At 46.0% G+C, this 57,671-nt stretch carries 39 protein-coding genes (2 of these 39 cut by a window edge); 19 read left to right on the forward strand and 20 right to left on the reverse strand.

The window, feature by feature from the left end; genetic code table 11:
* From OCU50_RS06065 to OCU50_RS06105, 9 genes are all read left to right on the forward strand, one after another.
* Positions 1 to 310, forward strand: partial view of an AraC family transcriptional regulator gene (locus OCU50_RS06065; protein ID WP_060467589.1) — the 3' end only. It extends 506 nt beyond the left edge of the window; 310 of the gene's 816 nt are visible here — the last part of the coding sequence; the start codon falls outside the window, past its left edge; it ends in the stop codon at positions 308 to 310.
* Positions 311 to 464: 154 nt separating this feature from the next.
* A complete protein-coding gene (locus OCU50_RS06070) occupies positions 465 to 1,184 on the forward strand; it encodes a GntR family transcriptional regulator (protein ID WP_060467610.1) in 720 nt (239 codons plus the stop codon).
* A gap of 37 nt (positions 1,185 to 1,221) precedes the next feature.
* The gene (gene prpB, locus OCU50_RS06075) at positions 1,222 to 2,118 is read left to right on the forward strand and encodes a methylisocitrate lyase (RefSeq protein ID WP_060467590.1); all 897 of its coding nucleotides are present in this window, start codon (positions 1,222 to 1,224) and stop codon (positions 2,116 to 2,118) included.
* 159 nt (positions 2,119 to 2,277) lie between these two features.
* On the forward strand, positions 2,278 to 3,480 hold the full coding sequence (prpC, locus tag OCU50_RS06080; protein WP_060467591.1) for a bifunctional 2-methylcitrate synthase/citrate synthase: 1,203 nt from the start codon (positions 2,278 to 2,280) through the stop codon (positions 3,478 to 3,480).
* An 87-nt stretch (positions 3,481 to 3,567) separates the two neighbouring features.
* The gene (gene acnD / locus OCU50_RS06085; protein ID WP_370736475.1) at positions 3,568 to 6,213 is read left to right on the forward strand and encodes a Fe/S-dependent 2-methylisocitrate dehydratase AcnD; all 2,646 of its coding nucleotides are present in this window, start codon (positions 3,568 to 3,570) and stop codon (positions 6,211 to 6,213) included.
* 9 nt (positions 6,214 to 6,222) lie between these two features.
* A complete protein-coding gene (gene prpF / locus OCU50_RS06090) occupies positions 6,223 to 7,395 on the forward strand; it encodes a 2-methylaconitate cis-trans isomerase PrpF (protein ID WP_060467593.1) in 1,173 nt (390 codons plus the stop codon).
* Positions 7,396 to 7,511: 116 nt separating this feature from the next.
* Positions 7,512 to 9,416 (forward strand): propionyl-CoA synthetase, encoded by a 1,905-nt coding sequence (locus OCU50_RS06095; RefSeq protein ID WP_060467594.1) that lies wholly within the window; start codon positions 7,512 to 7,514, stop codon positions 9,414 to 9,416.
* A 162-nt stretch (positions 9,417 to 9,578) separates the two neighbouring features.
* The gene (locus OCU50_RS06100; RefSeq protein WP_060467595.1) at positions 9,579 to 10,058 is read left to right on the forward strand and encodes a GNAT family N-acetyltransferase; all 480 of its coding nucleotides are present in this window, start codon (positions 9,579 to 9,581) and stop codon (positions 10,056 to 10,058) included.
* Positions 10,059 to 10,130: 72 nt separating this feature from the next.
* On the forward strand, positions 10,131 to 11,543 hold the full coding sequence (locus OCU50_RS06105) for a bifunctional NUDIX hydrolase/phosphatase PAP2 family protein (protein ID WP_060467596.1): 1,413 nt from the start codon (positions 10,131 to 10,133) through the stop codon (positions 11,541 to 11,543).
* Between the two features lie 105 nt (positions 11,544 to 11,648).
* Here the strand turns inward: OCU50_RS06105 and OCU50_RS06110 are convergent, their stop codons facing one another.
* A complete protein-coding gene (locus OCU50_RS06110) occupies positions 11,649 to 12,458 on the reverse strand; it encodes a Cof-type HAD-IIB family hydrolase (RefSeq protein ID WP_060467597.1) in 810 nt (269 codons plus the stop codon).
* A gap of 184 nt (positions 12,459 to 12,642) precedes the next feature.
* Between OCU50_RS06110 and queE the strand changes: the two genes are divergently transcribed.
* Entirely contained in the window at positions 12,643 to 13,311 is a 669-nt protein-coding gene (queE, locus tag OCU50_RS06115) for a 7-carboxy-7-deazaguanine synthase QueE (RefSeq protein WP_306345491.1), read from the forward strand.
* A gap of 58 nt (positions 13,312 to 13,369) precedes the next feature.
* On the forward strand, positions 13,370 to 14,065 hold the full coding sequence (gene queC, locus OCU50_RS06120; RefSeq protein ID WP_060467599.1) for a 7-cyano-7-deazaguanine synthase QueC: 696 nt from the start codon (positions 13,370 to 13,372) through the stop codon (positions 14,063 to 14,065).
* Here queC and OCU50_RS06125 read toward each other — a convergent pair.
* The 4 genes from OCU50_RS06125 to OCU50_RS06140 form a co-directional block, all read right to left on the reverse strand.
* Positions 14,025 to 16,052, reverse strand: a complete 2,028-nt coding sequence (locus OCU50_RS06125) for a tetratricopeptide repeat-containing diguanylate cyclase (protein ID WP_060467600.1) — start codon at positions 16,050 to 16,052, stop codon at positions 14,025 to 14,027. The genes queC and OCU50_RS06125 overlap by 41 nt on opposite strands.
* Before the next feature lie 163 nt (positions 16,053 to 16,215).
* Entirely contained in the window at positions 16,216 to 16,566 is a 351-nt protein-coding gene (locus OCU50_RS06130; RefSeq protein WP_017055260.1) for a DUF2750 domain-containing protein, read from the reverse strand.
* A 134-nt stretch (positions 16,567 to 16,700) separates the two neighbouring features.
* Complete coding sequence (locus OCU50_RS06135) at positions 16,701 to 17,318, reverse strand: OmpA family protein (RefSeq protein WP_060467601.1); 618 nt, start codon at positions 17,316 to 17,318, stop codon at positions 16,701 to 16,703.
* Positions 17,318 to 18,625: a TolC family outer membrane protein gene (locus tag OCU50_RS06140; protein ID WP_202612704.1), complete on the reverse strand. Its 1,308-nt coding sequence runs from the start codon at positions 18,623 to 18,625 to the stop codon at positions 17,318 to 17,320. Before OCU50_RS06140 ends, OCU50_RS06135 begins: the two co-directional genes overlap by 1 nt.
* Positions 18,626 to 19,028: 403 nt before the next feature.
* Between OCU50_RS06140 and OCU50_RS06145 the strand changes: the two genes are divergently transcribed.
* Positions 19,029 to 33,314, forward strand: coding sequence for a VCBS domain-containing protein (locus tag OCU50_RS06145; RefSeq protein ID WP_261809199.1), 14,286 nt, complete (start codon positions 19,029 to 19,031; stop codon positions 33,312 to 33,314).
* Positions 33,315 to 33,384: 70 nt separating this feature from the next.
* Here OCU50_RS06145 and OCU50_RS06150 read toward each other — a convergent pair whose 3' ends face one another.
* Together OCU50_RS06150 and OCU50_RS06155 are read right to left on the reverse strand one after the other, a co-directional pair.
* Positions 33,385 to 34,578: a class I SAM-dependent methyltransferase gene (locus OCU50_RS06150; RefSeq protein WP_060467623.1), complete on the reverse strand. Its 1,194-nt coding sequence runs from the start codon at positions 34,576 to 34,578 to the stop codon at positions 33,385 to 33,387.
* 126 nt (positions 34,579 to 34,704) lie between these two features.
* Entirely contained in the window at positions 34,705 to 36,108 is a 1,404-nt protein-coding gene (locus OCU50_RS06155) for a methyl-accepting chemotaxis protein (RefSeq protein WP_060467624.1), read from the reverse strand.
* Positions 36,109 to 36,196: 88 nt separating this feature from the next.
* On the opposite strand from OCU50_RS06155, the gene yccX reads away from it, so the two are divergent.
* The gene (gene yccX / locus OCU50_RS06160; protein ID WP_060467625.1) at positions 36,197 to 36,484 is read left to right on the forward strand and encodes an acylphosphatase; all 288 of its coding nucleotides are present in this window, start codon (positions 36,197 to 36,199) and stop codon (positions 36,482 to 36,484) included.
* A 52-nt stretch (positions 36,485 to 36,536) separates the two neighbouring features.
* On the opposite strand, the gene OCU50_RS06165 is transcribed toward yccX, so the two are convergent.
* The 6 genes from OCU50_RS06165 to OCU50_RS06190 all read right to left on the reverse strand — a co-directional run bounded on the left by OCU50_RS06165 (position 36,537) and on the right by OCU50_RS06190 (position 42,188).
* A complete protein-coding gene (locus OCU50_RS06165; RefSeq protein WP_060467626.1) occupies positions 36,537 to 36,866 on the reverse strand; it encodes a TusE/DsrC/DsvC family sulfur relay protein in 330 nt (109 codons plus the stop codon).
* Between the two features lie 179 nt (positions 36,867 to 37,045).
* Positions 37,046 to 37,711 carry a Bax inhibitor-1/YccA family protein gene (locus tag OCU50_RS06170; RefSeq protein WP_017057206.1) on the reverse strand — a complete coding sequence of 222 codons (666 nt, stop codon included), beginning with the start codon at positions 37,709 to 37,711 and terminating at the stop codon, positions 37,046 to 37,048.
* A 285-nt stretch (positions 37,712 to 37,996) separates the two neighbouring features.
* On the reverse strand, positions 37,997 to 38,761 hold the full coding sequence (locus tag OCU50_RS06175) for an amino acid ABC transporter ATP-binding protein (protein ID WP_060467627.1): 765 nt from the start codon (positions 38,759 to 38,761) through the stop codon (positions 37,997 to 37,999).
* Between the two features lie 22 nt (positions 38,762 to 38,783).
* Positions 38,784 to 39,881: an amino acid ABC transporter permease gene (locus tag OCU50_RS06180; RefSeq protein WP_060467628.1), complete on the reverse strand. Its 1,098-nt coding sequence runs from the start codon at positions 39,879 to 39,881 to the stop codon at positions 38,784 to 38,786.
* Position 39,882: 1 nt separating this feature from the next.
* The gene (locus tag OCU50_RS06185; protein WP_046224342.1) at positions 39,883 to 41,088 is read right to left on the reverse strand and encodes an amino acid ABC transporter permease; all 1,206 of its coding nucleotides are present in this window, start codon (positions 41,086 to 41,088) and stop codon (positions 39,883 to 39,885) included.
* A 71-nt stretch (positions 41,089 to 41,159) separates the two neighbouring features.
* Positions 41,160 to 42,188, reverse strand: coding sequence for an amino acid ABC transporter substrate-binding protein (locus OCU50_RS06190; protein WP_060467629.1), 1,029 nt, complete (start codon positions 42,186 to 42,188; stop codon positions 41,160 to 41,162).
* A 484-nt stretch (positions 42,189 to 42,672) separates the two neighbouring features.
* Here OCU50_RS06190 and OCU50_RS06195 point away from each other — a divergent pair, with 484 nt between their 5' ends.
* Entirely contained in the window at positions 42,673 to 43,614 is a 942-nt protein-coding gene (locus tag OCU50_RS06195; RefSeq protein WP_060467630.1) for a precorrin-2 dehydrogenase/sirohydrochlorin ferrochelatase family protein, read from the forward strand.
* Between the two features lie 184 nt (positions 43,615 to 43,798).
* Here the strand turns inward: OCU50_RS06195 and OCU50_RS06200 are convergent, their stop codons facing one another.
* Positions 43,799 to 44,281 (reverse strand): YajQ family cyclic di-GMP-binding protein, encoded by a 483-nt coding sequence (locus OCU50_RS06200; protein WP_060467631.1) that lies wholly within the window; start codon positions 44,279 to 44,281, stop codon positions 43,799 to 43,801.
* A 12-nt stretch (positions 44,282 to 44,293) separates the two neighbouring features.
* Entirely contained in the window at positions 44,294 to 45,352 is a 1,059-nt protein-coding gene (locus OCU50_RS06205) for a 3-deoxy-7-phosphoheptulonate synthase (RefSeq protein WP_060467632.1), read from the reverse strand.
* 206 nt (positions 45,353 to 45,558) lie between these two features.
* Here OCU50_RS06205 and OCU50_RS06210 point away from each other — a divergent pair, with 206 nt between their 5' ends.
* Positions 45,559 to 46,446, forward strand: a complete 888-nt coding sequence (locus OCU50_RS06210) for a putative PEP-binding protein (protein WP_046224338.1) — start codon at positions 45,559 to 45,561, stop codon at positions 46,444 to 46,446.
* A gap of 159 nt (positions 46,447 to 46,605) precedes the next feature.
* The gene (locus tag OCU50_RS06215) at positions 46,606 to 47,091 is read left to right on the forward strand and encodes a PaaI family thioesterase (protein WP_046224337.1); all 486 of its coding nucleotides are present in this window, start codon (positions 46,606 to 46,608) and stop codon (positions 47,089 to 47,091) included.
* 106 nt (positions 47,092 to 47,197) lie between these two features.
* Here OCU50_RS06215 and OCU50_RS06220 read toward each other — a convergent pair whose 3' ends face one another.
* Positions 47,198 to 48,553 (reverse strand): hypothetical protein, encoded by a 1,356-nt coding sequence (locus OCU50_RS06220; RefSeq protein ID WP_046224336.1) that lies wholly within the window; start codon positions 48,551 to 48,553, stop codon positions 47,198 to 47,200.
* Positions 48,554 to 48,581: 28 nt separating this feature from the next.
* Between OCU50_RS06220 and OCU50_RS06225 the strand changes: the two genes are divergently transcribed.
* A complete protein-coding gene (locus OCU50_RS06225; RefSeq protein WP_082710325.1) occupies positions 48,582 to 49,490 on the forward strand; it encodes a CvfB family protein in 909 nt (302 codons plus the stop codon).
* 84 nt (positions 49,491 to 49,574) lie between these two features.
* Here the strand turns inward: OCU50_RS06225 and rsmF are convergent, their stop codons facing one another.
* The 4 genes from rsmF to OCU50_RS06245 form a co-directional block, all read right to left on the reverse strand.
* Positions 49,575 to 50,996 carry a 16S rRNA (cytosine(1407)-C(5))-methyltransferase RsmF gene (gene rsmF, locus OCU50_RS06230; protein ID WP_060467633.1) on the reverse strand — a complete coding sequence of 474 codons (1,422 nt, stop codon included), beginning with the start codon at positions 50,994 to 50,996 and terminating at the stop codon, positions 49,575 to 49,577.
* Between the two features lie 148 nt (positions 50,997 to 51,144).
* A complete protein-coding gene (locus OCU50_RS06235) occupies positions 51,145 to 53,802 on the reverse strand; it encodes an MlaD family protein (RefSeq protein ID WP_060467634.1) in 2,658 nt (885 codons plus the stop codon).
* A complete protein-coding gene (locus tag OCU50_RS06240) occupies positions 53,789 to 55,084 on the reverse strand; it encodes a paraquat-inducible protein A (protein WP_060467635.1) in 1,296 nt (431 codons plus the stop codon). The genes OCU50_RS06235 and OCU50_RS06240 overlap by 14 nt, the downstream gene beginning before the upstream one ends.
* 66 nt (positions 55,085 to 55,150) lie before the next feature.
* The gene (locus OCU50_RS06245) at positions 55,151 to 56,947 is read right to left on the reverse strand and encodes an ABC transporter ATP-binding protein (protein ID WP_060467636.1); all 1,797 of its coding nucleotides are present in this window, start codon (positions 56,945 to 56,947) and stop codon (positions 55,151 to 55,153) included.
* A gap of 89 nt (positions 56,948 to 57,036) precedes the next feature.
* Between OCU50_RS06245 and OCU50_RS06250 the strand changes: the two genes are divergently transcribed.
* The gene (locus OCU50_RS06250) at positions 57,037 to 57,528 is read left to right on the forward strand and encodes a GAF domain-containing protein (RefSeq protein WP_060467637.1); all 492 of its coding nucleotides are present in this window, start codon (positions 57,037 to 57,039) and stop codon (positions 57,526 to 57,528) included.
* Positions 57,529 to 57,625: 97 nt separating this feature from the next.
* Positions 57,626 to 57,671, forward strand: partial view of an RNA chaperone ProQ gene (gene proQ, locus OCU50_RS06255; RefSeq protein ID WP_017057223.1) — the 5' end (the start) only. The gene runs 578 nt beyond the window's last position; 46 of the gene's 624 nt are visible here — the first part of the coding sequence; its start codon is at positions 57,626 to 57,628; the stop codon falls past the right edge of the window.

The following is a 57,671-nucleotide window of genomic DNA, read 5'->3' on the forward strand; positions in this document are numbered from 1 at the left end:
TCACCTTCAGCGCGTAAAAGAAAAACTATTCGATAACGTTGAATACAACTTGCGTTTGTCTGAGATCGCGGAAGAGGTAGGCGTTAGTCAATATCATCTTATTCGTAGTTTCAAACAGTTTTATGGGTTATCACCGCATGCGTATTTACTTGATGAACGGATTAAACGTGCGAAATCCATGCTTAAGACAGGGCAAACAATTGTCGACACTTCAAACGCGCTTGGTTTTTCTGATCAAGCGCATTTTCAACGTAACTTTAAGAGGAGAGTGGCAGTAACACCAAGGGTCTATCAATCCTTTTTCCTCTGATTTGATCGTTGTAATTCGCTCCTTCTTAAATACTACCTTAGTCTTAATTGTCGACAATTTTCTTGATTGTCGATGATTTAATCGTGTATTTTATGTTCATGTTATGAAATTGTTGACAATTAACGTTCAACAATCAGAAGTGAGCAGCGTGAATATGAATACTGCGATAAAAGATCTCACCTTAAGTACAAATACGAAAACTCGTGTGAGCGATAAAGAAAACACCAAGTCAGAAAACCTGACGGAATACCTCGTTGAGGCGATTGTTAACGGTGAATTACCTCCGGGCAGTAAGATCTCGGAACCCGAGCTGGCTAAACGCTTTGAGGTAAGCCGAGGCCCATTGCGTGAAGCGATAATGCGGGTTGAAGGGCTAGGGCTGATTGAGCGAATTCCTCATGTTGGCGCGCGAGTGATTACCTTTTCGGCTGACAAGCTACTTGAGCTTTACGCGGTGCGAGAAGCATTAGAAGGCATGGCAGCAAGGCTAGCCGCAAGACACATCACACAAGAAGAGCTTATCGGGCTTGAAGGGTTATTGTCGACACACTCTCAGTATATCGATGAAGTAGAGGGCTCTTCCTATTTCCACCAACACGGTGATTTCGATTTCCATTATCGAATCATTAAAGCCAGCCGCAACAGCAAACTCATTTCTCTACTTTGTGATGAGCTTTATCACTTATTACGCATGTATCGCTACCAATCGCCTAGAGCACAGTCTCGCCCAAAAGAGGCGCTTGATGAACATAAATATATCCTACAAGCAATCCGCAACCGTGATGAAGAGCTGGCAGAAATGCTGATGCGACGACATATCTCCGGTAGTCGACTGCTTATCGAACAACAAATTCAATCCAAAGATATGGATTAACAGGCTTACAAATACACAATTAACAGGGAGTGTCATTATGAAGTTATCAGCAGGAGCAAAGTTCCGACAAGCTGTGCAAGACAATGATCCACTGCAGATCGTCGGCACGGTGAATCCGTACTGCGCGATGATGGCAAAGAATTTGGGTCATCAGGCTATCTACTTGTCTGGTGGAGGTATCGCCAATGCGTCTTACGGTTTACCTGATCTGGGTATTACCACATTGAACGATGTGTTGGTGGATGTGGAACGTATTACCAACGCGTGTGATTTACCTTTGCTGGTGGATATCGATACGGGATTTGGCGGTGCGTTCAATATTGCACGTACAATTCGAGCGATGGAAAAAGCGGGCGCTGCGGCTATCCATATGGAAGACCAAGTGGCACAAAAACGCTGTGGTCATCGTCCCAATAAAGCGATTGTTAGTCAGCAAGAGATGGTCGATAGAGTTAAGGCTGCAACCGATGCCAGAACCGACGAAAGCTTTGTGATTATGGCTCGTACGGATGCATTGGCGGTTGAAGGAATAGACAGTGCGATTGAACGCGCGATTGCGTGTGTTGAAGCGGGTGCGGACATGATTTTCCCTGAAGCGATGAACCAACTCGACCAATACGTGAAGTTCTCGGCGGCGCTGAAATCAGCGACGGGTAAGCACGTGCCTGTTCTCGCAAACATCACTGAATTCGGCCAAACACCACTTTACAACTGCAAAGAACTGGCGCAATCGAGTGTCGACATGGTGCTTTATCCACTCAGTGCATTCCGTGCGATGAACAAAGCCGCGGAGAATGTTTATAAACACTTGTTAGTTGAAGGTAATCAAGAAGCACTGCTGGATTCCATGCAAACTCGTAAAGAGCTTTATGAACACCTGAATTACCACGATTACGAGAACAAGCTTGATCAGTTGTTTTCGAGTGAAGAATAAATCCCAGTTCAATTAATAAAAATCAACTTAATCCAATAACGTGAAATGGTTAGTCAGCCACATCGGGTCCGTGAAATCGAGTGAGATAGTCGTGGTCATCGAATACAAATAGTCAGCACCAAAGAGTGCAGGGCGGCTAACCCAGAGAAGGAGTTCATCATGTCTGTATCTTTGAGTGATAAAGCAACTGTCGATAATGCTTCAACAGTAAACCAACAAGAGAGTACCAAACCGTCTAGCGCACCGGCGATTGGCGGTGCTGGTCTGCGTGGCCAGAGTGCTGGAACTACGGCGCTGTGTACGGTAGGAAAATCAGGAACCGGTTTAACTTACCGTGGCTATGATATTACCGACCTTGCTAATCATGCTCAATTTGAAGAAGTGGCACATCTGCTATTAAGAGGCCATTTGCCCAGTGAAAAAGAGCTAGACGATTACAAAACATTGTTGGTTGGTCTACGCGGCTTGTCTCAACCGTTGAAAGCGGCGTTAGAGCTTATTCCTGCTGACGCTCACCCTATGGATGTGATGAGAACGGGTTGCTCAATGTTGGGTAACTTAGAGCAAGAATCAGACTTCTCTGAGCAGCTATCGGCAACAGAACGTATGCTTGCACTTTTCCCTGCCATTATCTGCTATTGGTACCGCTTCAGTCACGATGGCGTGCGAATTGATACTGAAGATAAAAGCGAAGCATGTCTGGGTGGTTACTTCTTGAAGATGCTAACGGACAAAGCGCCGAGTGAACTGCATAAGAAGGTAATGCACTGTTCGCTAACGCTTTACGCAGAACATGAGTTTAATGCCTCTACCTTTGCGGCTCGTGTTTGTGCGTCAACGCTGTCGGATATCCATTCGTGTGTAACAGCAGCGATTGGAACGCTAAGAGGCCCGCTGCATGGTGGCGCGAATGAAGCGGCAATGGACATGATCCAAGGTTGGAAAACCGCCGATGAAGCTGAAGCGAGTATCATGAAGATGCTTGCTAATAAAGATAAAATCATGGGCTTCGGTCATGCCATTTATCGTGAGAGTGACCCACGCAACGCGCTGATTAAATGTTGGTCAAAAGAACTTGCTCAAGAAGTGGGCGATGAGCAGCTCTACGCGGTATCTGAGCGCGTTGAAGCGGTCATGAAGCGTGAGAAAGGCCTGTTCTGTAATGCGGATTTCTTCCATGCCTCTGCCTATCACTTCATGGACATCCCAACCAAACTGTTTACGCCTATCTTTGTGATGAGTCGCCTCACAGGTTGGACGGCGCATGTGTTCGAGCAAAGAGAAAACAATCGTATCATTCGCCCCAGTGCAGACTACACCGGGCCAGAACATCAAGACTGGCTACCTATTCATCTACGTTAACCCTTTTGTCTCAAGGCGACTCATATATCGAGTTGTCCTTGAGATCTAATGAATAGAATTTTAGATAATGGTGGATGTATGCCTGATATGAAAATTGATAAAAAACAGAGTCTTGAGCAGAGTGTAGGCGTTAAAAATAGCCAATACAGAAAGGTTTTACCGGGAACTAGCTTAGAATATTTTGATGCTCGAGAAGCGGTAGAAGCAATATCTCCGGGTAGCTATAAAACCTTGCCTTATACGTCGAGAGTATTGGCGGAGCAATTGGTAAGACGCTGTGACCCAGTTGCTCTTGAAGACAGTTTGAAGCAGATCATTGAGCGTAAGAGCGACTTAGACTTTCCTTGGTATCCTGCGCGTGTGGTGTGTCATGACATTCTAGGTCAAACCGCGTTAGTTGATTTAGCGGGTTTACGAGATGCGATTGCCGACCAAGGCGGAGACCCCGCCAAGGTGAACCCCGTTGTTGAAACTCAACTGATTGTTGATCACTCTCTGGCAGTGGAACACGCAGGCTTTGATAGCGAAGCCTTTGATAAAAACCGCGCCATTGAAGAGCGCAGAAACGAAGACCGTTTTCATTTTATTGAATGGTGTAAAACCGCGTTTAAAAACGTGAGTGTGATCCCGGCTGGTAACGGGATCATGCACCAGATCAATTTGGAGAAAATGTCTCCGGTTATTCAATCTAAAGAAGGCATTGCGTTCCCAGATACCTGTGTTGGTACTGATAGCCACACTCCTCACGTTGATGCGTTGGGTGTTATTGCGATTGGAGTGGGCGGATTGGAAGCGGAGACGGTAATGCTAGGTCGTCCGTCGATGATGCGTTTACCAGATATTGTGGGCGTTAAGCTAACGGGTCAGAGACAAGAAGGTATTACAGCAACGGACATTGTGCTTGCGATTACTGAGTTCCTTCGCAATCAGAGAGTGGTCTCAAGCTATTTGGAATTCTTCGGTGAAGGGGCTCGTGCGCTAACCATTGGTGACCGCGCAACAATATCTAACATGACACCAGAATATGGTGCGACAGCGGGTATGTTCTACATCGATGAACAGACCATTCAATATCTCAAGCTTACAGGGCGAGAGCCTGAACAGGTTGAGTTAATTGAGCTTTATGCTAAGCAAACCGGACTGTGGGCTGATGACTTAGAGTCCGCCCAATACGAACGTGTGCTTGAGTTTGATTTGTCTAAAGTTGAACGCAACCTTGCAGGGCCATCCAATCCTCATCGCCGTTTGCCAACCAGCGAACTTGCCAAGCAAGGAATCAGTCAAGCATCTTGGAAAGAGCAGCACGCTGAACAATATTCCGACGACCAGATGCCAGATGGCGCCGTGATCATTGCGGCGATTACGTCTTGCACCAATACCAGTAATCCAAGAAATGTCGTCGCCGCTGCTTTGGTCGCTAAAAAAGCCAATCATCTTGGATTAGTTCGAAAGCCATGGGTGAAAACCTCATTTGCACCGGGTTCTAAAGTTGCCAAGCTCTATCTTGAGTCTGCAGGTTTGCTTCCTGAGCTGGAACAATTAGGCTTTGGTATCGTCGGTTATGCGTGTACGACTTGTAACGGAATGAGTGGGGCGTTGGACCCTAAAATCCAACAAGAGATCATCGACCGCGACCTCTATTCAACCGCCGTGTTATCTGGGAACCGAAATTTTGATGGTCGAATCCATCCTTATGCTAAACAGGCGTTTCTAGCGTCACCGCCATTGGTGGTTGCTTATGCCTTGGCTGGTACGATTCGCTTTGATATCGAGAAAGACAGCCTAGGTATAGACGACAGTGGTAAGCCAATCTATCTAAGTGATTTGTGGCCAAGCGATGCAGAGATCGATGCGGTTGTCGGTGAGCATGTTAAACCTCAGCAATTCCAACAAATTTACGTAAAAATGTTCCAGCCAGACGAGGGTCAGGTAACTACTGAACCGCTTTATGACTGGCGATCTCAAAGTACCTATATTCGAAGACCACCTTATTGGGAAGGTGCACTCGCAGGGGAGCGAAGCCTTTCTAGTATGAGACCGTTAGCGATCTTAGGCGACAACATCACCACCGATCATCTCTCACCATCAAACGCGATTCTTGCATCAAGTGCCGCTGGTGAGTACTTGGCGAAAATGGAAGTACCAGAAGAGGACTTTAACTCGTATGCGACTCACCGAGGCGATCATCTTACGGCACAAAGAGCGACGTTCGCCAACCCGAAGCTGTTTAATGAAATGGTGAAGGACGCTGGAGAAGTCGTGCAAGGTTCACTAGCTAGAGTTGAACCCGAGGGGCAGGTTACTCGCATGTGGGAAGCGATAGAAACCTACATGAACCGTAAACAACCTTTGATTGTTGTGGCTGGCGCAGACTATGGACAAGGTTCATCACGCGACTGGGCGGCTAAAGGAGTGCGCTTAGCGGGTGTTGAAGTGATTGTTGCTGAAGGCTTTGAGCGAATCCACAGAACCAACTTAGTGGGTATGGGCGTTTTGCCGTTGCAATTCAAAGCAGGAACGGATCGCAACACCTTAGAACTCGATGGCACCGAGCTTTACGACGTTTACGGCGACATTGAAGCGGGTTCTGATTTGGCTCTAGTAATCACTCGCAAAAACGGTGAGAAACTCGATGTGCCAGTAACCTGCCGACTAGACACGGCAGACGAAGTGAGTGTGTATAGCGCTGGTGGCGTATTACAACGCTTTGCCAAAGACTTTCTCGCGCAATAGGAGCCTGTGATGAACGCTAAACAGATAAAAGTCCCGGCAACTTATATGCGTGGAGGAACCAGCAAAGGTGTTTTCTTCTGCTTGAATGACTTACCAGAAGCGGCGCAAGTTGCGGGCCCTGCGAGAGACGAATTCCTTCTGCGTGTGATTGGCAGCCCAGATCCTTATGGTAAGCAAACTGATGGTATGGGCGGTGCGACGTCCAGCACCAGCAAAACTGTCATTGTGTCGAAGAGTGGTAAAGCCGATCACGATGTTGATTATCTCTTTGGTCAAGTGGCGATAGACAAGCCATTTGTCGATTGGAGCGGCAACTGCGGGAACTTGTCTGCAGCGGTTGGCCCGTTTGCTATTCATAGTGGCTTAGTCGACTCGAATCGTATTCCAGAAAATGGTGTGGTCGAGGTGCGAGTATGGCAAGTGAACATAGAGAAAACCATCATTGTTCATGTGCCTATCGTGGATGGTGAAGTCCAGGAGTTGGGCGATTTTGAACTCGATGGTGTCACTTTCCCCGCCGCTGAAATTCAGGTTGATTTTCTGGACCCTACAGACGCGAGTGGATCGATGTTTCCGACGGGAAATGTGGTCGATTTCTTAGATGTTCCAGAGCTAGGTTGCATCAAAGCGACTTATATTAATGCGGGGATTCCGACCATTTTTGTTGATGCGGAATCGGTCGGATATCTAGGCACTGAGCTTCAACCAGATATCAATAGCGATCCAAAAGCCTTGGCACTGTTTGAATCCATCCGAGCGCATGGCGCCGTTGCGATGGGGCTTATTGATTCGTTAGAACAAGCTGAATCTCGCCAACACACACCTAAAGTCGCCTTTGTTGCTAAGCCACAATCGTATCGAGCCTCAAGTGGTAAACCTATTTCAGCTGACGATACCGACCTTCTGGTGCGTGCTTTGTCTATGGGGCAACTGCATCACGCCATGATGGGCACAGCAGCGGTTGCGATTGCTTCAGCGGCAAGTGTCCCGGGAACTTTAGTGAATTTAGCGGCGGGAGGAAGCTCTCGTGACTTTGTGACCTTTGGTCATCCATCAGGAACCTTGAAGGTGGGTGCGAAAGCTTTGCAGACCGAAAGCGGTTGGAAAATAGAAAGGGCGATCATGAGCCGTAGTGCCCGAGTGATTATGGAAGGTGCCATTCGTGTGCCTTTTCCCAAGTAAAGCGATTGTCGTGAGCGGTTAAATGTTCCGAAAACAATGCTGAGAAAAGAGTGCAACCAAGTGCTACTGCCAAAGGCTAGCCGCTTGGGAAATGGATAAATCATGGAGGAGGCACTATGTCTGCTACGAATCGAATGACTAGAAAAACGGATTACATCACCGAGTATCAATGGGCGAGGGAAGACCCAAATTCGTTCTGGGAAACACAATCACAAGCCATTGATTGGTTTGAGTCTCCAAAAACGATATTACAAACTGACGATAACGGTATTGAACGCTGGTTTCCTGATGGGGTGATGAATACTTGTTGGTTGGCGTTGGATTATCATTGTGAACATGGCCGTGGTGATAAGGTCGCGCTGATCTACGACTCACCAGTCACGGGCGTCAAGTTGACTTACACTTACAATGAGCTTCGCGAACAAGTGGCTAAGACGGCAGGAATGCTTGCTGAGCAAGGTGTAATCAAAGGCGATCGTGTGGTTATCTACATGCCAATGATTCCTGAAGCAGCTATGGCAATGTTAGCCTGTGCTCGGTTAGGTGCTGTGCACTCTGTGGTGTTCGGCGGGTTTGCACCGCACGAGCTTGCGGTTCGAATTGAAGATGCCGAACCCAAAGTCTTGATTACGGCTTCATGTGGTATCGAAATCAACAAAGTTCTACCGTATAAACCGATGGTTGACCGAGCCATTATGGATAGCCGTTGGAAGCCTGAAAAAGTCGTAGTTTTTCAAAGAGAGCAATGCCTTGCTGAGTTAAACAAAGAGCGTGATTTGCATTGGCAACAAGCGGTGGCTGGTATTGAGCCTCATGAGTGTGTGCCTGTTTTGGCAACCGACCCGTTATATATCCTCTATACCTCGGGTACGACAGGGAAGCCGAAAGGGGTTGTCCGCGATAATGGCGGTCACGCGATCGCGATGAAATACTCGATGAGTACTATCTATGATATGCCGCAAGATGGTGTGTTTTGGGCGGCTTCCGATGTGGGTTGGGTGGTTGGGCATTCTTATATTGTGTACGCACCACTGATTCATGGCTGTACCACGATTCTGTTTGAAGGCAAACCAGTCAGAACACCAGACCCCGGCGCATTCTGGCGTGTGTGTGAAGAATACAACGTCGACGTGTTATTTTCTGCGCCAACCGCATTTAGAGCCATTAAGAAAGAAGATCCCGAAGGTGAGTTGCTCACCAAGTATGACTTATCATCACTCAAGTCGATTTTCATGGCTGGCGAACGCTTAGATCCGCCAACATTAGATTGGGTTGAATCTCATACCAGCAAACCGGTTATTGACCATTGGTGGCAAACCGAGACGGGTTGGGCTATCTCTGCTAACCCTACAGGACTTGAGTCTTTGCCTGTGAAAGCGGGCTCTTCAACTAAACCTGTGCCGGGCTATCAAGTCGAAATCCTCAATGAAGTGGGTGAGCCTGCACAAGCTAACCAACAAGGTTTCGTTGCACTCAAACGACCGCTTCCACCTGGCTGTTTACCGACGGTGTGGCGCAATCATGATAGGTTTGAATCCGGCTATCTGAGTCAATTCCCGGGGTATTATGTGTCGGGTGACGGTGGTTATCTTGATGAAGATGGTTACCTATTTATCATGGGTCGTATTGATGATGTGATAAATGTGGCGGGTCACCGTTTGTCTACCGGTGAAATGGAAGAGATCGTGGGCGGTCACCCAGCCATTGCAGAATGTGCAGTAGTCGGGATTCATGATGACTTGAAAGGTCAACTCCCGCTTGGTTTAGTGGTACTGAAAGACGGCGTGAAAGTCGATGGTACTGAATTACAAGCGGAATTGGTGGGTAAGGTTCGTAACGAAATTGGGGCGGTTGCCTGTTTTAAGCAAGCCTTGGTTGTTGAGAGGTTGCCTAAGACACGCTCCGGTAAGATCTTGCGTAGGACCATTCGTCAGATTGCAGAAGGTGAGCAGTATGTGGTGCCTTCGACGATTGACGACCCTACGAGCTTAACTGAGATTGCTAAGAAGTTAGGCAAATAGGTTTGAATCAAAATATCAACTTATGGTCACAATAATGTGGCCATTTTTGTATCTAAATGTGCCGTTCAAACAATGAATTAATTCAATCACTTGTATAGATACTGACGGCAAGTAAACTAGACTTAATTTAAATACTAATTTGGTTTGAGAAGCGTACTCGTCATGAATGTCACCCTAAGGGCAGCAAAGCACACCGATCTAGAGCAACTTAATGAGTTGATGTTTGATCTTCACCAACATCATCATATTGCGTGTCCTGAGCATTTTAAAACGGCTGAAGAAATAGAGCTGGAAAAGAGTATCGCACGATATTTGGATAACCCTGAATGCTTGGTGTACGTGGCATTAAAAGGAGAACTGATTATTGGTTTTATCTCGGGGCATTTTTGTGAGCTTATCTCAACGGTGAGTAAACCGGTACAGATGGGCAGTGTCGACGAGCTTTTTGTTTTGCCAGAATATCGTAAACTGAAGGTGGCGAAAATGCTATTTAGTCGTGTTGAGTCGACTTTTGAGGATTATGGCGTGACGCAGGTTTTTGTCGAGGTTTGGGACTTTAATTCACCTGCCAAGGATTTCTATCAAAAAATGGGGTTCACTCCTCATATTCAATGGATGAGAAAGTCTTTGCACGAAACATAGACAGCAGTCTTCGTTGTGTTTGATTACACTAGAGTATTCTGTATTTGCAGCTTTTATTTTTAGGTAAACTTGTTGGTTATTCGATATTTATTAGTTCTTATTCTTTCTCTTTTGAGTACTACTTCCGCTTGGGCTAGCAACACCTTGCCTGATCATGTCGCGGGTGCCTTGTGTGTAGTGCGTGCTGATAACCAAATCGTGTTGGTTGATGAACTGATCACAGGTCAATTATCTCTGCCGGGTGGCACTGTTGTTTCTGGTGAGCCGCCAGCTATCGCAGCGCAACGTGAAACTTGGGAAGAGGCCGGTTTGTCCGTTACTGTTGGTGATGTGCTGGGTTACACCGATAGCGCCGTTGTGTTTGACTGCGTCTCTGACTCTGAAGTGATCAGCTATCAAGCTCGAAATGAGCTAGGTGGTTTTGAACTTCCTATCTGGTTTGCTCCTCACTATGGAGTGGAGGTTAGCAGAGCGATGTTACTTCCTCCTACTGAGTTGGAAGCAAACCAGTACCGTTACTCAGAACAGTGGTCTGAGATTAACGATCTGTTTCTTTCCGCGACTGATCAGCCAGTGACTTATGTGACTGAGCTGGTGGGTGCTGCACCGAAAGTTCACCAAGTTGAACTGAACTGGATTGTTTCACTTCAAAACACGTTCGATAATTTGCCGAGTGTGTTTTCTAGTACGGCACTTTTGACTGACTTACTCGTAAAGCCCTGGGTTTTCATCATTATCTTGCCGTTGATAGCTTGGTATTTTGGCCGTAATTTTGCGTTGAAGTTTGGTTTCACGTTGATATCAGTAACACTGCTTACTTTAATTGCGCACCAAGGCTTTGGTTTCCCACCTCCGCATGCCTATTTACCAACATTGAAACTGGTGATGAGCAGTGGGTATAGTTTTCCAAGTTTGTTAGCTGCCCTATGGGTCAGTTTAAGCTTATTAGTGTTTTGGAAACTAAAGTGTTTGTTTGAACAAAAGTCGACAGTGATTGTGGTCGTTGGTCTACTTTGGATAATGCTGTTTAAGTCTTATTCAGGCAGTGCTTTCTTTAGTGATGTTTTGATTGGCGGCGTATTGGGAGCATTAACAACGTGGCATATTGTGAGATTAGACGCGAAACCTGATGTTGATATTAGTGTGTTATTGAGCTCTAAAGGTGTTTGGTGGGGCTTATGCCTGTTATCAATCGTACTTACGGTTATCTGGCCATTACCAACATTCTCATTTTGGGTGGCGATTTTGATGACGATAGCTTGTCTTGTAACATTAACAGACTCAAAACCTTTGGTCGGTCAGTTCTCATTTACGGTCGTGATTGGGGTCATTGTGATGCTACTTGCTGGTAACTTGCTGATCAGTTGGGCTGGGAGCTTTGTCTCTTTTAGTGGTATCGCTTCTTTTATTGTTGAGACGTTACGTTTTCCAATCTTGATTTTATTTGGTGTAGTCGCGTTTCGTCTGCCTTGGGCTCGGAAATAGTTAAACCACTCTTGTTAAATAAAAGAAGGCTGTGCACTGCACAGCCTTCTTTATCTCAAGATATTTTAGGGCGAGATAGATAAAGCCTAAGGGTTTATCTAACGTTTACGAGTTGAAAATAAACTTTTCAATCGCGACGGCTACACCGTGGTCGTCATTGCTTGCTGTTATGTAGTCAGCTAACTTCTTGGTTTCTTCCATTGCGTTATCCATTGCAATGCCAAGGCCAGCAAAATTAAGCATGTGATGATCGTTCTCTGCATCACCCATACAGATCACTTCTTCTGCTTTAATACCCAAGTGCTTAGCAATGGCTTTAATACCGACACCCTTGTTCGAATTTGGGTTTAAGAACTCTAAGAAGAAGGGTGCACTTTGCACGATAGTGAATTGACTCTTAAGCTGCTGAGGTAAATTGCTTATGATTTCAGTCAATTTCGTTGGTTCAGCTACAATCATAGTTTTTATAATTTCATGATCGTCTTCCAGTTGAGAGAAGTCGAGTTCGGTTATGTCTAAGCCGTTAATACGCGCTTCAATACTTGTGTACTCATTATTCTCTGGAGTAATCAAACCATGAACCTTGCTGAAAGCATGAACATAGCCACCAAGTTGTTCAGCTAATACCGCGACCTCTTTCGCTGCTTTACCATTACTGATCTCGCTATGGATGAGCTCTTTTGTCGAGACGTTCTGAACCATACAGCCATTGTAGAAGAGCACAAAGTCATCGTCGCCGTTGATTGAAAGTTCATCTAACTTGCTTTGCATGCCTTCTAAAGGGCGACCAGAAGCGAGAACCACTTTCACACCTGCAGCGCGAGCTTTGGCGATCGCGTCTTTGTTCTCTTGAGAAATCACTTTTTCACTGTTGAGTAGTGTGCCATCCATATCAAGAGCAATCAGTTTGTACATGTTGTTCCTTATTAAAAATTTAAGCTTAACGAAACCTAATGAACGAAAGGATAAGGGAACTTGAAACTTCAGGCTAGGGGTTTGAGCAACTCATTTATCGCTATTCATTTGTTTGACCAAAACGAGTAAGTGCTTTAAGGTCTGCGGTTGATTAATTTCATCAAATAATAAAGCAGAGGGAAAGTTGTACAAGATTAATGAAATGTTTGAAACCATCCAGGGTGAGGGCATGTTTACTGGCGTTCCCGCTGTTTTTGTTCGTCTGCAAGTTTGTCCTGTAGGCTGTTCTTGGTGCGATACCAAACAGACTTGGGACGCATTACCTAAAGATGAAACTAGTCTTGGTAACATCATGGTTAAAACAGAGGATTCACCAACTTGGTCATCAATTGATGCTCAAGGAATCGTGAATGAATATATCAAGCAAGGTTACACTGCTAAGCACATTGTGATTACTGGTGGTGAGCCATGCATTTATGATCTTGTTCCTCTTACTGAAGCATTTGAGCAGCACGGTTGTCGCTGTCAGATTGAGACTAGCGGAACATCAGAAGTTAAAGCCACATCGGATACTTGGGTTACGGTGTCACCAAAAGTGGCGATGAAAGCGAAACTGGACATCCTAGATAGTACCTTACAACGCGCTAATGAGATTAAACACCCAGTCGGTACAAGCAAAGATATCGAACAGCTTGATGCTTTATTGGAGCGAGTGGATGTTTCGAGCGATACCATTATCGCATTGCAACCAATCAGTCAAAAAGATCGCGCGACGCAACTCTGTATTGATACCTGCATTGAGCGTAATTGGCGCTTATCAATACAAACTCACAAATATTTGAGCATCGCGTAGGTTGTATTTTTACTGGGCAAGGTAAGTCGCTAGTAGAAGGTTCTCGTAAGGATTTAAGATGAAAAAAGCAGTGGTAGTATTCAGTGGCGGTCAAGACTCAACAACGTGTCTTGTTCAAGCATTAAAAGAATATGATGAAGTTCATGCGATCACGTTTGATTATGGTCAGCGCCATAGACTCGAGATTGAAGTGGCTGAGTCATTGTCGAAAGAACTTGGTGTTAAAGCGCACAAAGTGATGGATGTGACTTTGCTAAATGAGTTGGCGATCAGCTCTTTAACCCGTGATGACATCCCAGTGTCACATGAGCTACAAGAGAATGGGTTGCCAAACTCGTTCGTTCCTGGTCGTAATATTCTTTTCTTAACGCTGGCTGGTATTTACGCATACCAAATCGATGCTGAAACGGTGATTACTGGTGTATGTGAAACAGATTTCTCTGGTTATCCTGATTGCCGCAATGATTTTGTAAAAGCGATGAATTCTGCACTTGTACAAGGCATGGACAAGCAGCTTGATATCAAAACTCCATTAATGTGGCTGAACAAAGCTGAAACATGGGCGATGGCCGACCAGTATTCAGCACTTGATCTTGTTCGTAACAAAACCCTGACTTGCTACAATGGTATTATCGGTGATGGCTGTGGCGATTGTCCTGCGTGTGAATTACGTAAAGTAGGTCTTAATGATTACCTAGGTGACCGTGAAAGCATTATGGCTGAGTTAGTTCGTAAACAGACGGAGTATAAATAGCTTCAGGTAGATCAATCGGTTCGTTATAAGCCTCAATGATGCCGTTTCGACCACCACTCTTTACTTGATACAGTGCTTGGTCAAGAACAGAGTAGAGCTCATCAAAGTCACTTAGTGCGTTTGAGGTTGCTAGATAAGCAAAACTCGCGGTTACATTAAGTGGCTTTTTGCTTTCTGACAGGAAGATACTGTTTGATATCGCATAATGCAGTTCTTCAACACGTTCACGCACCTCAGAAGGCTTGATGTCGGTCAGCATGACAAGAAACTCTTCGCCGCCCAAGCGGCCAAATAACTCACCTTTGACTAAATGCTTTCTTATTTGATTACTCACATAAACGAGTGCTCTGTCACCTGTTGGGTGACCATATTCATCATTAATCTGCTTAAACTTATCTAGGTCGAGCAAAATAAGAACATGTTGATTATTTGTTCCTTGGCAACGTTTAATTTGCTTAATTCTGCGTATTATCTCGGTTCGGTTGTAGGCTTTTGTCATGCCATCAATAGTAGCCTTAGCTCGCATTGCTCTGTTTATTAACATGGTAAAGATTGCTGTGCATAGCAACACCACTACAATGATATTGTACACTCGCCGTTGATGTTCCATTTTTTCAATATAGAGTCGGTCTTGTCTCGTTTGATGCGTTAAGAGTGAGTGTTTTAATTCTTGGTCGTATCTGGCGTGAGTAAGATCGAGCGCTTCAAAAGCTAACCTGATGTCTGTATTTCGCGTTTCCATTTCTATAGCCGTGTATCGTTGATACAAATAGAAAGCCTGTTTGTAATCTTCGAGGGTTTGCTCAATATCAGATAATTGAAGAAGTGCTTGAGCAATATATTTGGGCCTTGTGACTTGTTCGGCTAATTCTAGCGCTTGCTCAGCATAATTAAGTGCTTCTGTTGTTAGTTGTTGTTCTTCGAACATGTCACTTATTGTAAGGTAAGCATTAATTCGAATGACATCATTATTGAGTTCATTGGATGCTAAAAGAGACTCGACTAGGTAGCTTTGGGCTAAATCATATTCTTTTGCATGGGTATAGGCTTTTCCTAAACCTAAGTTTGCCATAGCGATGCCGTAGTTATGAGAAGATGCAACCAATAGTGTTTTTGCTTTTATAAAATGGTCGATTGCTAAACTGTTTTTTCTTTGGTTTAGGTATAGGTCAGCTAGGCTGTGATGAACTTGAGCTTTCATCAAATCAGAAGCATTAGCTCTTAGAGTCAACGCTTCCTCTAAGTACTGCGCCGACTTTTCGTATTGCTTCAGCTCTTTAAGTAAATTACCGACATCGTTATAGATTCCTGAAATATCATGCCCTTGTGGAAACACATTGATCAAAGATAGGTAGGTATTTAACGCAGCTTGATAATCACTACGGAAATGGTGGTTATTGGCGATTACGCGATAAGTAGTGAACTTAGGGAGTACAGGGTCTTCTATCTGCTCCAAAGCATTTTTAAGTGCTGAGCAATAGTAGTTTGCTTGATGGTACTTAGCTTGCTCGTTTAACGAACGACATAACTGATACTTCAATAGCGCACGGCCAGTTTGGTCGTTCCGTGACTGCATTTTCGTCAGTAAGGTTAAAAAAATCTTTTGAGCTTGCTCATTTTCTCCTTGAGCATCCTTTGTAAGAGCTAAAATAAACGCTTCTTCAATGGCTTGATATTCCTTCTCTTTGTTGTCCATACCATAAAATGGCTGACCTCTGTGCATCATATATTGATATAACAGGGATGATATGTAGAGCTTATCTCCAAAATGACTTAGGTTAGTGTAGCGCGTCTGGAGCATATTCAATGCACGTGCGGGTGAGTGCTTCAGAGTCGATAGATAAAGCGCATTCCAATCGGCATTGGGAGTCTCATGTAGATTGGAGGAGGGGATTGATGAATTATGTAGTTCATCTGCTGTTGATATTTGGCTATAAGAATAAAAGCTAATGAAAAGCAGCAAGGCAATGAAAGTGGAGTGTATCACAAGGAACTATCAATCAAATAAAGAACGATATTCTATAATTAGTTTGATGTTGCTTCAATTTTTAAGGGGTGCCGGTGAGGGACTATGCGAGGTAAGTCTCTAACTTGTTGATATTTATTGAAGATAAATAGGCCGTACGCACCTGTACGGCCTATAATGAAAATTAGATGTATAATTTCGCTAGGTCCGAAGGCTCTAGTTCTTTACCTTCTAAGCTTGCATTCCAGTTAGTACCAACAAGAACACCATCTTCAGCAAGAGTCAGTAACCAATCTTCCACAAAAATATCAAGTGGAATTTCTAGTACTTCAAAGTCAGCCCACTCTTCTACATTATGAGCGAGAGCATCTTCTTTTGATGACCAAAATGGCATAACTTCGCTAGTTTCGAATTCAGTTGAGTCACATGCTAGCCAACCTTCTTCATTGCGAAGGCCCCATACAAGTTTTGTCTCTTGTGTTTCTGAAACGAAAAGTTCTAGGTTTGCTTGAGTATCAGCTGTTAGTTTGCTCATGGATTAATTCTCTATGTTGATAACGTGGCAAGATTAACATTATAGAAGGCTTAGGTACATGCTATTCAAGGAATTATAAGAAAACTGAAACGTTACCTTATATAACGTTTCAGCTTAGATACCGCGGGTTGTGACTACCTTCCAAGTTTTGTGAAGATATGCCATTCTTCTTTAATATTGCCTTTAAATCCAGCAACGGAAGCAACGACTTTTCGGTTTAATGCGTGGCTGATTTTGGTCCCCTCGCTATCGAAAACGGTATCCCCATAACCAATAATAGTCACTCTAGATGGTTGAATACCGTTGCTAATTAGAGCTCGTCTCACATTTGATGCTCGTTTTTTAGATAGATCTAAGTTATGAGCCGAATTTCCGACTTTGCTGGCGTAACCTTGCAGGCGAATAGTGGTACTTTCATAACGTTTTAAAAACGCTGCCATTTGACGGATTTGACCAAGGAAAACAGGATTAATTTCTGTTGAGTTGTTGGCAAATAATATATGAAGTTCTTTCTCCTCCGTAGACTCGAAATAAGAGCCACAGCCATCATTATCTATCTCTGCGCCAATTTGTGTATCAATACATAAATCACGGGCGTTGATAACACCATCGTTGTCATCGTCTTCTAGATCATAACTTTGCACGCTCTCTGGGAGCGCTCGATATTCGAACTCTTCATCGTTTGTGTCAGCTAAAATGTTGGCGGAAGCAACAAATAGACAGAGCGGAAATACAGCTTCTAGTAGCTTCATTAATATTCTACCTTTTCATTCCATTCTTGTGGGATATCGACACGTAAACCTGTCAGCAAATTACCGGTCGCGTTCATGACCCGATATTTAGCATATTGTTCATCATACTTGGCATCTAAATAACCTTTACGAGCTTCAAAGAGTTCATTCTCAGTGTTAAGTAAATCGAGAAGTGTTCGTTTACCGATGCGGTATTGCTTCTCGTAAGAGATAACCGTATCTGATGCTGAGTCTACGTGGTCTGATAAGAACTCTTTTTGTTGTACGGTTAAATCCAGAGCGCTCCACGAGAGGCGTAAACTCTCTTCTACATTACGGTAAGTGCTCTCGCGAAGGTCTTTGGCCTTGTTGAGTTGGTAAGCTGCACTTTCTGCACGGTCTTGGTCTGAACCACCGTTATACAGGTTGTACCTTAAACGAACCATAGCAGAAAACTCATCGCTGCTACCTTCATTACCGCCAGCATCGTCACGCCAGGTTTGAGCTGCTTCAAAAGAAACGGTCGGGTAATTTGAGCTTTTAGATTGTTTATATTGGAACTTAGCTGAGTCCACATCGGCTTGTGCAATTTTGATAACAGGATGTTGGTTGAAAGCTTTCGCAAGAGCGCCATCTACGGTGTAAGGAATTGCTCCAGCGTCCGCTCGCGGAAACACTAAACCTAAAGGTGACTGTCCAACAATACGCTTAAACTGAGTATGTGTATCAAACAAATTATTTTGCGCTGCGAGTAAATTACCATGAGCTTTAGCAATACGAGCTTCTACTTGGGACATATCTGCTGTAGAGCCAATACCAGATTCGACACGTTTTTTAATGTCGCTGTAGATATCCTTGTGTGTTGCTAGGTTGTTTTCAGAAAGGGTGAGCACTTCATAAGCTTTCACAGCATCAAGGTATACTTTGGTTACCTCGAGAGCGATATCTTGGGCGTTGGAGAGTAATTGGTAACGAACAGATTCTGCATCAGCCGCGGTACGATCAATATCGTTGGAAGTATTTGCGCCATCCCAAATTAACTGAGTCAAAGTAATCGTCGCTTCCTTTCGAGTCAGATCTGTCGTGTTCTGGTTAGTGACGAGATCCGTGTGCTCATAGCCAATCCCACCATCCAAATCTATGCTCGGTCGATAAGCACCACCGGAAGCATCGTTTAGGTAACGTTTACTCACGTACTCGTTATACGCACTTTTAATTTCAGGATTCCCTTCTAGAGTAAACGCGACGGCTTGTTCTAAGGTTTGCGCTGCCGCCGGTAAGCTAATACTTATAGCTAATCCCAATGTTGTTTTTTGAAGCCAATTCAATTTACATCTCCCCACAATTAAGCTCACACCTAAGTCTTCAATTTCTATCGTTATATATGAATTTTAGGTGAACCGCCAAAAAAACCACGTTCGCTAACCTAGTGAACGTAAATAGTTGTAAAAATGTTAACCGATTAATGCGCATTTTATGGTGTTATCGAGAGCATTAATCTTATGTGTTTAAACCTATTATTTATCGTAAACACAATAGCTTATATCGTTGATATGAGCACTTTGATTATTGTGTGATGTGATCACTGTCATTACCTTGTCACTTAGCTTGATAAATACTAGATTCATAACTAGGAATTATACGTTGTTAAGTGTTATATTTTAACTAATATTATAAATAAGATGTCATAAGTTTGACGTTGCTAATGAAAAGTGGGTTTTAGGGGATTATATGGACATGACAGTATTGAATTTGGTTAGTGTACTTGCACTTGGTCAGCGCATTGTTATCTCACTCGATGGTACGATTCGAGTCCTACAAGATGGTGAGTCTCTACAACCAGGAGACGTAATTCTTGAGTCCCCAGATGAATCTCAGATATCAATAAAACGATTTTCACCTGAAGACGGCAGCGAAGTTGAGCTTGAACAAGACATCGCAAATATCTTTGCGGCTTTAGAGGAAGGTCAAGACCCGACCGAATTAGGTGAAGAATTTGCGACTGAAGCCGGCCAAAATGGTTCGAGTATAAGTATCAGTGCAACCATTGAGCGAGATGCTCAAGAAACTACCCCAGGTACCGAATTTGTAACAACGGGCTTTGAAGCGTTGGGTATGTCTCGTACTCAAAGCTTGAGTCTGCTAGATGCTTTCCGCTCGATTGAGCAATCTAACAACGAACCCACTTTTGTCGATAACAATAATTCACCTGTCGGTGACACTGCCTCTTTTACAACAAATGAAGACACGGCAGTAAACGGAACCCTTTCAGCCTCAGACGAAGACGGTGACTCTCTATCTTTCACCAAAGCGACAGATCCAGCAAACGGAACTGTTGTCGTTGATGAGAGTGGCGACTGGACTTACACACCTAATGAAAACTATAACGGTGATGACAGCTTCACGGTAGAAGTTTCTGACGGCCAAGGTGGCACAGATACCATAACCGTTAATATTGGTGTAGTGGCAAGCGACGATAAAGCGGTCGTGACCCCAAACAAAGATGGCGACGACGCGGGCGCGGTGCAAGAAGACGTGACCGACCTAGCGACAGGCAAGTTGGACGTGGTTGACCCAGATGCGGGCGAAGCGACCTTCACGGCGCAAACCGATGCGGCGGGCTCATACGGCACGTTCAACATCGGCACCGATGGCGTGTGGACGTACTCTCTGACTAACGACTTGGACGCGGTTCAAGAGCTGGGCGAGGGAGATACGTTAACGGAAACCTTCACAGTGACGTCGGCAGACGGCACAGAGCATGACATCACGGTGACCATCAACGGCACGAACGACCTACCAGAGATCGGTACGGGTGACGGCGTGGATGCGGGCGAAGTGACGGAAGACACCAGCTTGAGCACGGGCGGCACACTGACGATCAGTGATGACGATGCGGGCGAAGCGACCTTCACGGCGCAAACCGATGCGGCGGGCTCATACGGCACGTTCAACATCGGCACCGATGGCGTGTGGACGTACTCTCTGACTAACGACTTGGACGCGGTTCAAGAGCTGGGCGAGGGAGATACGTTAACGGAAACCTTCACAGTGACGTCGGCAGACGGCACAGAGCATGACATCACGGTGACCATCAACGGCACGAACGACCTACCAGAGATCGGTACGGGTGACGGCGTGGATGCGGGCGAAGTGACGGAAGACACCAGCTTGAGCACGGGCGGCACACTGACGATCAGTGATGACGATGCGGGCGAAGCGACCTTCACGGCGCAAACCGATGCGGCGGGCTCATACGGCACGTTCAACATCGGCACCGATGGCGTGTGGACGTACTCTCTGACTAACGACTTGGACGCGGTTCAAGAGCTGGGCGAGGGAGATACGTTAACGGAAACCTTCACAGTGACGTCGGCAGACGGCACAGAGCATGACATCACGGTGACCATCAACGGCACGAACGACCTACCAGAGATCGGTACGGGTGACGGCGTGGATGCGGGCGAAGTGACGGAAGACACCAGCTTGAGCACGGGCGGCACACTGACGATCAGTGATGACGATGCGGGCGAAGCGACCTTCACGGCGCAAACCGATGCGGCGGGCTCATACGGCACGTTCAACATCGGCACCGATGGCGTGTGGACGTACTCTCTGACTAACGACTTGGACGCGGTTCAAGAGCTGGGCGAGGGAGATACGTTAACGGAAACCTTCACAGTGACGTCGGCAGACGGCACAGAGCATGACATCACGGTGACCATCAACGGCACGAACGACCTACCAGAGATCGGTACGGGTGACGGCGTGGATGCGGGCGAAGTGACGGAAGACACCAGCTTGAGCACGGGCGGCACACTGACGATCAGTGATGACGATGCGGGCGAAGCGACCTTCACGGCGCAAACCGATGCGGCGGGCTCATACGGCACGTTCAACATCGGCACCGATGGCGTGTGGACGTACTCTCTGACTAACGACTTGGACGCGGTTCAAGAGCTGGGCGAGGGAGATACGTTAACGGAAACCTTCACAGTGACGTCGGCAGACGGCACAGAGCATGACATCACGGTGACCATCAACGGCACGAACGACCTACCAGAGATCGGTACGGGTGACGGCGTGGATGCGGGCGAAGTGACGGAAGACACCAGCTTGAGCACGGGCGGCACACTGACGATCAGTGATGACGATGCGGGCGAAGCGACCTTCACGGCGCAAACCGATGCGGCGGGCTCATACGGCACGTTCAACATCGGCACCGATGGCGTGTGGACGTACTCTCTGACTAACGACTTGGACGCGGTTCAAGAGCTGGGCGAGGGAGATACGTTAACGGAAACCTTCACAGTGACGTCGGCAGACGGCACAGAGCATGACATCACGGTGACCATCAACGGCACGAACGACCTACCAGAGATCGGTACGGGTGACGGCGTGGATGCGGGCGAAGTGACGGAAGACACCAGCTTGAGCACGGGCGGCACACTGACGATCAGTGATGACGATGCGGGCGAAGCGACCTTCACGGCGCAAACCGATGCGGCGGGCTCATACGGCACGTTCAACATCGGCACCGATGGCGTGTGGACGTACTCTCTGACTAACGACTTGGACGCGGTTCAAGAGCTGGGCGAGGGAGATACGTTAACGGAAACCTTCACAGTGACGTCGGCAGACGGCACAGAGCATGACATCACGGTGACCATCAACGGCACGAACGACCTACCAGAGATCGGTACGGGTGACGGCGTGGATGCGGGCGAAGTGACGGAAGACACCAGCTTGAGCACGGGCGGCACACTGACGATCAGTGATGACGATGCGGGCGAAGCGACCTTCACGGCGCAAACCGATGCGGCGGGCTCATACGGCACGTTCAACATCGGCACCGATGGCGTGTGGACGTACTCTCTGACTAACGACTTGGACGCGGTTCAAGAGCTGGGCGAGGGAGATACGTTAACGGAAACCTTCACAGTGACGTCGGCAGACGGCACAGAGCATGACATCACGGTGACCATCAACGGCACGAACGACCTACCAGAGATCGGTACGGGTGACGGCGTGGATGCGGGCGAAGTGACGGAAGACACCAGCTTGAGCACGGGCGGCACACTGACGATCAGTGATGACGATGCGGGCGAAGCGACCTTCACGGCGCAAACCGATGCGGCGGGCTCATACGGCACGTTCAACATCGGCACCGATGGCGTGTGGACGTACTCTCTGACTAACGACTTGGACGCGGTTCAAGAGCTGGGCGAGGGAGATACGTTAACGGAAACCTTCACAGTGACGTCGGCAGACGGCACAGAGCATGACATCACGGTGACCATCAACGGCACGAACGACCTACCAGAGATCGGTACGGGTGACGGCGTGGATGCGGGCGAAGTGACGGAAGACACCAGCTTGAGCACGGGCGGCACACTGACGATCAGTGATGACGATGCGGGCGAAGCGACCTTCACGGCGCAAACCGATGCGGCGGGCTCATACGGCACGTTCAACATCGGCACCGATGGCGTGTGGACGTACTCTCTGACTAACGACTTGGACGCGGTTCAAGAGCTGGGCGAGGGAGATACGTTAACGGAAACCTTCACAGTGACGTCGGCAGACGGCACAGAGCATGACATCACGGTGACCATCAACGGCACGAACGACCTACCAGAGATCGGTACGGGTGACGGCGTGGATGCGGGCGAAGTGACGGAAGACACCAGCTTGAGCACGGGCGGCACACTGACGATCAGTGATGACGATGCGGGCGAAGCGACCTTCACGGCGCAAACCGATGCGGCGGGCTCATACGGCACGTTCAACATCGGCACCGATGGCGTGTGGACGTACTCTCTGACTAACGACTTGGACGCGGTTCAAGAGCTGGGCGAGGGAGATACGTTAACGGAAACCTTCACAGTGACGTCGGCAGACGGCACAGAGCATGACATCACGGTGACCATCAACGGCACGAACGACCTACCAGAGATCGGTACGGGTGACGGCGTGGATGCGGGCGAAGTGACGGAAGACACCAGCTTGAGCACGGGCGGCACACTGACGATCAGTGATGACGATGCGGGCGAAGCGACCTTCACGGCGCAAACCGATGCGGCGGGCTCATACGGCACGTTCAACATCGGCACCGATGGCGTGTGGACGTACTCTCTGACTAACGACTTGGACGCGGTTCAAGAGCTGGGCGAGGGAGATACGTTAACGGAAACCTTCACAGTGACGTCGGCAGACGGCACAGAGCATGACATCACGGTGACCATCAACGGCACGAACGACCTACCAGAGATCGGTACGGGTGACGGCGTGGATGCGGGCGAAGTGACGGAAGACACCAGCTTGAGCACGGGCGGCACACTGACGATCAGTGATGACGATGCGGGCGAAGCGACCTTCACGGCGCAAACCGATGCGGCGGGCTCATACGGCACGTTCAACATCGGCACCGATGGCGTGTGGACGTACTCTCTGACTAACGACTTGGACGCGGTTCAAGAGCTGGGCGAGGGAGATACGTTAACGGAAACCTTCACAGTGACGTCGGCAGACGGCACAGAGCATGACATCACGGTGACCATCAACGGCACGAACGACCTACCAGAGATCGGTACGGGTGACGGCGTGGATGCGGGCGAAGTGACGGAAGACACCAGCTTGAGCACGGGCGGCACACTGACGATCAGTGATGACGATGCGGGCGAAGCGACCTTCACGGCGCAAACCGATGCGGCGGGCTCATACGGCACGTTCAACATCGGCACCGATGGCGTGTGGACGTACTCTCTGACTAACGACTTGGACGCGGTTCAAGAGCTGGGCGAGGGAGATACGTTAACGGAAACCTTCACAGTGACGTCGGCAGACGGCACAGAGCATGACATCACGGTGACCATCAACGGCACGAACGACCTACCAGAGATCGGTACGGGTGACGGCGTGGATGCGGGCGAAGTGACGGAAGACACCAGCTTGAGCACGGGCGGCACACTGACGATCAGTGATGACGATGCGGGCGAAGCGACCTTCACGGCGCAAACCGATGCGGCGGGCTCATACGGCACGTTCAACATCGGCACCGATGGCGTGTGGACGTACTCTCTGACTAACGACTTGGACGCGGTTCAAGAGCTGGGCGAGGGAGATACGTTAACGGAAACCTTCACAGTGACGTCGGCAGACGGCACAGAGCATGACATCACGGTGACCATCAACGGCACGAACGACCTACCAGAGATCGGTACGGGTGACGGCGTGGATGCGGGCGAAGTGACGGAAGACACCAGCTTGAGCACGGGCGGCACACTGACGATCAGTGATGACGATGCGGGCGAAGCGACCTTCACGGCGCAAACCGATGCGGCGGGCTCATACGGCACGTTCAACATCGGCACCGATGGCGTGTGGACGTACTCTCTGACTAACGACTTGGACGCGGTTCAAGAGCTGGGCGAGGGAGATACGTTAACGGAAACCTTCACAGTGACGTCGGCAGACGGCACAGAGCATGACATCACGGTGACCATCAACGGCACGAACGACCTACCAGAGATCGGTACGGGTGACGGCGTGGATGCGGGCGAAGTGACGGAAGACACCAGCTTGAGCACGGGCGGCACACTGACGATCAGTGATGACGATGCGGGCGAAGCGACCTTCACGGCGCAAACCGATGCGGCGGGCTCATACGGCACGTTCAACATCGGCACCGATGGCGTGTGGACGTACTCTCTGACTAACGACTTGGACGCGGTTCAAGAGCTGGGCGAGGGAGATACGTTAACGGAAACCTTCACAGTGACGTCGGCAGACGGCACAGAGCATGACATCACGGTGACCATCAACGGCACGAACGACCTACCAGAGATCGGTACGGGTGACGGCGTGGATGCGGGCGAAGTGACGGAAGACACCAGCTTGAGCACGGGCGGCACACTGACGATCAGTGATGACGATGCGGGCGAAGCGACCTTCACGGCGCAAACCGATGCGGCGGGCTCATACGGCACGTTCAACATCGGCACCGATGGCGTGTGGACGTACTCTCTGACTAACGACTTGGACGCGGTTCAAGAGCTGGGCGAGGGAGATACGTTAACGGAAACCTTCACAGTGACGTCGGCAGACGGCACAGAGCATGACATCACGGTGACCATCAACGGCACGAACGACCTACCAGAGATCGGTACGGGTGACGGCGTGGATGCGGGCGAAGTGACGGAAGACACCAGCTTGAGCACGGGCGGCACACTGACGATCAGTGATGACGATGCGGGCGAAGCGACCTTCACGGCGCAAACCGATGCGGCGGGCTCATACGGCACGTTCAACATCGGCACCGATGGCGTGTGGACGTACTCTCTGACTAACGACTTGGACGCGGTTCAAGAGCTGGGCGAGGGAGATACGTTAACGGAAACCTTCACAGTGACGTCGGCAGACGGCACAGAGCATGACATCACGGTGACCATCAACGGCACGAACGACCTACCAGAGATCGGTACGGGTGACGGCGTGGATGCGGGCGAAGTGACGGAAGACACCAGCTTGAGCACGGGCGGCACACTGACGATCAGTGATGACGATGCGGGCGAAGCGACCTTCACGGCGCAAACCGATGCGGCGGGCTCATACGGCACGTTCAACATCGGCACCGATGGCGTGTGGACGTACTCTCTGACTAACGACTTGGACGCGGTTCAAGAGCTGGGCGAGGGAGATACGTTAACGGAAACCTTCACAGTGACGTCGGCAGACGGCACAGAGCATGACATCACGGTGACCATCAACGGCACGAACGACCTACCAGAGATCGGTACGGGTGACGGCGTGGATGCGGGCGAAGTGACGGAAGACACCAGCTTGAGCACGGGCGGCACACTGACGATCAGTGATGACGATGCGGGCGAAGCGACCTTCACGGCGCAAACCGATGCGGCGGGCTCATACGGCACGTTCAACATCGGCACCGATGGCGTGTGGACGTACTCTCTGACTAACGACTTGGACGCGGTTCAAGAGCTGGGCGAGGGAGATACGTTAACGGAAACCTTCACAGTGACGTCGGCAGACGGCACAGAGCATGACATCACGGTGACCATCAACGGCACGAACGACCTACCAGAGATCGGTACGGGTGACGGCGTGGATGCGGGCGAAGTGACGGAAGACACCAGCTTGAGCACGGGCGGCACACTGACGATCAGTGATGACGATGCGGGCGAAGCGACCTTCACGGCGCAAACCGATGCGGCGGGCTCATACGGCACGTTCAACATCGGCACCGATGGCGTGTGGACGTACTCTCTGACTAACGACTTGGACGCGGTTCAAGAGCTGGGCGAGGGAGATACGTTAACGGAAACCTTCACAGTGACGTCGGCAGACGGCACAGAGCATGACATCACGGTGACCATCAACGGCACGAACGACCTACCAGAGATCGGTACGGGTGACGGCGTGGATGCGGGCGAAGTGACGGAAGACACCAGCTTGAGCACGGGCGGCACACTGACGATCAGTGATGACGATGCGGGCGAAGCGACCTTCACGGCGCAAACCGATGCGGCGGGCTCATACGGCACGTTCAACATCGGCACCGATGGCGTGTGGACGTACTCTCTGACTAACGACTTGGACGCGGTTCAAGAGCTGGGCGAGGGAGATACGTTAACGGAAACCTTCACAGTGACGTCGGCAGACGGCACAGAGCATGACATCACGGTGACCATCAACGGCACGAACGACCTACCAGAGATCGGTACGGGTGACGGCGTGGATGCGGGCGAAGTGACGGAAGACACCAGCTTGAGCACGGGCGGCACACTGACGATCAGTGATGACGATGCGGGCGAAGCGACCTTCACGGCGCAAACCGATGCGGCGGGCTCATACGGCACGTTCAACATCGGCACCGATGGCGTGTGGACGTACTCTCTGACTAACGACTTGGACGCGGTTCAAGAGCTGGGCGAGGGAGATACGTTAACGGAAACCTTCACAGTGACGTCGGCAGACGGCACAGAGCATGACATCACGGTGACCATCAACGGCACGAACGACCTACCAGAGATCGGTACGGGTGACGGCGTGGATGCGGGCGAAGTGACGGAAGACACCAGCTTGAGCACGGGCGGCACACTGACGATCAGTGATGACGATGCGGGCGAAGCGACCTTCACGGCGCAAACCGATGCGGCGGGCTCATACGGCACGTTCAACATCGGCACCGATGGCGTGTGGACGTACTCTCTGACTAACGACTTGGACGCGGTTCAAGAGCTGGGCGAGGGAGATACGTTAACGGAAACCTTCACAGTGACGTCGGCAGACGGCACAGAGCATGACATCACGGTGACCATCAACGGCACGAACGACCTACCAGAGATCGGTACGGGTGACGGCGTGGATGCGGGCGAAGTGACGGAAGACACCAGCTTGAGCACGGGCGGCACACTGACGATCAGTGATGACGATGCGGGCGAAGCGACCTTCACGGCGCAAACCGATGCGGCGGGCTCATACGGCACGTTCAACATCGGCACCGATGGCGTGTGGACGTACTCTCTGACTAACGACTTGGACGCGGTTCAAGAGCTGGGCGAGGGAGATACGTTAACGGAAACCTTCACAGTGACGTCGGCAGACGGCACAGAGCATGACATCACGGTGACCATCAACGGCACGAACGACCTACCAGAGATCGGTACGGGTGACGGCGTGGATGCGGGCGAAGTGACGGAAGACACCAGCTTGAGCACGGGCGGCACACTGACGATCAGTGATGACGATGCGGGCGAAGCGACCTTCACGGCGCAAACCGATGCGGCGGGCTCATACGGCACGTTCAACATCGGCACCGATGGCGTGTGGACGTACTCTCTGACTAACGACTTGGACGCGGTTCAAGAGCTGGGCGAGGGAGATACGTTAACGGAAACCTTCACAGTGACGTCGGCAGACGGCACAGAGCATGACATCACGGTGACCATCAACGGCACGAACGACCTACCAGAGATCGGTACGGGTGACGGCGTGGATGCGGGCGAAGTGACGGAAGACACCAGCTTGAGCACGGGCGGCACACTGACGATCAGTGATGACGATGCGGGCGAAGCGACCTTCACGGCGCAAACCGATGCGGCGGGCTCATACGGCACGTTCAACATCGGCACCGATGGCGTGTGGACGTACTCTCTGACTAACGACTTGGACGCGGTTCAAGAGCTGGGCGAGGGAGATACGTTAACGGAAACCTTCACAGTGACGTCGGCAGACGGCACAGAGCATGACATCACGGTGACCATCAACGGCACGAACGACCTACCAGAGATCGGTACGGGTGACGGCGTGGATGCGGGCGAAGTGACGGAAGACACCAGCTTGAGCACGGGCGGCACACTGACGATCAGTGATGACGATGCGGGCGAAGCGACCTTCACGGCGCAAACCGATGCGGCGGGCTCATACGGCACGTTCAACATCGGCACCGATGGCGTGTGGACGTACTCTCTGACTAACGACTTGGACGCGGTTCAAGAGCTGGGCGAGGGAGATACGTTAACGGAAACCTTCACAGTGACGTCGGCAGACGGCACAGAGCATGACATCACGGTGACCATCAACGGCACGAACGACCTACCAGAGATCGGTACGGGTGACGGCGTGGATGCGGGCGAAGTGACGGAAGACACCAGCTTGAGCACGGGCGGCACACTGACGATCAGTGATGACGATGCGGGCGAAGCGACCTTCACGGCGCAAACCGATGCGGCGGGCTCATACGGCACGTTCAACATCGGCACCGATGGCGTGTGGACGTACTCTCTGACTAACGACTTGGACGCGGTTCAAGAGCTGGGCGAGGGAGATACGTTAACGGAAACCTTCACAGTGACGTCGGCAGACGGCACAGAGCATGACATCACGGTGACCATCAACGGCACGAACGATGCGGCGACTGTAACAACGTCACAGCAATCTCCAATCACAACTAATGAAGACACCTCAACCGTCATCGAATGGGACTCGTTCGGAATAACAGACGTTGATTCACCTGATTCAGCTCTAGGTATTGAGATTACCGATTTACCAGATAACGGGAAGTTCGAATATTTCGGTGATGATGGTCAGTGGCATGATATTTCGGTTGGTCAAGTTATTGACAAGGACGAGTTTGATGCAGATAGAGTTCGATTTACTCCGGATGACGATGAGTCAGGGTATGATAATCACTCAGCTCCAGGGATAGGCGATCAACAACAAGATTATGCACAGATTGGTTTCAAACCAACTGATGGCGTAAATGTAGGCGGGGAGTCGACTGTAGCGATAAATGTTACTCCAATTGCTGACGCGCCTAACTTGTTCACCGGCATCGATGGAATTGAACTTCCGGACCAACAATTCAAAGTAAGTATGTGGAATGGTGTCTCTGTTGGTTCTCAATATGGTGTTGGTAATGGTGTTGACCCTGATACCTTGATTAATGTCATCGATGATTTGGATGTTAGTAGTGCCTCTTCAAGCAATACGAATGACGTCCGAGACCCTAGTCAAGGATCTGGTCAAGCTACACTAATCACGGGGCTAATTTATCTAGAAGCCGGTACATCTTATGATTTCGTTGGTAACGCGGATGATAGTTTAGCGATAAAAATTGGTGGTGAGCTTACAGATGATGCTCGATGGGGGGATAGCAGTGGGAGTATCCATGGCATTGCATTTACACCAACTGTTTCTGGTTTTTATCCGATAGAAATTTATCATCATAATCAGAGTGGTCCTGGTAACTTCGATGTTAACGTTTCAGTAGACGGTGCGAGCCCTGTTAATTTAAATAACACAAACTTTGGTATTGTTAGTGACGTATCTCAGTTAGACAATATTGATATACGTACATCAGAACTGATTAATGAAAATGGTGTTGAGTTTTATCAAGTTTATACAACAAATGAAGGCCCACAGGATACGCGGATTCCATTGACAGAGCTGCAAGCATCGTTAAATGATACAGACGGTTCAGAGACTTTGGCTGTTAATGTAAGTGGTTTCCCTGCGGGGGCGGAGTTAAGCGATGGAGTCAACTCTCACACGTTTACCAACACGAGCGAAGAGTTTGATATCAGCCATTGGGACATGACAAATTTGACTGTCTTACCATCTGCAGGAAGTCACGACGATTTTACTATAGATGTCGAAGCGATCGCTAGCGAGAAGGATTCAACAAGTACTGCAACAACTTCTACTAGTATTGATGTGGTCGTCTACGAATACAATGCTACATACACACAACCTGATACTAGAACTGTAGATGAAGATAACAATGTTTCCGGCAACGTTTTATCTAATGATACTGACGCAGATAACACTTTATCATTGCAGTCAGTTGAAATAGGGGGGGCGCTCTATGACCTTGGTCAAACTATCACGTTGACTAGTGGTGAGTTAACGATTGACCAAGATGGTAGTTATTTGTTTGTTCCTTCTGACAATTGGTCAGGCGATGTCCCAACTGTAACTTATACGACAAACACAGGCGTAAGCGATACTCTTGATATTACAGTAACCGCGATTGCAGACGCTCCTCGTATAACTATTGCGGTCGGAGAATTACAACAAACACAAGCGGTACCTGATTTCGGAACGTCACCTAGCGATATTCGCAATCTCGTGAGTAATGGTGAAACCTCTATCGGAGATATCAGTTTCGACCACGTTGATCAGTCTCCAGCGTTCAACAATGGTAATCAAGGTGACGACTTGATGATTGCGCCAGATAATGCAGCGGCACAGCAGTTTGTGGGCGATCAGCAAGCAGTTAACTTAAGTCAACACGGTAGCGACACGTTTGTTGGTACCAGTGGTAATGATTCCTTTTATGGTGGGAATGGCTCGCAGGATAGCGAAGCGGAAACCGACACAGTTATCTACCAAGGTAAGTTGTCCGAGTACGATCTCGATTTTCGTGGTTTAGAGCACAGCCAAGTGTCGTATTGGCTAGTGAAAGACTTACTAGAAAGGGACACGTCTAGCGAGAATTCACCAACAACGGAAGACGGGGACCACTTATACGGTATCGAACGACTTATATTCTCAGATGCTATTGTTCAAATCGATAATGAAACTGGTAAATATACGGTTCTTCAAGATAGAGCCATACCATTAGACATTACAACCGAACTGGTCGATGTAGATGGTAGTGAGACCTTAAGTAGTGAAGTAACAATACAAGGGGTTCCTGAGGGAGTTGAATTGTACGTGGGCGGTCAATTGATTTCCCCAAATAATGACGGTAGTTACTCTGTAACTATCCCTGCATCCGGTGAGGTTAACGCTGAATTACGTATTCCGTACTCCCACGAAGGTGAAGTTGACTTTGAACTTTCTGTAACGGCAAGTTCAACAGAGTCAGGCAACTCTGATCAAGCAGTGACCGTAGAAACGGCTGATGTTAGCTTTAGAAGCTATGTACTTAACACCGGCTCCCATGGTGATGACAACATAGTAGGCTCTTTAGATAATGATTTAATTGTTGGTGACGTACAGGGGCTGCAGATCGTAGCTGGCGAGGATTACAATATCGCCTTTATACTGGATACTTCAGGCAGTATGGGCAGCGACGTTGATACTGCGAAGGACGAGTTGTTAGTTGTTTTTGACGCTATTTTAGAGAGCTCTCAAGGGCAACATTCAGGTGATGTTAATATCCTAATTACCGATTTTTCTAATGGTACTAATACGTCTGTTTCTGTGGACTTAAGTAGTCAAAACCCTAGAGCTCAGTTTGTTTCTGCTCTCGATAGTATTGTAGACAATGGAAGTGGCGGTACTAACTATGAGGCAGGTTTTGAGTCTGCTGTTGATTGGTTTGCTACGCAAAGTAGTGGGAACAATATTTCTTACTTTATTTCAGATGGTGAGCCTACCTCTTACTCTGAAAGTAAGTTAATGAGAAGCGATTTTGACGACATATTATTGGATTACGATGAAGCTACTAATACTGTTATTACCTTAGACGATTTAATCCCTGATGGATATACAAATGGAGTTATCAATTATCAGGGGAAAGTTTTGGTTGATGGTGATTCTAAGCTTTATTCTCCGTTAACCGGTGAACAAATTGGAGAACTGAGCATAAACGGATATTCTTTTGACTACTATGATAGAGGTGGAGTCAACAGACAAGGTCAACATATGTTTCAACTGTTAGCTTTACTGTCTGCTGTTGAAGCTATCGGGTTAGGTAGTTCATTAGATCAAGATGTTCTTGACGATTATGACTCTGACGGAGTAGTTGCGACATCTATTGATGTAACTAAACTTGCTGAGGTTATTTTAGGAAAAGAAATCGACCTGTTACAAGGTTCCGATGGAATTGATGGCCTAGCGGGTAATGACATCATATTTGGTGACCTCATGCAGTTTGACAATATTTCCGGTCAAGGTGTACCTGCGATTCAGAAATATGTGGCTCAGCAAACAGGTGAAGAGTTATCACTTGTGTCTGCTCGCGATATTCACACTTACATAACGGATAACGTCGACGAGTTCAATCAATCTAATGCAAATGACAAGGATGACGTTTTATCAGGTGGTGACGGTGACGACCTCTTATTTGGCCAAGGTGGTGATGATACGCTGATAGGCGGGCTTGGTGATGATATCTTAACTGGTGGTGACGGTGATGACTTGTTCCAATGGGTTGATCAACCGTTCCAAGATGATGTTGATACGATAACTGACTTTGCTTTGGGTCAAGATCACTTAGATATATCTCAGTTGTTGCCGACGGAAAATTCAATGTCAGATTTGCTTGAGCACATCACCATTGAAAAAGTTGATAATGGCGGGGGAGATAAAGACCTTGTTATTACAATTTCAGAGGGTGCAAATAACAGTGGTCAGACACAAACGATTGTACTCGATAACACGGGAAATCAGTTTGACTCTGTGAACGCTCAAGGTGATGGCAGTGTGATAAGCAGTGATTTGAGTAACTTGGTTAATCAACTCTTTGTAAATTTACCAGACCAATAACAAAAAGGGCCGAAAGGCCCTTTTTAATACGTCTGTTTTGCTATAAAAGCTAGATTCTAAAGATCTAAGATTACAACACCTTACAGGCAAAACCTTTCAGGTAGAAACCTTCTGGGTAGGCTGTATCTGTTAGGTGGTCGGCTGCTTGTTCGAAGCGCTCTACGAACTTAACAGTGCGGCCTGCGTCTAGTGCTGCATCGGCGATGATCTTTTGGAACAAATCGGTACCCATTAAGCCAGAGCAAGAGTAGGTGAGTAGAGTGCCACCTGGTTTCAGGATTTGCATCGCAAGCATGTTAACGTCTTTATAGCCGTTCGCGCCAGATGTCAGGTTGTTCTTACTTGAAACGAACTTTGGTGGATCCATGATAACGACGTCGAACTTCGTGCCTTGGTCTCTGTATTCGCGAAGCAGTTTGAAAACGTCTGCGTTTAGGAATACTGCTCGCTTTTTCGAGATGTCGAACTCATTTAGTTCAGCGTTGAACTTAGCTGTATCAAGAGCCAGCTGCGAGACGTCAGCATTGATTACACGCTTAGCATCACCTTTAAGGGCATACAGACCAAAACCACCGGTGTATGAGAAACAGTTAAGGACATCTTTGCCTTTAACGTATTTCATAGATTCTTTACGGCTATCACGTTGATCCATGTAGAAGCCCGTTTTGTGGCCTTCCATAATGTTCACGCTGATCTTCACGCCGTTTTCTTCAATGACTACTGACTTAGGTGGCTCTTCGCCATGCAGTACGCCAACAACTTGTTCTAAGCCTTCTTTTTTACGGACTGCTACGTCAGATCGCTCGTAAATGTTGCAGTCGGGGAAGCATTCAACTAAAGCTTCAACAAGAATACTCTTATTAAACTCAGCACCGGCGCTAAGTAGTTGGCAAACTAAGAAGTCTTGATACTTATCGATAGTGATACCGGGTAAACCATCAGACTCTGCTGCTGTTAAGCGATAGCCCGTTAGACCATCACGTTCAATGATATCTTCACGTAAAGACTGTGCGTCTTGAATTCGTTTTACGAAGAACGCCTTGTTGATTTCTTCTTTTTCAAATGTCCAAACACGAGCTCGAATTTGAGAGTCCGGTGAGTAAGCTGCTTTTGCAAGCCACTGACCATTTTGAGCATATACGTCTACAGTTTCACCTTGTTGTGGCTCGCCTTCGACCTTATCGATACCGCGTGAAAATACCCAAGGGTGTTTTCGGCGTAGTGATTTATCTCGGCCTTTAGCTAGATGAATTGAAGGAGTCATAATTTACTCTGTTTGTTGAATTTGAAGGAGGGGTATTGTCGGGGAAGTCCAGTTGAAAAGCAAATAAGAAAGGGCTGCAGAAGCAGCCCTAGCAACACTTTTTAATGAATAAAACTTATATCAATGCTACGCCTTAAGACCTGTCAGTAAGCCTTCCATTGTATCGCTCTGCTTGCGCAGTTGATCAACATTGGAGTTACTCTTGCTTATCATATCGCAGATGCTGTCTGATTGATGACGAATTTCTTCGACACTTTGAGCTATGTTATCTGCAACAGCACCTTGTTCTTCCGCGGCAGTAGCTATTTGTGTGCTACTGTCTGAAATTGATTGATTCTTTTCCGCTAAAGAGTCGATCTCAACATTCACTTCTGACATTAATGTTTGACCTTCATTAGCGTTGTTAACCGTTACTTCCATCAATTTTGTGAGTGATTGGCTGTTACGTTGTAATGATTCAATCATGCTTTGGATTTCAACCGTCGCTTGCTGTGTTCTTCCTGCAAGAGCACGAACTTCATCGGCAACAACTGCAAAACCACGTCCTTGTTCACCAGCACGAGCAGCTTCAATAGCGGCATTCAACGCGAGTAGGTTAGTTTGTTCTGAAATACCATTGATGGTTGTTACTACTTCATCGATCTGTGCTGCGTTAGCGTCAAGTTCTTCTACCGCTTGTGAGGCGGATTGAATCTCTCGAGATAGACTAGAGATAGATTGCAAAGTATTAGAAACCTTCACTTGACCGTTCTGGGCAACGCCACGAGCATCCATCGTTTGAGAGCTTGAGTCGTGCGCAAGAGTCGCGACTTCACGAATCGTCGCCGCCATTTGTTCGGTTGCACTTGCTAGGCTATTCAGGTGCTCTTGTTGATTGCCTGAAATGTCTGAGCTTTGCTGTGTTGACTGATTTAAATCCGAGCTGATCTGCTGCATGAGTGCCACAGATTCTTGGATTGACTGAACCATGTTTTGTTCACGCTCAGCTACCTTGTCGATAGTAATGGCAATTTCACTGAATTCATCACGGACCAAGAAGTAGTTCATACGGTAAGTTAAGTCTCCGTTCGCAAGTGTGTTCAGCGCTTTGTTTATCGAGAACATGGCACCGCCAATGAAGGTCATGATGTAGTAAACACCCAATGCGATCAGCGTTAGCGTCACCGCGATGATAGAGACTTGAGTGGTAGATAGCGCAGACCAAAGATTTTGATCGTGGTTTGCCACTAAATTAAACGCACCGTTCATGACTGAAACAGAACCTGCTCCGTAGCCTAAAGAGATGGTCTCTGAATTACTAACAAGTTGGGCAACTTGATCTTTCGTGAGTTGACCCGCTTCAATAAGTCCTTTCATCAAGAGCATTTCTTCTTGATAAAGGTGAGCCAGCAATGAATTCGCTGCACTATCTAAAACGAGAGTTAATATAACAAGAGCAAGAAGAGGTAATAAGAAGAGTAGATAGAACTTTTCTTGGATTTTTAGGTGAATGAGATATTTGTCAATCCAACGAAATGGGATTTCTTTCATAATCGTTATACTCGAAGTAAGTCCACCAATAAGCGGTGAATGAATAGAAGCTCGACTATATCATTCATATAATTTATGAGGCAACGTTATGGAAAGTTCACAATATATTTTTGTCGTGTCAGGCGTAGTTCAGTGTGTTGGTTTTCGATATCACACCAGCAGACAAGCGCAAGCTTTGAGTATTTCAGGTTACGCTAAGAACCTAAATGATGGCCGAGTAGAAGTATTAGCGGTTGGAGAGGCTGAACACATTGAGAAGCTATACGAATGGCTAAAAACCGGCCCTAAGAGTGCGGTAGTTGATGGTGTAGCAAAACATCAAGTCGGAGAGAAAGAACGACAAAACGTACGTGCCGGGGAGTTTAAAATACTGTAGCTCAGTCACTACAGTATTTATATTCAGGAATGACCTATAAGCGGGTTGATCTTTACAAGCACTTCGCTGGTTTAGGTAGACCCGCCAGTTTAGTCGCTTGCTTCGCTGGGCCTTTCTTGAATAGCTTGAATAGGTACTTGCTGTTGCCTTTTTCTGGGCCGTGCGCCTTTTCCATCGCTTTAACTAGCATGCGAACCGCTGGAGAGGTGTTGAACTCTTCGTAAAAGTTCCTCACAAAGTGTACGACTTCTAAGTGCGCATCAGTAAGCTCAATAGCTTCGTCTTGAGCAAGAACCTCAATCATACCTTCTTCCCATTGTGTGTAGTCTAATAGGTAGCCTTGAGCGTCGGTTTCGATTTGCTTGCCGTTATATTCAAACATGTTTAATCCAGAATCCAGTTAACTATCCAGATAGGGTAATGACCAAGTTTATTTTTCTCAATAGATTTATAGCGATCTCCAGAAATATTGCAGCTATCTAAAGAATTCTGATGCTGATAGATACAAAAAAGCCCAAGAGCTAGGCTCTTGGGCTAGATACCCTTCAGTTATGGGAGTGATTAGTCGTCGCTACCCATGATGCCTAGAATGCTTAGTAGGCTGATGAAGATGTTGTAGATTGATACGTACAAGCTGATCGTTGCTGAGATGTAGTTAGTCTCACCGCCACGAATGATGTTTTGCGTTGTAAGCAAGATAACACCAGTCGAGAATAGGATGAACATACCGCTCATTGCCAATGATAGTAGAGGCATTTGTAGGAAGATGTTTGCAACCATACCTACAAGTAGTACCACGAAACCAGCTAGTAGCATGCCGTTAAGGAATGACAAGTCACGCTTAGTAGTAAGAGCGTAAGCTGAAGCACCCATAAATGCTAATGCGGTACCGCCAAGTGCAGTTAGGATGACATCACCCATGCCTGCTCCGACGTACATATTTAGGATTGGACCGATGGTGTAGCCTAAGAAACCTGTAAATAGGAATGTGAAGACTAGACCCATGCTGTTGTCACGGTTCTTCTCAGTTAAGAAAAGTAGGCCGTAGAAGCCAACTAGCATGATGATAAGACCAGGGCGAGGAAGGTTCATCGCCATCGATACGCCTGCTACAACAGCAGACCAAAGTAGTGTCATAGACAGTAGAGCGTAGGTGTTACGCAACACTTTATTGGTTTGCAGAGCACTTTCTTGAGATGCTGTGCGTGAAAACATAGGGCTGTTCATAATCTTCCTCGTAAGGTGACTTCAATAGTTATTAGTACATTTATGGGGGTGAAAGTTCGAAAAATCAAGTCTTTCATTCCTCTTGTATACGTAAAATAATAATCAAAATAGTCGGTTAAGTGTTTCTTAAGGTGTAACAAAGTATTTCTTAACCTGTAATTAAGTGCTGCTAAGATCCGTCGTTCAACCTTTTATAGTCAATTATTTATAATTTAAAAACATCTATAACTTGAAAAAATAAAGAGGCGATCTAAGCCGCCTCTGTAGTTTATGCATCATAACACATTAATGGTGTAGGATTTGGCTTAAGAAGTTCTGCGTTCTGTCTGACTGTGGGTTTTCAAAGAAATCGACAGGGTTGTTTTCTTCTATGATCTCGCCTGCATCCATGAAGATAACGCGATCTGCGACTTCTTTAGCAAAGCCCATTTCGTGTGTTACACACAACATGGTCATGCCTTCTTCCGCAAGCTCTACCATAACGTCTAACACTTCACGAACCATTTCTGGATCGAGTGCCGACGTTGGTTCATCAAACAGCATGACTTGAGGGTTCATACACAAAGAACGAGCGATAGCTACACGTTGTTGCTGACCACCCGAAAGCTGGCCTGGGAATTTATCCGCTTGCTCTGGGATTTTTACACGTTCTAGGTACTTCATTGCTATCGCTTCGGCTTCGTCTTTAGGCATCTTCTTGACCCAAATAGGAGCTAAAGTACAGTTTTCTAGAACTGTCAAGTGTGGGAAGAGGTTGAAGTGCTGGAAACACATGCCGACATCTCTGCGTACGGCTTCGATGTTTTTCAAATCTTCAGTCAATTCATTCCCTGAAACAAAGATATCGCCTTTTTGGTGTTCTTCCAATCGGTTAATGCAACGGATCATCGTTGATTTACCAGATCCTGAAGGACCACAAATGACGATTTTCTCACCTTTTTTAACTTCTAGATTGATGTTCTTAAGTACGTGGAATTCACCGTACCATTTATTCATGTCTTTCAACTCGATCATAAGACCTTGAGAGTTGTTTTCTGTCTGCTGCGTCATAATACGTCCTTGATCTTGTTAATTATCGTTTGTGGCCGGTGTGAAGTCTGTTTTCTAACCATATCGAATATCTCGACATGCCAAAACAAAACACCCAGAACACTAACGCGACAAATACATAACTTTCTGTTGAATACCCAAGCCATTCAGGGTCGGTATTCGCGGCTTGGCCAATTCCTAGTACGTCAAACATACCGATAATTAAGACAAGACTCGTATCTTTAAATAACCCAATGAAGGTATTAACGATTGAAGGGATTGTAATTTTTAATGCTTGAGGAAGGATAATTAATCCCGTCTTCTTCCAATAGCTAAGGCCAAGTGCGTCTGCGGCTTCATATTGCCCTTTTGGTATGGCTTGTAAACCGCCTCTAACTACTTCTGCCATATACGCTGAACTGAATAAAACGACACCGATTAAAGCTCGAATCAATTTGTCTGTTTCAGTTCCTTCAGAGAGGAAAAGCGGAAGCATTACTGAGGCCATGAATAGAACCGTAATTAGCGGTACGCCACGCCAAATTTCGATATAAACAGTACACATACTGCGGATTATTGGCATCTCGGAGCGTCGTCCTAGTGCTAAAGCCACGCCAATTGGCAATGAAACAACGATGCCGACGAGAGCAATGATTAGCGTAACTAGTAATCCTCCCCATTTATGTGTGTCTACGACTTCTAGGCCGAAAACACCACCATATAACAAACCTGCGATAAGGAATGGGTAAATGTTTACAAAGAAAAGCCAAATCCAAGTACGCTTAGGTGTTTTTTCGTAAGCGAGTAAAGCAACAAATATGGCTAGCGTGATATAGAAAAGTTGAGGCCGCCAAAGTTCTGCTTCAGGGTAGAAGCCAAACATGAACTGATCCCAGCGAACACTAATGAAAACCCAACAAGCCCCTTCACTTGTGCAAGCATCACGTGTTGTTCCTATCCAATCGGCACTAATGAATGCCCAGTCAGCAATTGCCCACAACAGAGTAAAAGCGAAGTAAGCAAGGACAATAGTGACTACGCTGTTAATGGGGCCATTAAATAGATTTTTTCTTAACCAACCGACAGGTCCAACGGTATTCGCTGGAGGCGGAAGATCTGGTTGAAATTGATGTGTACTCATCTTATCTCTCCACCAACGCTACTTTGCGGTTGTATATATTCATTACAGCTGACGTTAACAGACTTAAGGTCAAGTAGACGCCCATAGTCATTGCGATTACTTCAATCGCTTGCCCGGTTTGGTTCAAAGTTGTACCTGCGAAAACAGAAACAAGGTCTGGATAACCAATTGCCATGGCTAGTGACGAGTTTTTGGTCAGATTTAGATATTGACTGGTTAATGGTGGGATAATAATTCTTAACGCTTGAGGAATGATGACAAGCTTAAGAGTACGAGAGCGAGGAATACCAAGGGACATAGCTGCTTCAGTTTGACCGTGACTTACAGCATTGATACCTGATCGTACAATCTCTGCTATAAAAGAAGCTGTATAAATACTTAAGGCAAGCATTAATGCAGCAAGTTCTGGAATTATGCTAATGCCACCTTTAAAGTTAAAACCTTTAAGTTCCGGATATTCGGCCGAAATAGGCATGCCCATAATAAAATATGTCACCAGTGGTAAACCAATAATTAGAGCCATTGCAACGCGTCCCATCGGTGTTTGTTGACCGGTGAGTTTTTGTCTGTTGTTAGCCCAGATATTGATAAAAAATGTGGCAATAATACCAGCAATAAACGCGGTGATAACAATACTACTACCTTGTTCAAAGATAGGCGCAGGAAAATACAAACCACGAACGTTAAGGAAAATCGCTTCACCCAAACTCATACTTTGACGAGTCGACGGAAGAGCTTGAAGCACTGCGAAATACCAAAAAAAGATCTGTAAAAGAAGGGGAATATTTCGAAATATTTCTATGTAAACAGCGGCAAAGCGACTTACTAACCAATTCGAAGAAAGTCGCGCAATGCCCATACTAAAACCAATGACAGTGGCTAATATGATGCCAAGAATAGATACAAGTGCCGTGTTAAGTAAACCCACGAAGAAAGTTCTGCCATAAGAGAACGTTTCATCGTATTCGATAAGTGTTAGGCCAATACCAAAACCAGCTTCTTGGGATAAAAAGTCAAAACCAGTGGCAATGCCACGGGCGTCTAAGTTCGTGAGCGTGTTATTTACAATGGTATAAATTAACGCTGTAAGAGCTCCAACAGCAAGGACTTGGAACACAACAGAGCGGAACGTCGGGTTGTAAAGAAGGTTGGCACTCTTTGCTTTCGGCTTCGCTTGAGATGGCGAAGGAGTTTCGTTAGGTTTCATACTGCTATAACCTCAAATCCATTTAATAAAGAGGGCGGAAACCTCCGCCCTAATTGATGTTTATAATCTTATTAACGGATTGGTGGAGCGTACATAAAGCCGCCCGCATTCCATAGTGCATTTACACCGCGAGAAATCTGAAGTGGAGAGCCCGTACCTACAGTGCGCTCAAAGCTCTCACCGTAGTTACCAACTTGCTTAATTACTTGGTAACCCCAGTCATCACGAATGCCAAGACCTTTGCCTTTAGGACCATCTACACCAAGAATACGCTTGATGTTTGGATCTTTTGACTTAAGCATTTCATCTGCATTTTTAGAAGAAATACCGTACTCTTCAGCATTAATCATCGTAGAAAGAGTCCACTTAGCTACGTTAAACCACTTGTCGTCATCTTGGCGAACAACAGGACCTAGTGGTTCTTTTGAGATGATTTCAGGAAGTACTTGCGCAGACTTTGGATCTGCTAAATTCAAACGAAGTGCGTAAAGGCCAGATTGGTCAGTGGTAAGCGCATCACAGCGACCAGCATCGAAACCTTTAGAAGTTTGAGCGGCGGTATCAAATACTACAGGCTTGTAAGACATACCACTATTTCGGAAGTAATCAGCTAGGTTAAGTTCGGTTGTTGTACCTGACTGAACACACACCGAAGCGCCATCAAGTTCTCGAGCACTCTTAAGACCCAACTCTTTTTTCACCATAAAGCCTTGACCGTCGTAGTAGTTAACACCGACAAAATTTAGACCTAAAGCGGTATCACGATGCAGCGTCCATGTCGTGTTACGAGATAGTACGTCTATTTCACCAGACTGAAGGGCAGTGAAACGCTCTTTTGCAGTTAGGGGGACATACTTAACTTTAGTTTTATCTCCGAGTACAGCCGCTGCAAGAGCTTGACAATACTCAACATCGATTCCTTCCCATTCACCTTTTGAGTTAGGGTTAGAGAAACCTGGAAGACCCGTACTTACGCCACAAGTTAAAAAACCTTGAGATGTGACTTTGTCCAGTGTGCTTTCTGCTGCTGATGCTGATGTTGCCATAAGCGCAGTTGATGCAGCGACTACTGAAGCAAGAAGTGTTAGTTTATTTGTCATTTGTATCCTTCCTTGTTAACCAGGTGACACCTGATACTCGTGCTCGTTTGAGTTTTTCTAGCTGTATTGCTTTTTCTTCTGTGACCTTGTTGTTCAAATCAAGAAAATTGCATTATGCAAATAGAGCTATGTGTGATTTAAACAACTATTCATAAGGTTAGGAAAGGATTCGTAGTTTCACAAATGTATAATTTAAAAAGAATTTTGAAAGAAACCACAAATCCCAACACAATTAGGATGACTAAATGTTAATTAAATGTAAATAGTGCAACGGTTCACACTGTTGGTGCAACGAGATTTAGATTTTAATATTGATAATCATGTAGATAAATATTCTTAATTGAACTATTAACGATGAAATATAAACCTTTAAAAAGATTGAAATTTGGTCAATAAATATTTTTATTACACTTTGATAGTTATTAATATGCTCCAAATTTGGTAGCATGGCTGAATAGTTATTGCAGTACTCTCAAGGAAGAACATGCGTTATTTTCCAATGTTTCTGGATGTAGAAAATAAGCCAATTTTAGTGGTTGGTGGGGGTGAGGTTGCTTGCCGAAAAGTAGATAGCTTATTAAGAGCAGGGGCTAATGTGACTTTGGTGTCTCCCAAGGTTGCACCTTACTTAAAGCAGCTAGTTGACGAGAGTAAGCTTCACTGGGTTCAAAATTTTTACTCGTCACACATTCTTTCGAAAGACTACCTGCAGGTATGGGCCACTACAGATAATCCGAGCCTGAATCATCAAGTATATAATGATGCGAAAAAACTCGGTGTTTTAGTCAATGTGGTTGATGATTTGCCTTACTGTGATTTTATCACTCCATCAATGGTTAATCGTGGGAGAGTTCAGATTGCGATCTCAAGTGGTGGTGCGTCACCTGTTTTGGTGAGAAATATTAGAGAAAAACTCGAAACGGTGCTTCCTCAGAACATCGGTTTAATCGCAGATTTTGGTGCATCAAAACGTAATTCGATAAAAGAATCTCTTCCTACCGTTGATGATCGTCGCAAATTTTGGGAGCGATTCTTGTCATCCAGCCTTATCGAGCAGGTGGCTGACAGGGATCAGTTAGAGTCATACTACCAACAAGCGTTAGCTGAGGGCATTGATAGCGAAGGTCAAGTAACCTGGGTTGAATTCGGGCAAGATGTAGAGTTACTACCGATGAAGGCCTTACGTTTGATGCAAGAGGCAGAGTTAGTGCTTTCCTCGAGCGATTGTCCATTCGAGTTTATTGACCTGTGCCGTCGAGATGCAGAAAGAGAAGGTTATGTTAACAGCGGAGAGTTATCTACCAAACTTGAGAAAGCAAGAGTCGATAGATTGCGAGTGTGTGTTTTTATTCCACCAGCAAGCGTTGAATTTAACCTGTTAGTCGGTAAAGACCTAAAACTTTCTTCTGCTAAAATACTCAGTTGAGGTGAGAGCTTTCTAGTTACTTAAAATCAGCTGGGAGGCTCCAATTAAAATAATCACACAAGTAAAAAGCCACTTCCCATAAGGAAGTGGCTTTTTGATATTTTAAACACCATACTTTGCTGTTTAATCAAGAACAAACAAAGGGTGAATAGCAAACAAAATCCGTTGGATATAACCAGTGTGATTAGTCGCGGAAGTTATCAAACTGGAAAGGTTGACCAAGTTCACCGTTACGAACAAGTGCCATAACCGCTTGTAGGTCATCACGCTTCTTACCTGTAACACGAACTTTTTCGCCTTGGATAGCCGCTTGAACCTTAACTTTGTTGTCTTTGATTAGCTTAACGATTTTCTTAGCAACATCGGTTTCGATACCTTGCTTGAAGATAACCGTTTGGTGCCAAGTGCGACCTGTTTGGTCTGCAGCCTTTGCTTCCATCGCGTTAGGATCAACATTACGCTTTGTTAGGTTGCTACGAAGGATATCGCGCATTTGCTTCAGTTGGAAATCGTCTTGAGCAGTCAGTTTTACCGACTCATCTTTGTAATCAAAGCTAGCCTCTACACCACGGAAATCGAAACGAGTCGATAGTTCACGGTTAGCATTGTCTACAGCGTTGCGTAGTTCTACTGATTCTACTTCAGAGATAATGTCAAATGATGGCATTGTGTTGTGTCCTTAAGCTAAATTTCTATCTTTAATTGCCGTTGCAAGCATGTCTAGCATTGTTGCGGTATCTTCCCAGCTTAGGCATGGGTCAGTGATAGACTTGCCGTATTCTAGGTTATTGATATCTGTCATTGGCTGGTTGCCTTCAACAATGAAGCTTTCCGCCATGATGCCTGCAATTTGATTCTTGTTAGATTTTATCTGTTCACAAATATCTTGCGCAACCTCTAACTGTTTACGGTGCTGCTTTTGACAGTTTGCGTGGCTAAAGTCTACAACTAAGCGCTGAGGCAGATCGAACTCGGCAAGTTGCTTACATGCACTATCTACAGATTCAGCATCGAAGTTAGGGCCTTTATCACCACCACGTAGAATAATATGACCATATGGGTTACCAGCAGTACGATAAACTGTCATGCGGCCATTCTTGTCTGGTGAGTAGAAGTAGTGGGAAGCGTGTGCAGCACGAATCGCATCAATAGCAATCTTGATATTGCCGTTCGTTGCGTTTTTAAAACCCACAGGGCAAGAAAGTGCAGAAGCCATTTCACGGTGAATCTGAGATTCAGTCGTACGAGCGCCGATTGCGCCCCAAGTTATAAGGTCTGCAATATATTGACCAGTGATCATATCAAGGAATTCAGTCGCAGTAGCAAGGCCAAGCTTATTGATATCAAGTAGAAGTTTGCGAGCTTTGTTTAAGCCTGTTTCAAGTGCGTATGAGCCATCAAGATTGGGATCGGTAATCAAACCTTTCCAACCGACAACAGTACGCGGCTTCTCGAAGTAGGTTCTCATTACAACGAACAATTCATCTTTGTATTGCTCTTGAATCTGACTTAGGCGCTCAGCGTAGTCAAGTGCGGCTTCTGTGTCGTGAACAGAGCAAGGGCCGACGATAACTAATAGGCGGTTATCACGACCCGTTAGGATATCTTCGATTTGGCGGCGAGAATTTTTAATGCGCTCAGCAACGTCGTCAGTAATAGGGTGTGCATTGCCTAATTCGGCAGGAGTTGGCATAGGACCCAGAGCTTGGGTTCTCAACTCATCAGTTTTTAATGGCATGTGATAGTTTTTTATTCTATTGCGAAGTGGTTAAGATAACGGAATTGAACAGAGGAATAAACTCTCTAAGTCAAAGTTATCTCTGTTATTGCTAATATTCTTATTTTTATCCGTGGGCCAATGCTAAATAAGGGATTTTCACTTGTATTAACAGGCAGCTATCGGTACTTTCGTTTGAACACAACATAAAAAATGCTGGAGCAGCAATGACTCAAAAAAATCAAAGCACTTTGCACCCAGAACTTGTTTTAGGCGATGTGCTGCCTTCTTATAACGATAATCATAATTCCAATCACTTATACGTTTCACTATCTGAACTGGTCATGGAGCGTGTTTTTTATCATCCAAGCATAGGGTCTCACTTTGAAACACTTTCTGACATCGAGAAAACATCGCTAAATGCCATTCTTGGTGATAAGAGTGTCGATGAACATTTTGTCTCAACACTCGTTATAGCGATTCAAGCTGCAGTTCAACCCCATCACAAGACGGTACGTATTGCTTTGAGCGACGCAGATAGTTACAGTTTTCGCTCTTTGTTGGGCGGGAATTGCGAAACAGAAGAAATTAACCCAGCGCTTGGTATTCGTGGTGTAGGTCGCTACGCAACACAAGAATACAGTAAGGCATTCGCACTTGAGTGTCAGGTAATCAAAACGTTGCGAGAGCAGGGCATTAACGTTGAAATCGTTGCTCCTTACGTTCGTGCATTAAGTGATGCTGCTAAGATTATCGATTTACTTGCCGAACAAGGGCTACCTCGTGGGTTGAATGGCTTGAAAGTGTTGTTTTCGTGCGATGTGCCATCAGCTGTAATTTTGAGTGAACGATTATTGCATTACTTTGATGGCACGGTAGTGAATATCGATAGTTTAGCGTCTTTCACTTTAGGTGTAGATAAGCAAAATGAAGCACAACAACATGCCTTTGATCCCCAGAACGAAGCGGTTATTACCTTATTGGACATGATTGTTAAAGCAACGCTTCATGTTAAGAAACCAGTATTGCTAGTGACTCAAGGGTTGGTAGATTATCCTCGATTACAAGGTTACATTGCCGATCTTGAAGGTGTTGATACGGTTGTTACCGCATAATTAATAAGCCCAGCGATATAAGTTGGCTTGAAGCGTTAATGCTTCAAGAATGAAAGAGATATTATCGTTAGATGATATCTCTTTTTTGTAACATTTTTTTGACATTGCTATCTTGAGTCTATTAACTGGTCAGATGACTAATAGTGCTAGGTGACTTGGATGCTAACTAATCTACAAAAAGCTAATCTCTACTTAACTATGTTTGGTATGTTTAAAGTGCCGTTAATTTGGTTATGTAGGCCGAAGTTACTCGCTCTTGATGATCAGCATGTCGAGCTTAAGATTCCTCTCAAAAGAAGAACTAAGAACCACTTAAATAGTATGTATTTTGGTGTACTAGCAGTGGGAGCTGATGTCGCGGGAGGCTTTCTTGCTATGAGTAAATCCCAGCAGCAAGGAGAGAAGATTTCTCTGGCGTTTAAAGAGGTAACAGGCAACTTTTTGAAACGCCCTGAAGGTGATGTACATTTCACGTGTAATGACGGTGAGCTCATCAATACTATGTTAGCCGAAACGATTTCGACTGGAGCGCGTGTTAACCAACCCGTGACTATTATCGCTACCTGTCCATCTTTGCATGGTGATGAACCGATGGCCGAGTTTCAGTTAACACTTTCTATTAAGAAAGTGCATGCTGGAAAATAGCTTGAAAGTAGAAGGTTATCTTGGAGCAGAGAGTCGGTTGAAATAGGAGATAACATTCGAATAGGAAGAGCGGTATGTGATTTTAATACCCACATACCGTATAACACTATGACTCTTGAGTGATTTGCTCTATATCAACAATTTTTGAGCGGTTCATTACGATTTTCCAACGGTAATATGTTGGATCACTATCGTGGTTGTTCTCTTTGATGATCAGGTTAAGAAGGTGGCGCTTTTCAACGGATTCTCGGCTGACTTGCCCCTCATTCAAGCGATAAATCTTATTTGAACTCTTGTCCATCAAACGTGTCAGTGCTCTTAGGCTGATAGAAAGCGTTTCACGAGTCTCCTCGTAACCACTCATAAATGTCGATGTCGACATTTCTGTGTGCGAACGATAATGTAATACCTGCTCTTCACGCTGCACAACCCGTCTCTTACGGAGCAATTGAATGCGATCAGCTAACTTAGAAAAGTTTGCGTAATCTAACCATTCAAGCTTATGGCCGACTAATTTATTGGTAGTTGGGTCAAAGTAGCGACGTTTCCATCTCGGCTTGCCTTTACGAAGCCAACGCCAAAGGATATCCCTTAAGTCATCTTTGAATATCTCGCGTAAAGCATAGATGAATGACATAGACACAATGAAAGAAGCAGTAATCTCCCCCAGGAAATCACGAGCCAATATGACGGTTGTGGTAACCACTACCATGACTAAACCTGTAGCTATCCCTTTAACGGCACGCTTTACGTTTTTACCCAGTGATGTGGTCTTCTCTTTGAGAACAATAGGGTGCTCAATCAAGCGGCGCAGTAAGCGCATTTTGTTACTCAGGCGAGTAACGTCTTCTCGCACCTTGGCTGAGTTATAACGATTGAGTTGACGGTGAGCCGTTTCCTTATCACAGAGTATTAAGAGACGCTCTTTGATCGTGGAATATTCACTACCGCGTGGCATGTGTGAAACCAGTGATAAGAATTTTTGCTCGGTGTACCAAGAGAGGTAGTTATCAATGTTTTCGTAGTAACGTTTGAGGTTTTCTTCATAAGGAATACTTCGACGAAGCTTCTTCAAAATATCCAACGCTAACTCAATGACTTCGTCGACTTCATCAGCCGTTACATTGTCACTATCAGTTTTATTTAAACTACTGACTGCTTTATCTAAAGCGATGACATATTGATACGCAAACAAACTCAAACTTACACGATATTGTGTGGTGGACAAGCGTCTGCGTTTTGCCAAACGGCTGTGTACCAGTGGCAAGAGTGTTTTATCACTGTAGTAAGCTCGTTGCTGAGTAATTGAACTGTAAAAGAAGGCACTTTCAGACAGTACTTCTGGCGTCAGTCCGAGTTCACCGGGGATGAATAGATAAACGTCCATGTCGAGCTTCTTTGTCTTAGCCATTGCATGGTTAATTTTAAGTGTTATCGCATCTTGTTTATCGACGGTGATCAACGATGTCTCCTAGAATATAAAAATATGAATGAAACTAGCGAAAGCATATCAGAGATCACGTATAATCTCCGCCAAATTTAAAGTAGAGACAATCTTGATGATTAATATTGGTCAAATAAACAATTTAGAAGTAGTAAAACAAGCAGAGTTCGGCGTATTCCTTGATGCTAGTGACTATGGAACTGTGTTGCTTCCGAAACGGTTTACTCCTGAAGGTGTGGAAATTGGTCAAAAACTAGATGTTTTCTTATACATTGACTCTGACAACCAGATTGCGGCAACCACAGAAAAGCCTATTGCTCAAGTGGGTCAGTTTGGCTTGATGACTGTCGAAGGTGTCAACAGCACTGGTGCATTCATGAGTTGGGGCGTGAAAGGTAAAGACCTACTGGTTCCTTTCAGTGAGCAACGTGGCCGCTTAAACGAAGGTCAATCAATCTTAGTATATGTGTATATCGATAAAGCATCTAGCCGTATTGTAGGTACAACGAAGTTCAATAAGTGGTTAGACAATACACCTGCTACTTATAAGCAAAACGAGCAAGTGGATCTGATTATCGCTGAACGCACCCAATTGGGTTACAAAGCGATCGTGAATGGTGAACACTGGGGCATGATTTTCCCATCGGAGATTATCGGTAAGTTGTTCATTGGTAAAATGTTGAAAGGTTACATCAAAAACGTTCGTGAAGAAGATGGGAAAATCGATCTGTCACTTCAGAAGATTGGTGTGGAGAAAATGGATGATCTAAGTATTAAGGTTCTTGATCTGCTTGAGAAGAAAGGCGGTTACTTGCCTTTGAATGATAAGTCTTCTCCTGAGGTTATTTTCTCTGCATTTAGAACCAGTAAAGGTACTTTTAAGAAGACAATTGGTGGTTTGTACAAATCTGGTAAAATCACTATCGACAAAGAAGGTATCAGCTTAGTGAAATAAGCGACCCTCTCGGTCAAAAAAAGCCCAAACAATTAATGTTGTTTGGGCTTTTTGTTTATCAATGTGTATTCAGCTCGCAAGCTTTTAGAAAAGGTTCTTATCGCGCACTAGCTCGCGGGGTAAACCGTTCTTCACTCGGTTACCAACCCACTTGCCAAGGCCGATGATTGCACCATTGTACTTCACTAATACTTCGCCTTTACCTGACCAGCCTTCCGGGCGAACATCGCGTCCCATGAACCATTCACGAGCATCTTCAATTTTTAACTCTACAACATTAGATTCGTTGCCCGTCGCGAGGGTGGTTGCTACTTGATGTTGCCAGCGGTAACCCTTTTTATGGGTTTCAGCTATCTTGATGCCCATACGAGAGAAACGGAATTCGCCAATCATCGGCTCTAATGCTTTAGGAAATAGCCAAACGTCTTTTTCACGAGTCCATACCTGAGTGTCACTTGGTAGTTCGATCTCGAGTGAGTTCAGTAGTTGTTCTACGATTTCTTGTTGGGTCTTCTTTGACGCTTTTTCGAATGGGAATTTACCCATACGCTTTTTCACTTCTGGTGGAGTAACAGACGCTAATTTACGGATACGTGCAACAAAGAAACCTTCCGAGTCATACACTTGTGGGAAGATGTGTAGAAAACCTTCTTCTGTCGTGGTTGCTTTTGCATTGTCGAATAGTGACTCCAGAGATTCGAATTCAACCGCGTCACCAAAGGTCTCTTTTAGGTGATGACACACTTGCTGGTTCTCTTCCGTGCTTAACGTACACGTTGAGTAAACCAGAACCCCATTAGGCTTAAGGGCGTGGAATGCGCTCTCAATCAGGTCTTTTTGGGTATCCGCGATGTCGACTACAGATTGATACGTCCAGTTCTTCATCGCATCAGCGTCTTTACGAATAGTTCCTTCGCCAGAGCAGGGCGCGTCTAACAGTACGGCATCAAACTGTTCTGGTAACCAACCACCGAAAACTCGCCCATCAAAATTGCTCAATGCTGTATTACGCACACCACAACGTTCGATGTTGGCGTGAAGGACTTTCACACGGCTTGCGGCGTATTCATTAGCAACCAACACACCTCGGTTATCCATTAAGGCCGCAATTTGAGTTGTTTTAGACCCTGGTGCAGCCGCGGTGTCTAGCACGGCTTGATAATTCTCTTCACCTTGGAATAGAGCTGAAGGAGGCATCATAGAACTGGCTTCTTGGATGTAGAAAAGACCAGACATGTGCTCCGCCGTATTACCTAATGGTGTTTCACTTTCATCGGCTGTGATCCAAAAACCCGTATAGCACCAAGGCACAGGCTCCAGTTCCCAACTCTTATCTTTAGCACGTATGAGGAAGTCTTCAACACTAACTTTCAGGGTGTTGACTCGAATACTTTTACGAAGTGGTTTTTGGCATGACGCAACAAAAGAAGCCATATCTAGATGACTAGGCATGATTGCTTCGATGTGCGTTAGGAATTCTTCTGGAATATATACGTTAGCGTGCAAAAGAGCATCTCGATTTATTGCATTTAATACGGGGAGTTTAAAGCAAAATGAGGTTGCTCTAAACTATATTTACCGGAAACAATCAAAATGCAGCCTACAGGCTGCATTTTGATGAAGAATTAATCTTAGCGCTGTTCTACGGACAACGTTACGGGCGAGGAATCGCCGTTCTCCATGATTTCCAACCGTCTTCTGCGTGAGGATACAAGTAGAAAGATTGATCTTCGCTTGCGATCGGCTGGAGTTCACTCGTTGGCGGAGTGGAAAATGTAATGCCGCCTCTTAATAAACTGTCTACCGTACCGGCTTTAATGTTTGCGCCTGATAATCCAATAGACACATCGACGCCCGACACGTTCCAGAACACGGTGTTTGCGCGAATTAAATAGGCGTAATCAGGCTCAATTTGAATTGTAGAGATGATGCGGTCAGCAAACTCACCCAACTGGACATCGATGACACTACCTATTTCTAACTCTCGGAATAGGATAGGTGTGCCTTCAGAGACCGAGCCTCTCGTTTCGCTTTGTAGCTGGAATATCTTTCCTTCAGGCTGCACTGGGCCTTTGCTTAGATTGAATTTCGTGTTTCTTTCACCTTTTCCCGGCTCTACGTTGATGTGCTTAGAGAGCAGCGCAGAGACGTTTTTGATGCCGTTAAGGCCGATCTCTGGTTCTGCCAACCAAAAGTGACTGTTCGCCACGGCAATTTTGTCTACATATTCAGGTAAGATACGCGCGGTAATTTCAATGCCTCCCTTATTGAAGTTCGGAATTACCAACGTAACCTCACCAACAGTGACACCTTGATATTTAATCGCCATGCCCTTGCTGACTTCTTGATCGCCAGAAGAGGTGATAGTAATAGCACGGCCAAATTTTCTGGCGGATTTGGAATCTTTGTAAAGCTTCCATACATCACCCAGTTTGTTGTCGATACCTGGCAGTGAGTCAAAGGCTATACCGCCCTGAAGGAGGGTTTTAACCGGTGCAGCTTTAATACTAATACCTGAAAGAGAAGCGTCGACCTCAACGCCTGAGCGATTCCAGAAAACGGTGTGTTTATTAAGCAAATGCGTGTAACGATTTTCGATCGTAACTTTGATTCTTACGCCACCATCAGCAAGCTGAAAATCAGAAATGCTACCCACTTGTAAATTACGGTAGAGAAGCGGACTGCCTTTAGATATTGAAGGCAATTCACTCGCGAACAACGAAAGAGTTTTGGAGCCAGACTGATTAAATTTAGCAATTTCGGCTAGAGACTTACTTTGAAAAAGCTGGTAGTCAGATCGAGCTTCAGGTTTACCTTCGCTCACAAAACTAATTGAGCCAGTAAGTAGCTGTTTTGCTGGTGGAACCGTAACACTGAAGCCGGATTCGGTTAGCTCTGCAGTGGCACTGCCTGTGACGAAGAAACGATTGTGGCTTTTGATAAGGTGCGCGTATTCATTATCGATTAATGCATCCATGAATACTTCGTGCTTATCAGAGCTCGTACCAACACCATCGACTAATCCTACTTGGATGATAGAGCCGACGGCAATACCTTTGTAAAGTAGTTGAGCGCCCACATCTAAGCCAAATGAATTGTTTGACGTCAGGCGAATTGCCACTGATTTCTCTTGTTCTTGGCTGTATTCGGTTTTACGAATAGCGGTAAATCGACGCGCTTTTTTGCCTTCTCCAGGTACTAAGGTCAAGAAATTACCTGTCACTAAGTTGGCGATGTTTTTCATGCCAGTAAGAGATAGTTCGGCTTCTTCAAGAACGAATTTACTGCCACTATTTAAGAAATCGCTGAATGCTGGTTGTATTGCCGCAGATGCAACAACGTTTTCACGACCTTCACTCAAGGACAAGTCGGTAACTTGACCGATTTCAATACCTCGGTACATGATAGGAGCACCCGTCGAACTGATCTTGTTGTCATCAGGTACCGCGATCTTTATTGAGATACCACGTCCTGCAGTCTTTAAATCAGGATAGAGTTTGAACTTGGTGTTCATTTTGACGGGTTGGCCGTCTCCTGGAGAATCGACCGCAATAGAACCACCAAGAAGGGCACTCAAGCTTTCTAAGCGAACGTCAACACCAGAAAAACCAATACTGGCGCCTAAGCCGCTCACGTTCCAAAAGCGGCTTTGGTCTGTGATGATATGGCTATACTCATCTTTGATCGCAGCTTGAATGGTGACAGATTTGGCATTTTTATTGAGTTGGTAATTGTAGACCTCGCCAATTGGGATTTTTCGGTACACGATCTGAGAACCAACAGATACACCACCAAGATCTTCTGTCGTTAGTGAGATATTCAGTCCTTCTGATGCTAATAAATCTGAAGGGGAAGAGTCTAATGCGTAAAACACGGTTTCTGGCTCTTCTTTTGTTTCACTAGGGTGAATCGCGATATAGTTGCCTGAAACTAGCGCGTCTAAACCCGATATACCCGACAAGCTCGCTGTTGGCTTCACCAACCAGAAACGAGTGCCTTTTGATAAGAGTTGTTGTGCTTCAGGGTAAATGTCGGCATCGACGTAAATGCTAGACAAATCCTTGGATAGAGTTATGTCTCGCACCATACCCACCTCTAAACCTTGGTAGCGAATAGTGGTTCGACCTGCCACTAAGCCAGCAGCATCCGAGAAGTAAATTTGCACACGTTGTCCTGCATCGTGTATTGACTTCATGACCAGCCAACCAGCCAGAACGACGGTTAAAATTGGTAGAATCCATAAAGGAGAAATACCTTTATTTTTTCTCACTTCTGGTGAATATGATGTTTGTGATTGGTTATCGTTGTTCATTCACTGACTCATCTTTAGAGGTGTAGTTATCCCAAATTAGCCTAGGATCTAAACTTTCGGCTGCTAACATCGTAAGCACGACAACGAAGCCAAAAGCGATAGCACCATAACCTGGTGTAAAGTTTAAAATTTGTCCACGGTCGATCAAGGTCATCATGATCGAAATGACGAATAAGTCCATTACGGACCATTTACCCACCCATTTTACTATGAAATAAATCGTCATACGCTGCCTGTGGTAGACCGCGCGTTTCATTTGGATACAAATTAAGATGTAAGTGAGGCCGAGTATTTTGGCAACTGGCACTACGATACTTGCAATAAATATGATCGCGGCGATGCCATACATATCACTATTAACTAAAGACGCAACTCCAGAAATAATGGTGTCTTCAAGCCTTTGGCCGTTCGTTATAAGTATCGATATCGGGATAATGTTGGCCGGTATAATTGCGATTGTAGCCGCGAATAACAGTGACCAAGTCTTGTATATAGAGTAGGGCTTGCGATGATATAAGGCGTGGTGACACCGTACGCACACATGTCCATCAGGTTGAGACATGTGGCAGTTGTGGCAATGAACTTTCTTACTGTCAGGGAAAGAGTAGTCCGACTCTTTAGTCCACGCTTCCCAGTAGCGTCGAACGCTGATACGACTTACCAGTAAGACACTGAACAGTTGCAATAAGAGCAAACCTGCCAAGCCTGGGCCGACAAATATGTCTGAATAATCTTGGAGCTTGAAGCATGAGACCGCCACACTCACTAAAAATACATCTAACATCATCCAATGTTTAAGGGTTTGGACAATAGTGAGTGCGTAACGAAACGGAGTGAAAAGTCTGAAGCGAAGCGATAAGTGGGTGACCAGAACAGAGCAGCAGACAAGTAAAGGAGCAATAGAACTACAGAATAGGATAAGTAAGCCAAGTAAAGGGAAGCCTTCGCTCATCAACGTAAATACACCGGATGGCAGAGTCGCAGGTATCATTACTCCAATCAGACGGATACTAATGAAATCAAAAAAGTGAGAGGGGATAAATAGCAGCAAGCACGTGAGAGCAATAGCTAAATTTCCAGAGAGACTTGGTGTTCCACCACGATATAACTGAGTGCCACATCTTGGACAATACGCTGATTTCCCTTGTGATATCTCCACTTTATCAACAGGAAGCTCGCAGCCTTGGCACAGTCTTACGTCACTGTTATCGCACAAGTGTTTACTTAATAGATGGCCTGTCGTTGGCCTATCTGATGATGGATTGTTGGTAGAGGAGGTCACATGACCTCCGAAGTTAGAACGTAAGTCAGGCCATTAACCTGACTTAAATGTATAGGGCCGCGTACATCAGGCGTGCGATTGCACACTGCCATAAAGTGTTTGATATAGTCCTTGTTGTTCAACCAATTCACCATGTGTTCCCGTCTGTGTGACTTGCCCATCTTCTAAAACATAGATTAGATCGGCCTGTTTCACCGCTGATAATCGATGAGCCACTATCAAAGTTGTGCGATCTTTCAAAAACTCGCTTAGCGCTTTATGCAGCGCTGACTCTGTTGCTGTATCGAGTGCAGATGTCGCCTCATCAAGAATAACAAACTTGGGGTTACTCAGTACCATGCGGGCGATTGCTAAGCGCTGTCGTTGACCGCCAGACAGTCGAACGCCATTCCTACCAATTGGAGTATCCAAACCATTATTCAGTTGCTTGATAACATCTTGCATTTGAGCGACTTCAAGTGCACGCCACAGTGACATTTCGTCGTATTCTGCACCAAGGGTCAGATTATGCCTTAATGTATCGTTAAAGAGTATAGGTTGCTGTAAAACAACGGCAATTTGATTGCGAATCACATCAAAGCTGATGTCGTCGCTCGTTTCACCGTTATAGCGTATACAGCCAGAGTCCGCTTGATAAACCCCAATTAACAACTGGATCAACGTTGATTTACCACCACCACTGGCACCCACCAAAGCGACTTTCTTACCAGCCGGAATACGCAGTGATAGTTTATTTAAAACAGTGTTTTCTAACGTGTAAGAGAAGGTAACGTTTTCGATGTCGACTGTCACTTCCTCATGTTCATTAAACGGGTTTACTTTACTAATCGGACGTTTTTCTTCCTCTAACATCAAAAGCTCATTGATACGATGTAATGCTGCTTTCGCGCTATACCAAGAGAATTGAATCCCTAATAACTCCTGCACAGGGCCCAGCATGAACCATAAATAGCCGAATACCGCAAAAATTTGACCGATAGTTAGGTCGCTAAATAGCACCATCAGCATCGCGACTGCGCGGAACAGTTCAAAACCTAGTAGAAAGAGTAAGAATGATAAACGACCAGCGGCTTCAGACTGCCACGCGTATTTGTCCGCATCGACTCTTACTTGGTTAGCTTGGGCCTTAAGTTCGTCTAAGAAAATACGCTCTTTATTAGCAGCGCGAAGTTGATAGATGCCGTCTAACGTTTCAACCAACCGATTCTGAAAGCGTTCGAAAGATTGATTCTCGTACTTTTTAAGGTGTTTAACCTTACTGCCTAGTTTACGAGAAAAGTAAATGACAACAGGATTGACCAGTAATATAAACAAGCCAAGACGCCAATCGAGCCACAATAGAACCATCGCAGTCCCTAATACCGTCAAAAAGCTGATCAGAAACTTAGACAGGGTAGAACCAATGAACTGATCGATAGTTTCTATATCTGTTATTAAGTGGGCGTTAATACCGCCGCTGCCTCTAGTTTCGTATTGTCTAATACTGATACGACCAAGCTTATCTATCATCTTACTGCGCATCTGATAGGTGATCGTTTTGGATACCAGTGTAAACTGACGTCCTTGTAGAATATTCAGCGTTTGGCTTGCCGTACGCATGATAATGACTAACAGTAAAGTCAGGGCGATATAGCCAGTCGGTGTCTGTAGCGATGAGGGAAGTAGGTGGTTCATCATTTCTAAGCCAGAAGCGGGCTTATCAAGCAAAACTTCGTCGACCATGAGTGGCATTAGCAAAGGGATAGGAACGCTAATGAGAGTTGCAAAAATGGCAATAATGTTAGCAAACAGTAATTTGGACTTGTGTTTTTTTACTTGAGTTATTAACCAAGAACGGCTAATAGTGTCTTCTGAATTGTTCATTGTAATGAGAATAAGTCCTATTTGGTTTAATGGCCGCATTTTACTGCGTTCTCTTGATAATGGAAGTCTCAATTTAATTGGAAGTTAATATGAAAATAGAACATTACCAACGCTTAACCAAACAAGCTGTTGCATTAATTGAATCAGAAACCGATCTTATTGCTAATCTAGCCAATATCAGCTCATTATTATTCATGGAATTGGATGATCTGAACTGGGCGGGTTTCTATTTAATGAAGCAAACCCCATCTGAGGCACAAGGTGAACTTATACTAGGTCCATTCCAAGGTCAGCCAGCGTGTGTTCGAATTCCAGTAGGGCGTGGTGTATGTGGAACTGCGGTTGCGACAAATACAGTCCAACGTATTCATGATGTTCATGAGTTCGAAGGACATATTGCTTGTGATGCTGCAAGTAACTCAGAAATCGTAATTCCGTTCTCGATTGGTGGAAAAGTCGCGGGCGTTCTAGATATCGATAGCCCAAATGTTGGCCGTTTCTCTCAAATCGACGAGGATGGATTGACATTTTTTATGGAAGAAGTGGAAAAGCTGCTTAATTCGCACGCGAACAAGGTATAAATTATTCTCTTACTGTGGTTTTTCCCAAGCATCTCTTTATAATACGTAAAAATATTTTCTTAATGCTCGCGGAAAACCGCAAAAACCAGGAACCCACATGGAAAACACTGAAAAGTTAAAAAACAGCAAAGAAGTTATCGCAT

It is taken from the genome of Vibrio toranzoniae, from assembly GCF_024347655.1.
In the GTDB taxonomy this organism is placed as follows: Bacteria; Pseudomonadota; Gammaproteobacteria; order Enterobacterales; family Vibrionaceae; genus Vibrio; species Vibrio toranzoniae.

Coding starts and splice junctions, on each gene's coding strand:
- OCU50_RS06070 (WP_060467610.1), top strand. CDS start 465: ATGAATACTGCGATAAAAGATCTCACCTTAAGTACAAATACGAAAACT.
- prpB (WP_060467590.1), top strand. CDS start 1,222: ATGAAGTTATCAGCAGGAGCAAAGTTCCGACAAGCTGTGCAAGACAAT.
- prpC (WP_060467591.1), top strand. CDS start 2,278: ATGTCTGTATCTTTGAGTGATAAAGCAACTGTCGATAATGCTTCAACA.
- acnD (WP_370736475.1), top strand. CDS start 3,568: ATGAAAATTGATAAAAAACAGAGTCTTGAGCAGAGTGTAGGCGTTAAA.
- prpF (WP_060467593.1), top strand. CDS start 6,223: ATGAACGCTAAACAGATAAAAGTCCCGGCAACTTATATGCGTGGAGGA.
- OCU50_RS06095 (WP_060467594.1), top strand. CDS start 7,512: ATGTCTGCTACGAATCGAATGACTAGAAAAACGGATTACATCACCGAG.
- OCU50_RS06100 (WP_060467595.1), top strand. CDS start 9,579: ATGAATGTCACCCTAAGGGCAGCAAAGCACACCGATCTAGAGCAACTT.
- OCU50_RS06110 (WP_060467597.1), bottom strand. CDS start 12,458: ATGTACAAACTGATTGCTCTTGATATGGATGGCACACTACTCAACAGT.
- queC (WP_060467599.1), top strand. CDS start 13,370: ATGAAAAAAGCAGTGGTAGTATTCAGTGGCGGTCAAGACTCAACAACG.
- OCU50_RS06130 (WP_017055260.1), bottom strand. CDS start 16,566: ATGAGCAAACTAACAGCTGATACTCAAGCAAACCTAGAACTTTTCGTT.
- OCU50_RS06135 (WP_060467601.1), bottom strand. CDS start 17,318: ATGAAGCTACTAGAAGCTGTATTTCCGCTCTGTCTATTTGTTGCTTCC.
- OCU50_RS06145 (WP_261809199.1), top strand. CDS start 19,029: ATGGACATGACAGTATTGAATTTGGTTAGTGTACTTGCACTTGGTCAG.
- OCU50_RS06150 (WP_060467623.1), bottom strand. CDS start 34,578: ATGACTCCTTCAATTCATCTAGCTAAAGGCCGAGATAAATCACTACGC.
- OCU50_RS06155 (WP_060467624.1), bottom strand. CDS start 36,108: ATGAAAGAAATCCCATTTCGTTGGATTGACAAATATCTCATTCACCTA.
- yccX (WP_060467625.1), top strand. CDS start 36,197: ATGGAAAGTTCACAATATATTTTTGTCGTGTCAGGCGTAGTTCAGTGT.
- OCU50_RS06165 (WP_060467626.1), bottom strand. CDS start 36,866: ATGTTTGAATATAACGGCAAGCAAATCGAAACCGACGCTCAAGGCTAC.
- OCU50_RS06170 (WP_017057206.1), bottom strand. CDS start 37,711: ATGAACAGCCCTATGTTTTCACGCACAGCATCTCAAGAAAGTGCTCTG.
- OCU50_RS06175 (WP_060467627.1), bottom strand. CDS start 38,761: ATGACGCAGCAGACAGAAAACAACTCTCAAGGTCTTATGATCGAGTTG.
- OCU50_RS06180 (WP_060467628.1), bottom strand. CDS start 39,881: ATGAGTACACATCAATTTCAACCAGATCTTCCGCCTCCAGCGAATACC.
- OCU50_RS06185 (WP_046224342.1), bottom strand. CDS start 41,088: ATGAAACCTAACGAAACTCCTTCGCCATCTCAAGCGAAGCCGAAAGCA.
- OCU50_RS06190 (WP_060467629.1), bottom strand. CDS start 42,188: ATGACAAATAAACTAACACTTCTTGCTTCAGTAGTCGCTGCATCAACT.
- OCU50_RS06195 (WP_060467630.1), top strand. CDS start 42,673: ATGCGTTATTTTCCAATGTTTCTGGATGTAGAAAATAAGCCAATTTTA.
- OCU50_RS06200 (WP_060467631.1), bottom strand. CDS start 44,281: ATGCCATCATTTGACATTATCTCTGAAGTAGAATCAGTAGAACTACGC.
- OCU50_RS06205 (WP_060467632.1), bottom strand. CDS start 45,352: ATGCCATTAAAAACTGATGAGTTGAGAACCCAAGCTCTGGGTCCTATG.
- OCU50_RS06210 (WP_046224338.1), top strand. CDS start 45,559: ATGACTCAAAAAAATCAAAGCACTTTGCACCCAGAACTTGTTTTAGGC.
- OCU50_RS06215 (WP_046224337.1), top strand. CDS start 46,606: ATGCTAACTAATCTACAAAAAGCTAATCTCTACTTAACTATGTTTGGT.
- OCU50_RS06225 (WP_082710325.1), top strand. CDS start 48,582: ATGAAACTAGCGAAAGCATATCAGAGATCACGTATAATCTCCGCCAAA.
- OCU50_RS06235 (WP_060467634.1), bottom strand. CDS start 53,802: ATGAACAACGATAACCAATCACAAACATCATATTCACCAGAAGTGAGA.
- OCU50_RS06245 (WP_060467636.1), bottom strand. CDS start 56,947: ATGAACAATTCAGAAGACACTATTAGCCGTTCTTGGTTAATAACTCAA.
- OCU50_RS06250 (WP_060467637.1), top strand. CDS start 57,037: ATGAAAATAGAACATTACCAACGCTTAACCAAACAAGCTGTTGCATTA.